At 72.4% G+C, this 57408-nt stretch carries 53 protein-coding genes and 1 pseudogene (2 of these 54 cut by a window edge); 30 read left to right on the plus strand and 24 right to left on the minus strand.

Annotated elements, in window-relative coordinates; all coding sequences use genetic code 11:
* The 3 genes from BT341_RS33915 to BT341_RS33925 all read left to right on the plus strand — a co-directional run.
* Window positions 1-372, plus strand: partial view of a hypothetical protein gene (locus BT341_RS33915; protein WP_072480126.1) — the 3' portion only. 45 nt of this gene lie to the left of the window's left edge; only the last 372 of its 417 coding nucleotides appear in the window; its start codon lies beyond the left edge, outside the window; it ends in the stop codon at window positions 370-372.
* A gap of 50 nt (window positions 373-422) precedes the next feature.
* Window positions 423-1655: a hypothetical protein gene (locus BT341_RS33920; protein ID WP_072480127.1), complete on the plus strand. Its 1233-nt coding sequence runs from the start codon at window positions 423-425 to the stop codon at window positions 1653-1655.
* Between the two features lie 115 nt (window positions 1656-1770).
* The gene (locus tag BT341_RS33925; RefSeq protein ID WP_245805211.1) at window positions 1771-4833 is read left to right on the plus strand and encodes a glycosyl hydrolase 2 galactose-binding domain-containing protein; all 3063 of its coding nucleotides are present in this window, start codon (window positions 1771-1773) and stop codon (window positions 4831-4833) included.
* Window positions 4834-4885: 52 nt separating this feature from the next.
* Here the strand turns inward: BT341_RS33925 and BT341_RS33930 are convergent, their stop codons facing one another.
* Window positions 4886-5206, minus strand: coding sequence for a hypothetical protein (locus BT341_RS33930; protein WP_072480129.1), 321 nt, complete (start codon window positions 5204-5206; stop codon window positions 4886-4888).
* 227 nt (window positions 5207-5433) lie between these two features.
* Entirely contained in the window at window positions 5434-6834 is a 1401-nt protein-coding gene (locus tag BT341_RS33935; RefSeq protein ID WP_072480130.1) for a carboxylesterase/lipase family protein, read from the minus strand.
* 74 nt (window positions 6835-6908) lie between these two features.
* On the opposite strand from BT341_RS33935, the gene BT341_RS33940 reads away from it, so the two are divergent.
* From BT341_RS33940 to BT341_RS33950, 3 genes are all read left to right on the plus strand, one after another.
* Entirely contained in the window at window positions 6909-7316 is a 408-nt protein-coding gene (locus BT341_RS33940; protein ID WP_072480131.1) for a nuclear transport factor 2 family protein, read from the plus strand.
* Between the two features lie 33 nt (window positions 7317-7349).
* Window positions 7350-9233 carry a Na+/H+ antiporter gene (locus BT341_RS33945; RefSeq protein WP_072480132.1) on the plus strand — a complete coding sequence of 628 codons (1884 nt, stop codon included), beginning with the start codon at window positions 7350-7352 and terminating at the stop codon, window positions 9231-9233.
* Between the two features lie 64 nt (window positions 9234-9297).
* Window positions 9298-9984 carry a histidine phosphatase family protein gene (locus BT341_RS33950; protein ID WP_072480133.1) on the plus strand — a complete coding sequence of 229 codons (687 nt, stop codon included), beginning with the start codon at window positions 9298-9300 and terminating at the stop codon, window positions 9982-9984.
* Here the strand turns inward: BT341_RS33950 and BT341_RS33955 are convergent.
* The gene (locus BT341_RS33955) at window positions 9968-10714 is read right to left on the minus strand and encodes an ABC transporter permease (protein WP_072482333.1); all 747 of its coding nucleotides are present in this window, start codon (window positions 10712-10714) and stop codon (window positions 9968-9970) included. The two genes, BT341_RS33950 and BT341_RS33955, sit on opposite strands and share 17 nt — an antisense overlap.
* A gap of 16 nt (window positions 10715-10730) precedes the next feature.
* On the minus strand, window positions 10731-11213 hold the full coding sequence (locus BT341_RS33960) for an MmpS family transport accessory protein (RefSeq protein ID WP_072480134.1): 483 nt from the start codon (window positions 11211-11213) through the stop codon (window positions 10731-10733).
* Between the two features lie 168 nt (window positions 11214-11381).
* Between BT341_RS33960 and BT341_RS47490 the strand changes: the two genes are divergently transcribed.
* The 4 genes from BT341_RS47490 (at window position 11382) to BT341_RS33980 (ending at window position 15035) form a co-directional block, all read left to right on the plus strand.
* Window positions 11382-12314: a helix-turn-helix domain-containing protein gene (locus tag BT341_RS47490; RefSeq protein ID WP_143168737.1), complete on the plus strand. Its 933-nt coding sequence runs from the start codon at window positions 11382-11384 to the stop codon at window positions 12312-12314.
* Between the two features lie 105 nt (window positions 12315-12419).
* The gene (locus tag BT341_RS33970) at window positions 12420-13397 is read left to right on the plus strand and encodes a LacI family DNA-binding transcriptional regulator (protein ID WP_072480135.1); all 978 of its coding nucleotides are present in this window, start codon (window positions 12420-12422) and stop codon (window positions 13395-13397) included.
* A gap of 348 nt (window positions 13398-13745) precedes the next feature.
* The gene (locus BT341_RS33975) at window positions 13746-14327 is read left to right on the plus strand and encodes a MerR family transcriptional regulator (RefSeq protein ID WP_072480136.1); all 582 of its coding nucleotides are present in this window, start codon (window positions 13746-13748) and stop codon (window positions 14325-14327) included.
* 51 nt (window positions 14328-14378) lie between these two features.
* Window positions 14379-15035, plus strand: coding sequence for an RES family NAD+ phosphorylase (locus BT341_RS33980; protein ID WP_072480137.1), 657 nt, complete (start codon window positions 14379-14381; stop codon window positions 15033-15035).
* A 1-nt stretch (window position 15036) separates the two neighbouring features.
* On the opposite strand, the gene BT341_RS33985 is transcribed toward BT341_RS33980, so the two are convergent.
* Window positions 15037-16980: a S9 family peptidase gene (locus BT341_RS33985; RefSeq protein WP_072480138.1), complete on the minus strand. Its 1944-nt coding sequence runs from the start codon at window positions 16978-16980 to the stop codon at window positions 15037-15039.
* Between the two features lie 52 nt (window positions 16981-17032).
* Complete coding sequence (locus BT341_RS33990; protein ID WP_245805375.1) at window positions 17033-18022, minus strand: TerC family protein; 990 nt, start codon at window positions 18020-18022, stop codon at window positions 17033-17035.
* 275 nt (window positions 18023-18297) lie between these two features.
* Here BT341_RS33990 and BT341_RS33995 point away from each other — a divergent pair, with 275 nt between their 5' ends.
* From BT341_RS33995 to BT341_RS34005, 3 genes are read left to right on the plus strand one after another with little or no spacing between them, the layout of a single operon-like run.
* Window positions 18298-21162 (plus strand): alpha/beta fold hydrolase, encoded by a 2865-nt coding sequence (locus BT341_RS33995; protein ID WP_072480139.1) that lies wholly within the window; start codon window positions 18298-18300, stop codon window positions 21160-21162.
* Window positions 21159-22094 (plus strand): ABC transporter permease, encoded by a 936-nt coding sequence (locus BT341_RS34000; protein WP_072480140.1) that lies wholly within the window; start codon window positions 21159-21161, stop codon window positions 22092-22094. The genes BT341_RS33995 and BT341_RS34000 overlap by 4 nt, the downstream gene beginning before the upstream one ends.
* Window positions 22095-22113: 19 nt before the next feature.
* Window positions 22114-22860 carry an enoyl-CoA hydratase/isomerase family protein gene (locus tag BT341_RS34005; RefSeq protein WP_072480141.1) on the plus strand — a complete coding sequence of 249 codons (747 nt, stop codon included), beginning with the start codon at window positions 22114-22116 and terminating at the stop codon, window positions 22858-22860.
* Here BT341_RS34005 and BT341_RS34010 read toward each other — a convergent pair.
* On the minus strand, window positions 22857-23360 hold the full coding sequence (locus tag BT341_RS34010; protein WP_072480142.1) for an SRPBCC family protein: 504 nt from the start codon (window positions 23358-23360) through the stop codon (window positions 22857-22859). The two genes, BT341_RS34005 and BT341_RS34010, sit on opposite strands and share 4 nt — an antisense overlap.
* Window positions 23361-23583: 223 nt before the next feature.
* Here BT341_RS34010 and BT341_RS34015 point away from each other — a divergent pair, with 223 nt between their 5' ends.
* Window positions 23584-24975 carry a S28 family serine protease gene (locus BT341_RS34015; protein WP_072480143.1) on the plus strand — a complete coding sequence of 464 codons (1392 nt, stop codon included), beginning with the start codon at window positions 23584-23586 and terminating at the stop codon, window positions 24973-24975.
* Between the two features lie 6 nt (window positions 24976-24981).
* Here BT341_RS34015 and BT341_RS34020 read toward each other — a convergent pair whose 3' ends face one another.
* From BT341_RS34020 to BT341_RS46060, 4 genes are all read right to left on the minus strand, one after another.
* Complete coding sequence (locus BT341_RS34020) at window positions 24982-25329, minus strand: MmcQ/YjbR family DNA-binding protein (RefSeq protein WP_072480144.1); 348 nt, start codon at window positions 25327-25329, stop codon at window positions 24982-24984.
* 133 nt (window positions 25330-25462) lie between these two features.
* Entirely contained in the window at window positions 25463-27619 is a 2157-nt protein-coding gene (gene uvrB, locus BT341_RS34025; RefSeq protein ID WP_072480145.1) for an excinuclease ABC subunit UvrB, read from the minus strand.
* A 46-nt stretch (window positions 27620-27665) separates the two neighbouring features.
* The gene (locus tag BT341_RS34030) at window positions 27666-28286 is read right to left on the minus strand and encodes a carboxymuconolactone decarboxylase family protein (protein ID WP_072480146.1); all 621 of its coding nucleotides are present in this window, start codon (window positions 28284-28286) and stop codon (window positions 27666-27668) included.
* Between the two features lie 13 nt (window positions 28287-28299).
* Entirely contained in the window at window positions 28300-29970 is a 1671-nt protein-coding gene (locus tag BT341_RS46060; RefSeq protein WP_143168738.1) for a DUF5685 family protein, read from the minus strand.
* A gap of 98 nt (window positions 29971-30068) precedes the next feature.
* On the opposite strand from BT341_RS46060, the gene BT341_RS34045 reads away from it, so the two are divergent.
* The 4 genes and pseudogenes from BT341_RS34045 (at window position 30069) to BT341_RS34060 (ending at window position 33549) form a co-directional block, all read left to right on the plus strand.
* Window positions 30069-30587 (plus strand): ribonuclease FAU-1 family protein, encoded by a 519-nt coding sequence (locus BT341_RS34045; protein ID WP_072480147.1) that lies wholly within the window; start codon window positions 30069-30071, stop codon window positions 30585-30587.
* Between the two features lie 116 nt (window positions 30588-30703).
* A pseudogene (locus BT341_RS34050) lies at window positions 30704-31608 on the plus strand (ABC transporter ATP-binding protein).
* A 10-nt stretch (window positions 31609-31618) separates the two neighbouring features.
* Complete coding sequence (locus BT341_RS34055; protein WP_072480148.1) at window positions 31619-31990, plus strand: hypothetical protein; 372 nt, start codon at window positions 31619-31621, stop codon at window positions 31988-31990.
* A 50-nt stretch (window positions 31991-32040) separates the two neighbouring features.
* Window positions 32041-33549: a glycosyltransferase family 39 protein gene (locus BT341_RS34060; RefSeq protein WP_072480149.1), complete on the plus strand. Its 1509-nt coding sequence runs from the start codon at window positions 32041-32043 to the stop codon at window positions 33547-33549.
* On the opposite strand, the gene BT341_RS46975 is transcribed toward BT341_RS34060, so the two are convergent.
* A complete protein-coding gene (locus BT341_RS46975) occupies window positions 33530-34108 on the minus strand; it encodes a hypothetical protein (RefSeq protein WP_084743093.1) in 579 nt (192 codons plus the stop codon). The genes BT341_RS34060 and BT341_RS46975 overlap by 20 nt on opposite strands.
* A gap of 176 nt (window positions 34109-34284) precedes the next feature.
* On the opposite strand from BT341_RS46975, the gene BT341_RS46980 reads away from it, so the two are divergent.
* Window positions 34285-34536 carry an ATP-binding protein gene (locus BT341_RS46980; protein WP_245805212.1) on the plus strand — a complete coding sequence of 84 codons (252 nt, stop codon included), beginning with the start codon at window positions 34285-34287 and terminating at the stop codon, window positions 34534-34536.
* Complete coding sequence (locus BT341_RS34070; protein ID WP_072480150.1) at window positions 34533-35156, plus strand: response regulator; 624 nt, start codon at window positions 34533-34535, stop codon at window positions 35154-35156. The genes BT341_RS46980 and BT341_RS34070 overlap by 4 nt, the downstream gene beginning before the upstream one ends.
* Here BT341_RS34070 and coaE read toward each other — a convergent pair.
* Window positions 35153-36337 carry a dephospho-CoA kinase gene (gene coaE, locus BT341_RS34075; protein WP_072482336.1) on the minus strand — a complete coding sequence of 395 codons (1185 nt, stop codon included), beginning with the start codon at window positions 36335-36337 and terminating at the stop codon, window positions 35153-35155. The two genes, BT341_RS34070 and coaE, sit on opposite strands and share 4 nt — an antisense overlap.
* A 165-nt stretch (window positions 36338-36502) precedes the next feature.
* On the opposite strand from coaE, the gene BT341_RS34080 reads away from it, so the two are divergent.
* Complete coding sequence (locus tag BT341_RS34080) at window positions 36503-36748, plus strand: hypothetical protein (RefSeq protein ID WP_072480151.1); 246 nt, start codon at window positions 36503-36505, stop codon at window positions 36746-36748.
* Between the two features lie 399 nt (window positions 36749-37147).
* On the opposite strand, the gene BT341_RS34085 is transcribed toward BT341_RS34080, so the two are convergent.
* Window positions 37148-37594, minus strand: a complete 447-nt coding sequence (locus BT341_RS34085; RefSeq protein WP_072480152.1) for an OsmC family protein — start codon at window positions 37592-37594, stop codon at window positions 37148-37150.
* Between the two features lie 5 nt (window positions 37595-37599).
* Entirely contained in the window at window positions 37600-38220 is a 621-nt protein-coding gene (locus tag BT341_RS34090) for an HD domain-containing protein (RefSeq protein ID WP_072480153.1), read from the minus strand.
* Between the two features lie 202 nt (window positions 38221-38422).
* On the opposite strand from BT341_RS34090, the gene BT341_RS34095 reads away from it, so the two are divergent.
* Window positions 38423-39037, plus strand: coding sequence for a TetR/AcrR family transcriptional regulator (locus BT341_RS34095; protein WP_072482337.1), 615 nt, complete (start codon window positions 38423-38425; stop codon window positions 39035-39037).
* 143 nt (window positions 39038-39180) lie between these two features.
* Here BT341_RS34095 and rpsA read toward each other — a convergent pair whose 3' ends face one another.
* Window positions 39181-40671: a 30S ribosomal protein S1 gene (gene rpsA / locus BT341_RS34100; RefSeq protein ID WP_072480154.1), complete on the minus strand. Its 1491-nt coding sequence runs from the start codon at window positions 40669-40671 to the stop codon at window positions 39181-39183.
* A 283-nt stretch (window positions 40672-40954) separates the two neighbouring features.
* Between rpsA and BT341_RS34105 the strand changes: the two genes are divergently transcribed.
* The 6 genes from BT341_RS34105 to BT341_RS34130 all read left to right on the plus strand — a co-directional run bounded on the left by BT341_RS34105 (window position 40955) and on the right by BT341_RS34130 (window position 46917).
* On the plus strand, window positions 40955-41806 hold the full coding sequence (locus BT341_RS34105) for a class I SAM-dependent methyltransferase (RefSeq protein WP_072480155.1): 852 nt from the start codon (window positions 40955-40957) through the stop codon (window positions 41804-41806).
* Window positions 41803-42714 carry a GNAT family N-acetyltransferase gene (locus BT341_RS34110; RefSeq protein WP_072480156.1) on the plus strand — a complete coding sequence of 304 codons (912 nt, stop codon included), beginning with the start codon at window positions 41803-41805 and terminating at the stop codon, window positions 42712-42714. Before BT341_RS34105 ends, BT341_RS34110 begins: the two co-directional genes overlap by 4 nt.
* Window positions 42715-42735: 21 nt before the next feature.
* Window positions 42736-43656 carry a GNAT family N-acetyltransferase gene (locus BT341_RS34115; protein WP_072480157.1) on the plus strand — a complete coding sequence of 307 codons (921 nt, stop codon included), beginning with the start codon at window positions 42736-42738 and terminating at the stop codon, window positions 43654-43656.
* A 116-nt stretch (window positions 43657-43772) separates the two neighbouring features.
* Entirely contained in the window at window positions 43773-44456 is a 684-nt protein-coding gene (locus BT341_RS34120) for an ATP-binding cassette domain-containing protein (protein WP_072482338.1), read from the plus strand.
* A complete protein-coding gene (locus BT341_RS34125) occupies window positions 44453-46348 on the plus strand; it encodes a YhgE/Pip domain-containing protein (protein ID WP_072480158.1) in 1896 nt (631 codons plus the stop codon). The genes BT341_RS34120 and BT341_RS34125 overlap by 4 nt, the downstream gene beginning before the upstream one ends.
* Window positions 46345-46917 carry a TetR/AcrR family transcriptional regulator gene (locus BT341_RS34130; RefSeq protein WP_072480159.1) on the plus strand — a complete coding sequence of 191 codons (573 nt, stop codon included), beginning with the start codon at window positions 46345-46347 and terminating at the stop codon, window positions 46915-46917. Before BT341_RS34125 ends, BT341_RS34130 begins: the two co-directional genes overlap by 4 nt.
* Before the next feature lie 17 nt (window positions 46918-46934).
* Here the strand turns inward: BT341_RS34130 and BT341_RS34135 are convergent, their stop codons facing one another.
* The 3 genes from BT341_RS34135 to polA form a co-directional block, all read right to left on the minus strand.
* On the minus strand, window positions 46935-48545 hold the full coding sequence (locus tag BT341_RS34135; RefSeq protein ID WP_072480160.1) for a trypsin-like peptidase domain-containing protein: 1611 nt from the start codon (window positions 48543-48545) through the stop codon (window positions 46935-46937).
* Between the two features lie 126 nt (window positions 48546-48671).
* The gene (locus tag BT341_RS34140; protein ID WP_072480161.1) at window positions 48672-49199 is read right to left on the minus strand and encodes an EF-hand domain-containing protein; all 528 of its coding nucleotides are present in this window, start codon (window positions 49197-49199) and stop codon (window positions 48672-48674) included.
* A 101-nt stretch (window positions 49200-49300) separates the two neighbouring features.
* Window positions 49301-52042, minus strand: coding sequence for a DNA polymerase I (gene polA, locus BT341_RS34145; protein WP_072480162.1), 2742 nt, complete (start codon window positions 52040-52042; stop codon window positions 49301-49303).
* A gap of 62 nt (window positions 52043-52104) precedes the next feature.
* On the opposite strand from polA, the gene BT341_RS34150 reads away from it, so the two are divergent.
* On the plus strand, window positions 52105-52545 hold the full coding sequence (locus BT341_RS34150) for a PaaI family thioesterase (protein ID WP_072480163.1): 441 nt from the start codon (window positions 52105-52107) through the stop codon (window positions 52543-52545).
* 4 nt (window positions 52546-52549) lie between these two features.
* On the plus strand, window positions 52550-53521 hold the full coding sequence (locus tag BT341_RS34155) for a LysR family transcriptional regulator (protein WP_072480164.1): 972 nt from the start codon (window positions 52550-52552) through the stop codon (window positions 53519-53521).
* Here BT341_RS34155 and BT341_RS34160 read toward each other — a convergent pair.
* The 5 genes from BT341_RS34160 to BT341_RS34180 form a co-directional block, all read right to left on the minus strand.
* Entirely contained in the window at window positions 53487-54257 is a 771-nt protein-coding gene (locus tag BT341_RS34160) for an alpha/beta hydrolase family protein (protein ID WP_072480165.1), read from the minus strand. The genes BT341_RS34155 and BT341_RS34160 overlap by 35 nt on opposite strands.
* 165 nt (window positions 54258-54422) lie before the next feature.
* Window positions 54423-55136 carry an ABC transporter ATP-binding protein gene (locus tag BT341_RS34165; RefSeq protein WP_072480166.1) on the minus strand — a complete coding sequence of 238 codons (714 nt, stop codon included), beginning with the start codon at window positions 55134-55136 and terminating at the stop codon, window positions 54423-54425.
* Window positions 55123-56049 carry an ABC transporter ATP-binding protein gene (locus tag BT341_RS34170; RefSeq protein ID WP_072480167.1) on the minus strand — a complete coding sequence of 309 codons (927 nt, stop codon included), beginning with the start codon at window positions 56047-56049 and terminating at the stop codon, window positions 55123-55125. Before BT341_RS34170 ends, BT341_RS34165 begins: the two co-directional genes overlap by 14 nt.
* Window positions 56046-57191: a branched-chain amino acid ABC transporter permease gene (locus BT341_RS34175; protein WP_072480168.1), complete on the minus strand. Its 1146-nt coding sequence runs from the start codon at window positions 57189-57191 to the stop codon at window positions 56046-56048. The genes BT341_RS34170 and BT341_RS34175 overlap by 4 nt, the downstream gene beginning before the upstream one ends.
* Window positions 57188-57408 carry the final stretch of a branched-chain amino acid ABC transporter permease gene (locus tag BT341_RS34180; protein WP_072480169.1) on the minus strand. Its footprint extends 796 nt past the window's final position, so 221 of the gene's 1017 nt are visible here — the last part of the coding sequence; its start codon lies beyond the right edge, outside the window; the stop codon is at window positions 57188-57190. The genes BT341_RS34175 and BT341_RS34180 overlap by 4 nt, the downstream gene beginning before the upstream one ends.

Here is a 57408-nt window from a genome sequence, read left to right on the forward strand (position 1 = left end):
CTCACCGGCGGCCTCCTGCAGCACGCGCTGGCGGCACGCACCCGCCGGTGGCAGCGGGAGGACGCGCTCGGCAAGCTCAAGCAGGCCGTCTACGCGGAGTACCTCCGCGCGATCAGCGCCAGCTACGGCCAGGCCGTGGCCGGCGAGCGCACCCGGACCGAGGACGCCCGGCTGCACGCCGCCACGGCCGAGATCGAGGTCCTGGCCGGCGCGGCGGTCTCCGGACCGGCCCGGGAGCTCACGACGGCCGTCATCGACGTGCACACGAAGATCGCCGAGGGCGGTGTCGAGGAGGCGAGCGTGACCGCCGTCGACATACGGCGGCTGAAGCTGATCGCTCTCTTCAAGAGCGACCTCGGAATCGAGCCGTAGTCCGGAAAACCCGCCCGCGTGGCACCTCCGCCGTGCTAAACACAGCGGCGATGGGAAAACTGACCCGCCGCGCCCGGGCCAAGGCGGACTACCTCGGCTTCATCGGCGCGCGGGAGTGGCCGCTCGCCGCCTCGGGTCTCGGGGTCGTCCTCGGCGTCGTGACCATCCTGCCCAGCGCGGTCGGTGTCGTGCTCTCCGTCGTCGCCCTCGCTCTCGGTGTCGCCACCTTCACCCGGGATGTCCGGCTGCTGCGCCGCCGGTGGGCCGGGTTCGAGTTCACCACCATCGCCGCGCCCTTCCCGACCGCCGAGCTGCCGCCGCCCCCGTCCTACCCGCAAGCCGAGTACCTCGCCGTGCCAGCGAGAGGCACGGCGCTGGTCAGCGCCGCGATCGACCGCGACCTGTGGACCGGGCGGCACACGATCGCCGTCGCCGAGGAGCCCTACCGGCTGCCTCCCGTGCTGAAGGCGACCGCGCCGCACGTGCTGCCCCTGCGGGCGCGCGGCCGGCTGCTGTTCAACGGGCCGATCGTCGGCATGCGCGGCGACCCGCTGCCCGCCACCGGCGCCCGGCCCGCGCCGATCCGGCTGCACCGCGCGCGGTTCTTCGACGCCGTCTGCTCGAACGAGCTGGGCACGCTCCGCATCACGCGCGCCGGCACCGGCGAGGAGTACGACCTGCGCAAGGCCGAGCTCACCGGCACCGACGGCGCCCTGCGCGAGCTGAGCAGCAGCACGCTGGCCGACTTCGTCGGGGTCTCGACGGTCGCGTTCACCACCGACGGCAAGCTGGTCACCGTCCGGCAGTCCTCGCTCAACGCCGTGAGCGGGCTGCTGCTCGCGCCCTCGGGCAGCGGCTCGCTGGAGCCGCGCGACCTGCGCACCCCGGACGGCGGTACCCGCCGGTACCTGCACACCGCCGTCTGCGCCGGGATGGAACGCGAGCTGTGCGAGGAAAGCGGGCTCCGCCCGCCGGACGTCCGCGGCACGAAGCTGACCGGGTTCGCGCGCTGGCTGGAACGCGGCGCCAAGCCGGAGTTCTTCGGCGTGACCGAGCTGGCGGTCGGCAGCGCCGAGGTCGCCGCGCGCCGCCCGGTCAGCGGCGAACGGCTCTACAGCGCCGGGCTGACGCTGTTCGACGTCGATCTCGCGGCCGTCGGCGCCGCGCTGGCCGCCGGTGTCCCGCTCAGCGAGGCACTCCCCGCGCGGCTCTGGGAGGACGGCTCGCTGCCGCTCCTGCTGGCCCTGCGCGCGGCGGCGGCGTGGCGGGTCGCGGAGATCTGACCGAAACGCCCCTGTTCTCCGGGTGAGGGGAACGCTACGATCGTCCGCAATTGTTAGGAAAGTTCCCTAACGATGTCCGCTGTCCCCGCCGCCGTGGTGCCTAGGAGGCGCGCTCGTGAGCTATCGGCAGAGAAGAACCCGGACACTACTCGCGGCGGCCGTGCTGGCCGTCGCGGCGAGCGGGGCCACCGTCGCGGCGGCCACCGGGCAGGAACCGGCGAAGGCGGTGTTCGCCGCTGTGGGCCCGGCCACCGCCGTCCCCGGCTTCCTGATCCAGACGTCCGCCCAGGTCAGCGACGACTCGGCGGTCTCCAAGCCCGGTTTCGACACCGCCGGCTGGTACCCGGTCGGCCCGCGCTCGACCGTCTACGCCGGGCTGCTGGCCAACGGCAAGTACGCCGACCCGTTCTACTCCACCAACATGAAGAACGTGCCGACCGCGGACTTCAAGGTCCCGTGGTGGTACCGCGCCGACGTCACCGTCGCCGACCCCACGCAGCGCACCTACCTCGACTTCAGCGGCGTGCTGTCCAAGGCCGACGTCTGGGTCAACGGGACGCGCATCGCCGACAAGTCGCAGGTCACCGGCGCCTACACCCGCCACGACCTGGACATCACCGCGCAGGTGAAGGCCGGCACCAACAGCATCGCCTTCAAGGTCTACCCGAACGACCCGGACAAGGACCTGTCGATGGGCTGGATCGACTGGGCGCAGACCCCGCCGGACCAGAACATGGGCATCGTGCGGGACGTGCTGGTCCGGCGCAGCGGCCCCGTGGCGCTGCGCGGCGGCCACGTCGTCACGAAGCTGCCGTCGCTCGGCCACGCCGACCTCACGGTGAAGGCCGACGTCCGCAACGACTCCGCGGCCGCGGTGACGACGACCGTGTCCGGAACGGTCGCCGGGCGCGCCATCAGCCAGACGGTCTCGCTGGCGGCGAAGGAGAAGAAGACGGTCACGTTCCCGGTGATCGGGATCGACAACCCGCAGGTCTGGTGGCCGGCCGGGATGGGCGGGCAGCCGCTCTACGACCTCGACCTGACCGCGAGCGTCGGCGGCACGGCGTCCGACACCTCGCACTCGAGCTTCGGCGTCCGGCAGGTGACGGCGAACAAGAACGCGAGCGGCGGCCGCGCGTACACGATCAACGGGCGCCCGCTGCTGATCAAGGGCGGCGGCTACTCGCCGGACCTGTTCCTGCGCTGGAACGAGCAGTTCGCGGCCGACAAGCTCGCCTACGTCAAGGACCTCGGGCTCAACACCGTGCGCCTGGAGGGGCACATCGAGCCGGACGAGTTCTTCGACCTCGCCGACCGGATGGGCGTGCTGACGCTGCCCGGCTGGGAGTGCTGCGACAAGTGGGAAGGCCAGGTCAACGGCGACGAGAAGGGTGACCCCTGGACCGCCGCGGACTACCCGGTCGCGAAGGCGTCGATGACCGCGGAGGCCGAGCGCCTGCGCGACCACCCGAGCGTCATCTCGTTCCTCATCGGCAGCGACTTCGCGCCGGACGCGACCATCGAGAAGAACTACCTCGACGCGCTCAGCGCCGCGGACTGGCCCACCCCGGTGGTCCCGGCCGCGTCGGCGAAGTCGTCGCCGCAGCTCGGCTCGTCGGGCATGAAGATGAACGGCCCGTACGACTACGTCCCGCCGAACTACTGGTACGACAAGGCGCACGGTGATCTCGGCGGCGCGTGGGGCTTCAACTCCGAGACCAGCGCCGGGCCGGACATCCCGACGATGGACACGCTGAAGCGGATGATGTCGTCCAGTGAGCTGGACACGCTGTGGAAGAACCCGTCGGCGGCGCAGTACCACCGGTCGTCGTCCTCGACGTTCGCCAACCTGAAGCTGTTCGGCGACGCGCTGGCCGGCCGCTACGGCAAGCCGTCGAGCCTGGCCGACTTCGTCCGGAAGGCGCAGCTGGCCCAGTACGAGAACGTCCGCGCCGAGTTCGAGTCCCACTCGCGCAACTTCAGCGACGGCACGAACCCGGCCACCGGGATCATCTACTGGATGCTCAACAGCGGCTGGACGTCGCTGCACTGGCAGCTGTTCGACGCCTACCTCGACCAGAACGGCTCCTACTTCGGGGCCAAGAAGGCGAACGAGCCGCTGCACATCCAGTACTCGTACGACACCAAGTCGGTCGTGGTGGTCAACCACAACCACGACCCGGCGTCCGGGCTGACCGCCCGCGTCCAGCTGTTCAACCTGGACGGCACCGCGAAGTACGACCAGTCGAAGAGCGTCTCGGTGGGCGGTGACGGCGCGAAGACCACCGCGCTGACCATCGGCTCGGTGAGCGGGCTGTCGACGACGTACCTGGCGAAGCTGGTCCTGACCGACTCGTCGGGCAAGGAGGTCAGCCGCAACGTCTACTGGCTGTCCACCAAGGCCGACACGCTGGACTGGGCCAACAGCGACTGGTACTACACGCCGACGACGTCGTACGCGGACCTGTCGGGGCTGAACTCGCTGGGGTCGGTCACCGTGGGCGCGAACGCCTCCTCGACGGCCGACGCCGACGGCACCACGACGACCAAGGTGACGCTGACCAACAGCACCGGCGGCAAGATCCCGGCGTTCTTCGTCGACGCGCACGTGGTCGGCGCGGCGGGCGCGCCGGTGCTGCCGGTGCGGTGGACCGACAACCAGGTCACGCTGTGGCCGGGCGAGTCCACGACGCTGACGGCGACGTACCGGACCGCGGACCTCAAGGGCGCCAAGCCGTCGGTGCGGATCGCGGGCTGGAACACCGGGACGAAGACGATCCCGGCGGACGGCTCGGCCGAAGCCCGCGATTACCAGGCCGAAGACGCGGCGATCACCGGCGGCGTCGCGGAGTCGAACCACCTGGGCTACACGGGCACCGGGTTCGTCAACTACGACAACACGACGGGCAGCGCGGTGGAGTTCACGGTGCCGGCGGCCGCGGCGGGCCCGGCGAACGTCGTCCTGCGGTTCGCCAACGGCACGACGACGAACCGGCCGATGGACATCTCGGTGAACGGAACGAAGGTGGCATCGGGAGTGACGTTCGGCGGCACGGGGAACTGGGACACGTGGCAGACGGTCACGGTGCCGGTTTCGCTGGCCGCGGGGACGAACAAGATCAAGGCCACGGCGACGACCGCCAACGGCGGCCCGAACCTGGACAAGATCACCGTTTAGGCAGCGGCCGTGAATGCCACATCCAGGGACATCGTGTCCGTGAATGTGGCATTCACGGCTTCCCTGCTTCGGGTTCCGGGGGCGCCATCGCCGCGTCGCTGAGGGCGCGAAAGACCGACCGGGGGTTGTCCGGCAAGGATGGGTCACGGTCGAGCATCGCGATCTCCGGCTGGGTGAGGTTCCGCACGAGCGGAACACCGTCGATCTTGACGATCAGCACCGATCCGAGGTGGACCAAGGCCGTGGGCGAAGCCTGAAGGGCGACGAGCAACTTCGCGACCGCGTCTCCTTGGGCCCGATCGACCTGCGCCTGGTTCTTCGTGAGGAGCTGAAGCTCGATTCCCCGTTCGATCTTCTCGAGACGTCGACGCATGTCTTCCGAGGAACCGGCCCGCCGCAGCCGGCAGACGAAGGCACGTCGCCAAGATCCTCGCTTGCCTCCGGCTTCCGCGTCGCCACCGAGGTGGTCCTCGACGCGCTGCTGGAGGGCACGCTGGACGGCAATCGCGCCGCGCCGCTGCTCGGCACGCGACCGATCGGAGCCATCGCCTCCGCTCGGTGCGGCCGACCGGCGTCGGTAACGACGCGTCAGTTGCCGCCTCAGTCCCAGAGCAGGCGCTGGTCCCGATCCGGATCCGGCACCGTCGTGGACACGTCGTCGAAGAGCCGCGTGACGCGGTCCGCCGGCGTGTACCGCGGCCAGCCCGGGTCGCCCGTCTTGACGAACCGGACCCACGCGCCGAACATCTCCGTCGCCACCGCCTGCAGGCGCTCCGCCGGGAACGTCCGGCCGGCGAACAGGAACCGCCAGTTGCGGTTGCGGATGTCGTCGAACATCAGCGGCAGGTCGAGCCCGTGCGGGGCGCCGAGCCCCTTGCCGCGTGGGGCGATCCGCCAGTCGAGCCGGTACATCCAGGCCGTTCCGCCGGCGGCTTGCGTCGCTTCGGCGAACCGGATCGCCGGGATCCACCAGTCCCCCGCGGTCAGCGCGCGGTTGCGGACCTGGTCTTCCGGCCAGTCCGGGAGAAGCCCGGCGTAGGCCGCGACGGCCTTCTCGATCTCCTCCGCGTCCAGCACCGTCGAGCCGGCGCCCAGCAGCTTCGCGCCGCCCGACTGCAGCCAGCTGAACAGGTCTTCTTCGTCCGCCGTCGTCCCGATGAGCAGCCGGACGCCGCGGACCGCGTCCAGTGGCCGGGCGGGCAGCAGCTCGTCGCCGACGACCACGCGGTAGGTCACTTTCGTCCCCGACACCGCCGAAACCCGTTGCTGCGCCTCGAGAATCCGCGTCACAGGCAGCGTCGCCAGCTCGTCCGGGGCGACGTCGAGCTCCGCGAGGACCGCCGAAGCCACCGCCGCGCCTTCGGCCGGGGTGTGCACGACCGCGCCGACGCCGGTGCCGCTCTGCACGATCGCCTGGTGGACCAGCCCGCGCGTGGCCGGCACGGCCAGCAGCGTCCCGACCGTGCGACCGCCGTTGGACTGCCCGGCCAGCGTCACCCGGCCCGGGTCGCCGCCGAACGCGCCGATGTGGCCGCGCACCCATTCGAGGGCCGCGACCTGGTCGCGCAGCGAGAGGTTCGAGTCGGCGACGCCGGGCAGGTGCAGCATCCCGAGCACGCCGAGCCGGTAGGCGACGGTCACGACGACCACGCCCCGCCGGGCGTAGGCGGACGCGTCGAACTGGTGCGGCGCCCCCATCACGCCGCCGCCGCCGTGGATCCACACGAGCACCGGGTACGAGCCGGGTTCCGCGGGCGCGTAGACGTTCAGGTACAGGCAGTCCTCGTCGCCGGTGAAGCCACGGCCGGTCAGCTCGGGCTGCGGCGCTCGCGGCGCCCACTCGGTCGCGTCGCGGACGCCGTCCCACGGCCGCGCCGGCCGCGGCGCGCGGAACCGCAGCTCCCCCACCGGCGGCTCGGCGTACGGCACGCCGAGGAACGTCCTGACGCCGTCCCGTCCGGACCCGCGCAGCACTCCGGTCGCGATCTCCACCGTCGTCACGTATTCAGCCTAGGGTCTTGCGCTGGAGCGCGCTCCAGCGTGTTGACTCCGGTCACGCACCCCGGGAGGCACACTTGACCGCAGCCGAGAACAAGCAGCTCCTGAAGACGGCGTTCGACGCCTGGGCGACCGGCGACATCCGGCCGCTGCTGGCCGCCATGGCCGACGACGTCGTGTGGACGGTCAGCGGGCACAACAGCTGGTCGGGCAGCTTCCGCGGCAAGGACTCGGTCCGCCGCGACCTGCTCGGCCCGCTCGGCGAGCAGTTCGACGGCACCTACACCAGCACGGCGAGCCGGTTCGTCGCCGAAGACGACGTGGTCGTCGTCGAGACGCAGGGCAGCGTGGCCACGAAGGCGGGGCCGCGGTACGACAACAAGTACTGTTTCGTCTTCCGCCTCGAGGACGGCCGGATCCGCGAGATCACCGAGTACATGGACACCCAGCTGGTCGCGGAGGTGCTCACCGAGCTGGCCAGGTGAGGCCCGCCGCGGGCCGCGGGTCATGATTACCCCGTGCACATCGCGGCAGAGATAGTGGCGCTGGTCGTGACCGTCCTCCTCGTCAGCGCGGTGGCGCGGCGGCTGGACTGGTCCGCCCCGCTGTGCCTGATCGTCGTCGGCGTCGGCGCGTCGTACGTGCCCGGCGTGCCCGAATACCACCTCGACCCCGAGGTCGTGCTGCTCGGCCTGCTGCCGCCGCTGCTGTACTCGGCGGCCATCCAGACCTCGCTGGTCGACTTCCGGAAGAACCGCGGCGCGATCGGGCTGATGTCGGTCGGGCTGGTCGTGTTCACCGCGATCGGCGTCGGGCTCGTCGCCTGGGCGGTGGTTCCGGGCCTGCCGCTGGCCGGCGGCATCGCGCTCGGCGCGGTCGTCGCGCCGCCGGACGCCGTCGCCGCCAGTGTCGTCGCCCGCCGGGTCGGCATGCCGCGGAAACTGATCCGGCTGCTCGAAGGCGAGAGCCTGTTCAACGACGCCGCCGCGCTGGTCGCGCTCCGCACGGCCATCGCCGCGCTCGCCGGGTCGGTCAGCCTGTGGCAGGTCGGCGCGGACTTCTTCCGCGCGGCCATCGGCGGGGCCGTGGTCGGGCTGGTCGTCGGGTTCGCGGCCGCGTTCGTCCGCGCCCGGATGGACGAGCCGGTGCTCGACACCGCGCTGTCGTTCGCCGTCCCGTTCATCGCCTACATCCCGGCCGAGGCGATCCACGGCTCGGGCGTGCTCGCGGTGGTCATCGCGGGGCTCATCCTCGGGCACAAGGCCCCGCAGATCCTGTCCGGCTCGACCCGGCTGGCGTCCCGGCTCAACTGGCAGACGATCCAGTTCCTGCTGGAGAACATGGTCTTCCTGCTGATCGGCCTGCAGCTGCGGCGGATCCTCGCCGAAGTCGGCGAGAGCGGGCTGTCGCTGGTCACGCTCACCTGGATCTGCGTCGCGGTGCTGGGCGCGACGATCCTCACCCGGGTGCTGTACCTGATCGGCATCGGCACGGTGAAGCGCGTCGAACGGCGTCTGCTGCCGAAGAAGACGCGGGCCAAGATCTGGCCGTGGCGCTACTCGGCCGTGATCGCCTGGGCCGGCATGCGCGGCGTGGTCACGCTCGCGGCGGCGTTCGTCCTGCCCGCGGACACGCCGCAACGGGCCGTGCTGGTGCTCGCGGCGTTCGTCGTGGTGGCCGGCACCCTGGCCGTGCAGGGCATGACGCTGCCGCCGCTGATCCGCCGGCTGCGCCTGCCGCGGCCGGACCCCGCGGAGGACGCGCTGCAGGAGGCGGCCGTCCTGCACGACATGACCCGCGCCGCGCTCGCCAAGCTCGAAGAGATCCGGACGGACGACGACCCGCCGGAGATCATCCAGCGCCTGCGCGACCGGCTGCAGCACCGCGCCGACTCGGCGTGGGAGCAGCTCGGCAGGCAGAGCGCGCTGGCCGAGACGCCGAGTGACGCCTACCGCCGCCTGCGCCTGCAGCTGCTCGACGTGGAACGCGAGCAGTTCCTCAAGGCCCGCGACAGCGGCAGCGCCGACGACGACGTCCTGCGGAAGGTCCTGGAACGGCTCGACATCGAAGAATCCATGCTGGACCGCGACGACGAGGAACCCGAGGTCGAAGGCCGCGAGCTGCGCACCCCGGCGGCGACTGCGGGCTCGTGCAAGCACCTGGCCCACGAGTGGACCGACAAGGAGCCCAGCTCGGCCGACAGCTGCGCCGCGTGCCTCGCCGAGGGCACGACCTGGGTGCACCTGCGGATGTGCCTGAAGTGCGGCAACGTCGCGTGCTGCGATTCGTCGCCGCGGCGCCACGCCACCCGGCACTTCCACGAGACGCGGCACCCGGTGATGCGCAGCTTCGAGCCGGGCGAGACGTGGCGGTGGTGTTTCGTGGACAAGCAGCTCGGCTAGCTCCGCGTTCCTCCCCGCCACCACCCTCAACGGAGGCGCTTCGCGCCGCTGTACCGTCTCCACCATGAGCACGCCGGAACAGGAGATCGAGTACCGCCAGCACCGCTTCAGCCCGCCGCCGGGGTCGACGGAGATCTTCCTGGTCCGGCACGGCGAATCCGCACCCGCCCGCGGCGCCGACCCGTTCGAGCTGGTCGACGGCCAGGCCGACCCGGACCTGGCGCCGGAGGGCCGCGACCACGCGCAGCGCGTCGGCGCGCGGCTGGCCGGCGAGCGGATCGACGCGATCTACGTGACGACCCTGCGCCGCACGGTGCAGACCGCCGCGCCGCTGGCGGAGAAGCTCGGGCTGACCCCGGTCGTCGAGCCGGACCTGCGCGAAATCCACCTCGGTGACTGGGAGAACGGCCTGTTCCGCAAGTACAGCGCCGACGGCCACCCGATCATCGACCGGCTGTGGGCCGAGCAGCGCTGGGACGTCATCCCGGGCGCGGAGTCCGACGAGGCGTTCGGCGCCCGCCTGCGCGGCGCGCTCACCCGGATCGCCGCCGCGCACCCGGACCAGCGCGTCGCGGTTTTCACCCACGGCGGCGTGATCGGCGAGGTGTTCGCGCAGGCCGGCCGCTCGGTCGAGCGGTTCGCGTTCCTCGGCGCCGACAACGGCTCGATCTCGCACCTGGTGGTGCACGGGGAGAACTGGATCATCCGGCGGTTCAACGACACCGCGCACCTGGTCAACCCGCTCGGCTGAGTTTCCCGGCCGCGACGAGCTGCACGGTCACCAGGATCGAGACCGCTTCCGCGGCGAGCAGCCCGATCAGCACCAGGACCTGCGTCATGCCCGCCTGGATCGGCCCGGCGCCGCCCAGCAGGACGCCGACGTAGGCGCCCGGGAGCGTCACGAGACCGACCGTGCGCGTCTGGTCGAGCGCCGGGATGAGCGCGTGCCCGGCCGACGGGCGGCAGATCTCCAGCGCGGCGGGCCGGGGCAGGAAGCCGAGGGCGAGGGCGGCTTCGTACTCGCCGTGGCGCGCCTTCAGCTCGTCCAGGGCCCGGCGCGCGGCCTGCGACGTCGCGGTCATGGCGCCGCCGATGACGATGCCGGCGATCGGCACCACCGAGATCGGCTTCGGCGGGACCACGCCGGCGCCGAGGACCAGCGCCAAGACCGGCACGACGCCGGCGGCGATGGCCAGCGCCGTCCAGGGCAGGTTGGCCCAGGTCCCGGCGCGGCGCGCCGACGTCACCGCGGCGATGCCGAACATCAGCAGCACGAACAGGCCGGTCAGCGGGGCCGAGCGCAGGACGGCGGTGATCACCAGCGAGACGACGGCCAGCTGCGCGACGGCCCGGACGGCGGCGACGAGCACGGCGCGTCCCGGCCCGAGCCCACCGGCCTGGACGACGGCGGCACCGGCGACGGCGAGCAGGGCCAGCACCGCGACGAGGGCGGGGCCGAAGGTGATCGCGGCGTCGTTCACGCCGCCCATCGTGCCTTCAGACGGCGCAGCTGAACTGGCGGCCCGGCTCGGCGACGGTCTTGTCGGCGACGACGACCCCGTCGACGACGATCCGGCAGCGCAGCTCGCCGGGCCCGGGGTTCTGGGCGGCGATGCTGTAGAACTCGGTGCGCCCAGCCGGTCCGACGCGGGTGAACTGCGTCGACCACGGCGTGGTGACCTCGGCCTGCTGGGTCAGCGCCGAGCCCGCGGCGGCGAAGGTGACGTTGCGGGCGCCGTGCGCGCCGAGCAGCTCGTAGACGACGGAGTGGCTGACGGTCCGCACGGTCTGGACGGTCTGGGCGGCGGCGGGAGCGGCCACGGGCTCGTCCTTGACGGGCCCGCGCCCGGAGCGCGGCACGACGTACGACGTCACGGCGAAGGCGGCGGCGAGCACGCCCAGGACGACCACGACGTTTCCGGCCGACTTGGCCCGGCCGGCGCAGTCGCGCTCGGGCCGGGTCGCGGTGGGAACACCCATGGAGAGGTCTTCTCTCGTCGCGCGCACTTCCGTCGAGTGCGTCGCCTATATCTCGCCGTGACCTCACGCCGCGTTACCCGCGGTTCGCAGATCGTCCGGCTTTCACCCGAACGGGTGTCCTCGGTTCACGCCGGCTTCCGTCGGACCCCGGGTGCAATGATTTGGAGCATGTACGAAGAGGCAGCACCGCCAGGGCCGCTCGCGGGAGTGGCGCGCTGCGTGTGGCGATCGGCTTCGGAGGGACCGAAGCGGATCGTCCCGGACGGCTGCCTGGACCTGGTCGCGGGCGACGGCGGGGTGTTCATCGCGGGCCCGGACACGACGGCGTGGTCATCGGCGACCCACCCGGGCGCGGTGCTGACGGGAGTGCGTTTCACCCCGGGCCGAGCGGCGGCGGTCCTCGGCGTGGCGGCGGACGAGCTGCGCGACCGCCGCGTGCCGCTGGGCGAGCTGTGGGGGCGCGAAGGGGAACTGCTGGCGGAGCGGTTGCTGGCGGGAGAGCTGTCACCGGCGGCGGCGGTCGCGTCCCGGTTGAAGGAGGTGCCACCGGCGGATCCGGCCGTGGCGGCGCTGATCGCGCGGCTGGATGCGGGAGTGCCGCGGGTCTCGCAGGCCGTGGCGGCGTTGGGACAGCCGGGGCGGGGCTCGGCCGAGGCCGCGGCGGCAGGCCGGGGCGGGGATCCGGAGGAACTTGCCGGGGCTCTCGCGGCCGCCCTCGGACAGCGCGGCGCCGGCCCCGCCGAGATCACCGCTGCCCTCGCCCCGCCGGAAGCCACCACCGCGAGCGTTCCCGACCTCGCTGCCGCGCGGATCGAAGACCCCGCCGGTCCCTCCGCCATCAGTGAGCGGCGGCTGCGGAAGCGGTTCGTCCAGGCCGTCGGCTACGGCCCCGCCACCTACCTGCGGGTCAGCCGGTTCCAGCGCGCCGTCGCCCTCGCTTCGTGCGTCGGTGGCCTTGCCGCGCTCGCCGCCGCTGCCGGGTACTCCGACCAAGCTCACCTCAGCCGGGACTGCCGGGCGCTCACCGGGCTCACTCCCCGCGCCTACTTCCGTCCTTCCACTGTGGACCACACCGTGCGTGACCGGCTCCGTTCGGCGTAACCCGTGCGGGCAACCGGAAGTGGGCCGTCATCTGGCAAGGTAAGCGGACGGTAAACGACTGCCAGCAGCGCTATCCTCCCCTCGACCAGTGATCAGGGAGGGCGTGTGGCGACCATCAGCGACGTCGCGGCGAAGGCCGGCGTCTCCACCGCGACCGTCTCGCGCGCGCTCAACGGGAAGTCCACTGTGGATCCCACGCTCGCCGCGCGCGTGCAGGAGGCCGCCGCCGAGCTGGGGTATCACCCGAACGGGCTGGCCAGGAACCTGCGCCGGCAGGAGACCGCCGTCCTCGCGCTGATCATCTCCGACGTCGAAAACCCGTTCTTCACGGCCATCGCGCGCGGGGTCGAGGACCTCGCGCAGCGGTCCGGCTACTCGGTGGTGCTGTGCAACTCCGACGAAAACGAGGACAAGGAACGGCGCTACATCGAGGTCGCGCTGCAGGAACGCGTCGCCGGGGTGGTGCTGTCGCCGACCGGCCGGTCGACGAACGTCGAGGGGCTGCGGCGGCAGGGCACCCCGCTGGTCGCGGTGGACCGGCCCCTGCCGGCCGCGGCGGGCGACCAGGTCCTGGTCGCCACGCGGCACGCGGCCGCGGACGCCACGCGGCACCTGCTGGCGGGCGGCTACCGCCGCGTCGGCTGCCTGACCGGACCGGCCGGCGTCCGCACCGCCGACGACCGTCTCGCCGGGTACGCCGACGTGGTCGGCGAAGCGAACGTCGTGTTCCGGCGGGCGGAGTACCGCGCCGAAGGGGCCCGGCTGGCGGCGCTGGAGCTGCTGGACGAGCCGTCACCGCCGGACGCGCTGCTGGTCGCGAACAGCACGATGGCGATCGGCGTGCTGGAGGCGCTGGCGGAGCGGGGCCTGCGTTCGGGCCGGGACGTGGGCATCGTGTCGTTCGACGACGCCCCGTGGACGACGCTCATCGACCCGCCGCTGACGGTGGTCGCCCAGCCGGCGTACGAGGTGGGCCGGGTGGCGGCCCAGCTGCTGCTGGCCCGCATCGCGGACAGCAGCCGCGACGCGACGACCACGACGCTCGAAGCCCGGTTGATCGAGCGGAAAAGCTCCCGCCGCTGACCGGACGGCGCAAGCACGGGGCCCAGAGAAGCGGCGTGCCCAGGGGGCCGGCTCGTGCCGGGCCCCCGGGCACGCCGCACCCCCTGTGTCCCCCATGCCCGGCGCAGGCCGCCGGATCCTGTGAGCACGGAGCGGAAATCGTTTACTCGCCCCGGAACGTAAGGCCCCCGATACGTACTGTCAAGCCTGGACAACGTCGCCCACCCCGGGCACACTTACCGGAAGTTGCCTACTCAACGTGTTGAGTGATGTGCTTTAAGTGTCGATCTCTGGTGAATTCACCCACAGACAGGGCAAGAAACCGCACGAACCCGCACACGCGCGCTGTTTCGGGTTAGTCTGAGCCTCATGTCGGTAGCGCTGGAGAACATCCTCGCCAAGGCGGGCCTGAAGGTCGACGCTCACGAGTTCCTGACGCTCGTCGAAGACGCGGCGCGGAGACTGTCGCCACCGAACCCCGATCCGTCGCACTACTTCTCCGCCGACCAGCGCGCCGCGCTCACCGACGTCGGCCTCGACCTCTCGCCGCACCGGGAGGGGGAACCGGACTTCCGGGCGCGGACCGTCGCCGCGCACGCCGTCCTCGCCGAGGGGGCGCTCAGCGTCAACGAAGCCGCGAGAGCCCTCGGAGTCGACGACAGCCGGATCCGGCACCGCCTCAAGGAAGGCAGGCTGACCGGCTGGAAGGACGGCGGCTGGCGGCTCCCGGCGTGGCAGTTCGCCGGCTCCGGCGTGCTGCCCGGCCTGGAGACCGTGCTCAAGGCCCTTCCCGAAGACCAGCCCGCGCTCGTCGTCGCCGCGTTCATGAGCACGCCGCAGGCCGATCTGGTCATCAACGACCATCCCGCGACGCCGCGCCAGTGGCTGCTCTCCGGAGGTGACCCGGACTACGTCGCCCGCCTCATCGCCACGCTCGGCACGCCGTTCTAGGCTGGACCTCCCCGAGCAAGATCACCGACAAGGACGGACGACCCCCGACGCATGGCCCGGCTCCCGCTGCCGCCCGCCCGATCCGTCCTGGTCCGGCAGCTGAACCGCGCCAGTGACGTGGTGCCGGTCCCGCCCGCGACCAGGCTCGTACGGATCTTCACCGCGCACGGCAACCACCCCCAGCAGTGGAACTCGTTCCGCTACACCGGCCCGCTCCCGCACGGCCGGTTCGACCAGCAGCCGCCCGGCCGCGGCGGCGCGCCGGTCACCGACCCGGCGAACGGGGTGCTGTACTTCGGCCTCACGGTCCGCACGTCGGTCGCCGAGGTCTTCCAGACGAGCTCGACGGTCGACCGCCGCACGCGCGGGCCCCGCCTGGTCGTCGTCCGCCCGACGCGCACGCTGCGCCTGCTCGACCTGACCGGCCTGTGGCCGACGCGGGTGGGCGCCTCGCAGGAGATTTCGAGCGGGCCGAAGAAGCTCACACAGGCGTGGGCCCGCGCGATCCGCGGCGCGTTCAGCGACCTCGACGGCCTGTGGTACCGCTCCTCGATGGACTCCGGCGACCCGGCGATCTGCCTGTGGGACCCGCCGGCGGGCGCGGCACTGCCCATCGCGCCGGACGTCCTGCTGCCGCTGGACCACCCGGGCCTGGACGTGCCGCTGGGCCGGGTCTGCGAAGAGCTGAACTACACGCTGCTGAACTGACCTACAGGTGCCGCGCCCACCAGTCGAGGATCGCTTCGAAGCGCTGCACCCGGTGCCGCGGCCGGCCGGAGCGGGTCAGCTCGTGGCCCTCCCCGGGGAACAGCAGGAACTCCGCCGGCGCGCCCGCGCGCCGCAGCGCCACGAACATCCGCTGCGCCTGCTCCAGCGGGCAGCGCCAGTCCTGCTCCGAATGCACCACCGCGAACGGGATCTTGATCTGCGCGGCGTACGTGAGCGGCGAACGGTCGCGCTGCACCTGCGGGTCCGGCCCGACGTAGGCGTCGACGAAGAAGTAGCCGATGTCCGAGCTGCCCACCATCGAGTCCCACGCGTTGACCGCGCGCTCGCTCCACGCCGCCTTGAACCGGTCGCCGTGGTGGGCGGCCAGCCAGCTCGTCATGAAGCCGCCGTACGAGCCGCCCATGATGCCGACGCGGGAAGCGTCCAGGTCCGGCCGTTCGAGGGCCTTGTCCAGCAGCGCCAGGACGTCGTCGACGTCGACCGTGCCGAAGCCGTGCGTCACCGCGTGACCGTGCGCCTGGCCGTAGCCCGCCGACCCGCGCGGGTTGCCCAGCACCACCGCGTAGCCCGCCGACGCGTACACCTGCGCCTCGTCGAACACCGCCCAGTCCTGCTGCGTGAACGGGCCGCCGTGGACCACGCGCAGCACCGGGTGCGGGCCGTCCCCCTCGGGCAGCACCAGCCAGCCGTGCACCGGATAGCCGTCCGACGCCGTGGTCTCCAGCTCGATCATCGGCCGGATTCCCTTGTCCCGCAACGGCTTCGAGTAATCGGTCAGCACCCGCGGAGCACCTTCGCCGAGCAGCACGACGTCGCCTGAGGACTCGGGGGTGGCGATCACCGCCGCCAGCACCGGGCCGTTCAGGGTGAACGACCGCAGCGCCGTCCGGTCCGCGTAGACCACCGGCAGGTCGGCCAGCGGCGCGTCGGCGGCGCCGACGGGGACCGCGCGCAGCTCGACCGCACCGCGGTTGCGGACGGCCACCAGCACGTCGCCCCCGCGCGGCGCCGGCGGGCCCGCCGAGGCCTCGCAGTCCACCGTCTCGATGTCGGTGAGCCGGCGGGCCTTCACCGGGCCGGCGCCGAACTCGGGCGTCGCCGCGTACAGCCCGGTCATCGCCGCTTCGCGGTGCTCGGCGAAGGACTGTCCGAAGTAGAAGAGCGTGCCGTCGGGGCCGAACACCGGACGCTCGGAGAACCCCTCGCCGCGCACGAGGACCTCGGGTTCCCCGCCCGACGCGGCGATCGCGCAGATGTCGCGGTGGTCGCTCTCGGCCGCGCCCCAGTCCGGCGGCGCGGTGAAGACCACGCGCGTGCCGTCCGGCGTCCACACCGGGTCCGTGACGTCGAAGCCGTCGCCGGTCAGCGGCTCCGGCTCCCCCGGCTCCGCGCCGAGGGCGTCGACGACGAACAGCCGCTGCATCCGGTCGCGCAGGAACCCGATGTCGTCGATGCGGTAGTCCATGCGCGTGATCCGGCGCGGAGCCTCGGCGGCCGGCTCCGGCGTCTCGCCGTCGGCGTCCTCGGTCCCGTACCGGCCGGCTTCGGGCACGCGCGCGGTGAACGCGATCCGCCGCGAGTCCGGCGCCCAGACGGGTTCGCCGGCGCCGAGGTGCAGCGATGTCAGCCGCCGCGCTTCGCCGCCGTCGGACGGCATGACGTGCAGCTGCGGGCTGCCGTCGGCGCCCTTGCCCTCCCCCGCGCGGAGGAACGCCACCCAGCGCCCGTCCGGGGAGATCGCGGGCGCCGAGTCGCGGGGACCGTGCGTCCACGCGCTCTCGCCGCCGTCGGGCGACACGCGCCGCAGCGAGCTGTGCGCGGCGTTCGCCTTCAGGTCGGGCTTCTTCAGCGCGGTGAGCAGCAGGTTCCCGCGCAGCGCGGGACGGCCGGGGACGGCGAGGGCTTCGATGTCGGCAGGACGCACGTCCCCGACCGTACCCGAAATCCTTAGCTGTGCGAACGACCTTCGTCGGGACTTACGCGGCGACCTGCCTGCGCTCGTCGCGCCGGGCCTTGGCCAGGCTCGCCACCGTCGTCACGGTCAGCACGACGACGATCACGCCGAGGGACACCCAGTTGTTGATGTCCAGCCAGTCCGGTACGACGTGGTACTCGTGCAGCGCGTGCAGGAACAGCTTCGCGCCGATGAACGCCAGGATCACCGCGAGGCCGTAGCTGAGGTAGACCAGCTTCGTCACCAGCCCGCCGAGCAGGAAGTACAGCTGCCGCAGGCCCATCAGCGCGAACGCGTTGGCGGTGAAGACGAGGAACGCCTCCTGCGTGATGCCGAAGATCGCCGGGATCGAGTCGACCGCGAACAGCAGGTCGGCCGAGCCGATGGCGACGATCACCAGCAGCATCGGCGTGATCATCCGCTTGCCGCCGATCTTCACCGTGTAGTGGTGCCCGTGGTAGTCGTCGGTCACCGGGGCGAACCTGCGCACCTGCCGGGTGACGGCGTTCTCGTGGTACTCCTCTTCCTCGCCCTTGTTGCGGAGCATGCTGATCGCGGTCCAGATCAGCACCGCGCCGAAGAGGAAGAACACCCAGACGAACTGCGCGATCAGCGCGGCGCCGATGGCGATGAAGACGCTGCGCATGGCCAGCGCGAGCAGGATGCCGACCAGCAGCACGCGGTGCTGGTGGATGGCGGGCACCTTGAACGACGCCATGATGATCATGAAGATGAACAGGTTGTCGACGCTCAGCGAGTACTCGGTGATGTACCCGGTGAAGAACTCGACACCCGGCTCGTGGCCGGCGAAGAACCAGACGCCGGCGCCGAAGAGGATCGCGCACGAGACGTAGAAGACGACCCAGCGAGCGGCTTCCCCCGTGGTCACTTCGTGCGGCTTGCGATCGACGATGACCAGGTCCAGCGCGATCAGCGCGAGCAGGCCACCGATCGTGGCGATCCACAGCCACAGGGGACAGTCATGAAACCGAAACCTCCGGATAGTGCGCAGCAGCAACTAACCGGAGGTCTCTCCCGCCGGTGGAACCACCGGCCGACGGTGCCGGGGGCGCAGGGCCACCGTGCTGACGACACCGCCGCGAAGGAATACTCCCCTCACAGCGCGTCCAGTTTGCCGGTTCCTCCCCGCGAAAGCCAGCCGGGATCGCGCACGTCACCGGGTTGGGCCTGTAATTTCGGTCACCACGGTCCACCAGGCGGTCCGACGCGTGTGATCACTGTGAGGTGCGGGCGGCACTCTCAGCAAGCCTCGAATAGGTTTCCCCGGTGCCCCGACTCCCGCTCCCGCGCACCCGCGGAGCCCGCCTCACCGCGCTCGCCGCCGTCGTCGTGGTCCTGGCCGCCGGCGCGGTCTTCTGGATCACGCGCCCCGCGGCGCCGCCGCCGGTGCCCACGCAGGACGCGCTGCTCGACATGCCCGCGGCGCCGGGCTCCGCCGAGCAGGTCAAGATCGACACGACGACGTACCTGCCCGGGACGCTGCCCGCGCCCGCCGTGCTGCTCGCGCACGGCTTCGGCGGCGACAAGAACAGCGTCGCCGACGACGCCCGGGAGCTCGCGCGGAAGGGCTTCGTCGTCATGACGTGGTCCGCGCGCGGGTTCGGCCGCAGCACCGGCAAGATCGGGCTCAACGACCCGGACGGCGAGGTCGCCGACGCGAGCCGCCTGATCGACCGGCTCGTCGCGCAGCACCAGGTGACGCTCGACGCGAAGGGCGACCCGGAGGTCGCGGTCACGGGTGCCTCCTACGGCGGCGCGCTCGCGCTGCTGCTGGCCGGCGCGGACAAGCGCGTCGACGCGATCGCCCCGGTCATCACCTACAACGACCTCGCGCAGGGCCTGATCCCGAACGCGGCCACGCCCGGGCCCGTCGCTGCCGGCACCCCGGCCGCCGGCGCGTTCGCCACCGGCGGCGTGTACAAGAAGAGCTGGGCCGGCATCTTCTTCTCGGCGGGCTCCGGCGCCGCGGCGAGCGGCGCGCCGTCGGCCGAAGCGCCGGAAGCCGGCCAGGAGACCGACACCGGATCGACCGGCGCCGCCGGCGGGGCGGCAGCCGCCGTCCCGGCCGTTCCGCCGGGTGCGGGCGGCGGGCCCCGGAGCGCTCCGGCCGACCCGTGCGGCCGGTTCACCGCGGCGGTCTGCCGCGCCTACACCGAGCTGGGCACGACGGGGCAAGCGAGCCAGGCGAGCGTCGACCTGCTGCGCCGGGTCTCCCCCGCGTCGGTGACGGACAAGATCACCGTGCCGACCCTGCTGGTGCAGGGCGAGAACGACACCCTGTTCGGCCTCGACCAGTCCGACGCGACCGCGCGGCAGATCACCGCGGCGGGCGGCAAGGTCCGCACGATCTGGTACACCGGCGGCCACGACGGCGGCAAGCCGGGTCCGCAGCTGCGCGGGAAGATCGCGGACTTCCTGTGGACCGCGGTGCGCGGGGGCGACCCGGGCACCGGGTTCAGCTACGACGTCCAGGGCACGTTGCGCGCCAACGGGACGCCGTCGGTCCGGACCGTCACGGCCGCCGCCTACCCGGGCCTGACCGGCCCGGCCACCGAACGGCGGCTGCTGGCGATGACCGGTCCCGAACAGCCGGTGGTGCGCCCGGCCGGGGCGAATCCCTCGGCGGTCAGCGGGATCCCGGGCCTCAACGGCGTCGCGAGCAGCTCGTCGCGGCTGGGCGTGCTGTTCGGCAACGACCCACCGGGCCAGGCCGCCCAGTTCACGACCGCGCCGGTGGACGGGCAGATCGTCGTCAGCGGCTCCGCCACCGTGCGGCTGCGCGTCGCCGCCGACCCGGCGCACCCGCAGCCGGACGCGGTGCTGTTCGCGAAGCTCTACGACGTCGGGCAGGACGGTTCGCGGGTGCTGCCGGCCAACGCGATCGCCCCGTTCCGGGTCGGCGGGCTGCCCGCCGACGGCACGCCCGTCGAGGTCACCGTGACCCTGCCCGGCATCGTCCGGCCGATCGAGGGCGGCCACGCGCTGCGGCTGGTCGTCGGCACCACCGACCAGGCGTTCGCCACGCCGGCCGCGCCCGCGGTGTTCCGGATCGGGCTGGCGGGCGGTACCACGCTGGAGATCCCCGTCGTCCCGGGGACGTCCGCCGGCTCGCCGGCGCCGGTGGGGCAGCTGGTCGGCATCGGCGTGACGCTGGCGGTCGGCCTGGCCGCGGTGCTCTTCGCGGCGCTTCGCCGCCGCCGGGCCACCGACGTCGATCCGGAGCTGTCGACGACGCCGCTGGTCATCGAGGGGCTGCGTAAGCAGTACGCGGGCGGGTTCGTCGCGGTGCAGGACCTGTCGTTCCGCGTCGAGCCGGGCCAGGTGCTCGGCCTGCTCGGGCCGAACGGCGCGGGCAAGACGACCACGCTGCGGATGCTGATGGGCCTGATCACGCCGACCGCGGGCAGCATCCGCGTGTTCGGGCACAAGATCACCCCCGGCGCGCCGGTGCTCTCGCGGATCGGCTCGTTCGTCGAGGGCTCCGGGTTCCTGCCGCACCTGTCCGGCCGGGCCAACCTCGAGCTGTACTGGGCTTCGACCGGGCGTCCGGCCGGGAAGGCGCACTTCGCCGAGGCGCTGGAGATCGCCGGGCTGGGCTCGGCCGTCGAGCGGCGGGTGCGGACCTACAGCCAGGGCATGCGGCAGCGGCTGGCGATCGCGCAGGCGATGCTGGGCCTGCCGGAGCTCATGGTGCTCGACGAGCCGACCAACGGGCTCGACCCGCCCCAGATCCACCAGATGCGCGAGGTGCTGAAGCGGTACGCCGCGACCGGCCGCACGGTCGTGGTGTCCAGCCACCTGCTGGCCGAGGTCGAGCAGACCTGCACGCACGTCGTGGTCATGCACCGCGGTTCGCTGGTGGCCGCGGGCGAGGTCGGCGAGCTGGCCGCGGCCGGCGGCGAGGCGACGTTCCGGGTCGACGACCCGGCCGCGGCCGCGGCGGCGCTGAAGGCGGTCGGCGGGGTCACCGCGGTCGACGTCGACGGCGACCTGGTGCACGCCAGCCTCGACGGGCTGCCGCGCGCCGACGCGGTCGCGGCGCTGGTCCGCGCCGGCGTCGCGGTGGAGCAGGCCGGGCCCCGGCGCCGGCTGGAAGACGCGTTCCTGCAACTGGTCGGAGACGAGTCGTGAAGTCCTCTTCGGAGTCGGGTGTCCACACCGATCCGCACGCGCTCGACGAGCTGAGCGACGTCGCCTCGCACGAGCACGCCGGCGTCGGTCCGGACGGCGCCGTCGCGGGCTACTCCGCGCGGCGGACGCTGCGGCTCGGCGTCGAGCTGCGGCGCCAGCTCAAGCGGCGGCGCACGCAGCTGCTGCTCGGGTTCGTCGCCGTCCTGCCGTTCATCCTGGTGATCGCGTTCCAGCTCGGGCAGTCGAACCCGAACCGGCGCAGCGGCGGGTTCGTCGACCTGGCCACGGCGTCCGCGCCGAACTTCGTCGTGCTGGCGCTGTTCGTGTCGGGGACGTTCCTGCTGCCGATGATCGTGGCGCTGTTCTTCGGCGACACGATCGCGAGCGAGGCGTCGTGGTCGAGCCTGAAGTACCTGCTGGCGGTCCCGGTGCCGCGGCACCGGGTGCTGCGGCAGAAGGCGATCGTGTCCGGGCTGCTGTCGGCGTTCGCGCTCGTGCTGCTGCCCTTGGTGTCGCTCGGCGTCGGGGTGCTCTGGTACGGCGCGGGCGACGCGATCAGCCCGACGGGTGACGCGGTGTCCTTCGGCGACAGCCTGCTGGCCATCGCACTGTCCACTGTGTACATCATTCTGCAGCTGGCCTGGGTGGCCGGGCTGGCGCTCGCGCTGAGCGTGTCGACCGACGCCCCGCTCGGCGCGGTCGGCGGCGCGGTGCTGGTGGCGATCCTGTCCCAGATCCTCGACCAGATCACGGCGCTGGAGGGCCTGCGCAACTACCTGCCGACGCACTACGCGTTCGCCTGGATGGACCTGATCTCCACCGACGTCGACTGGACGAACCTGGCGAGCGGCCTGCTCTCGGCGGTGATCTACGGGACGGTCTTCTTCCTGTACGCCGGACGCCGGTTCGGCCGGAAGGACATCACCAGCTGAACCCGGTACGGTCGGGCGCGTGCCGATCATCCTGGAGAGCCACCACGACGTCGCCGTCCTGCGGATCGACCACGGCGGCGGCAACACGCTCGACACCGCGTCCTGCCGTGAGCTCGTGCTCCGGCTGGAGGAGGCCGGCCAAGCCCGCGCTGTCGTGCTGACCGGCACCGGCGGCATCTTTTCGGCGGGCGTCGACCTCAAGCGGCTGCACGCGGGCGGCGCGGCGTACGTGTCGGAGTTCCTGCCGCTGCTGTCGGACGCGCTGCTGGCGGTGTTCGGCTTCGCGCGTCCGGTGGTCGCCGCGCTGAACGGGCACGCCATCGCCGGCGGCGCGGTGCTCGCGGCCGCGTGCGACCACCGCGTGCTCACCACCGGGCCCGGCCGGGTCGGGGTCACCGAGCTGCTGGCCGGCCTGCCGTTCCCGCTCGCCGCGCTCGAGATCCTGCGGTGCGCGTACGGCACGGCTCCCCTGCCGTGGCTCACCTACACGGGCGAAACCCACGGCGGCGAGGAGGCGCTGGCTCGCGGGCTCGTCGACGAGCTGGCGGCACCCGGCGAGGTGCTTGAGCGGGCCCTCGCCGTCGCGACCCGCCTCGGCGAGCTGCCCGCGGAGGCGTTCGCGCACACGAAGGCCCAGATCCGGCAGCCGTTCCACGAGCGGATCGCCGAGCACCGCCACACCGACGACCCGGAGGTCGAGCGGCTGTGGCGGTCGCCCGGCTCACTCGGCGCGGTCAAGTCCTACGTGGACAGGGTGCTGGGCTAGGCGGCGTGGACGCCGCTCTCGGCGAGGGCCTTGATGCCCTCGACCGTCTTCTGCATGTTGGCCTGCAGCTCGCCCAGCCGCATCGCGACGATCTCGTCCTCGTGCTCGGGCATCGAGCCGATGATGGCCGTCAGGTTGGACGGGCCGGGGCCGATCTGGGCCCATTGGCGCAGGATCGTGCCGTCACCGTCCGGGACGAGCTCGAAGCGCCAGGACGCGGCCGGGTTCGTCACGTCCATGACGGCCCAGGCGAACAGCCGCCCGGGCTCGTAGCCGGTCACCGTCGAGACCGTCTCCCACTCCCCGGCGACCGGGTGGGCGTTGCGGCCGCGGAACTGCGCGCCCAGGCCCGGCTCGGCGCCGTCGATCCAGCCGCCGCCCTGGAACTCGCTGGAGAACCGGGCCGGCAGGTCGACGTCCAGCAGCCACGACCAGACCTCGGCCGGGTGCGCGGCGATGCGGACTTCGACCTGCGTCGTAGGGCAGTCGGAAACCTTCATGGCGGACCCCTCGCTCGATGCCGGTGCCTTCGGATCGGACCGTAACGTGGTGCCGATCACCCGGACAACTCGCACGATGCCCGCGGCCGCGCACGATCGAGGACGCCGCGCCACCCGCCGGAAGTCGGGACCTGGGCGGGCTGCGCCCGGACAGCCGATTGCCTGCCGCGGCCGGTTCTGTGAAAGTCCCACGGTGGGTCCGGCGAACCGGGGAGGGTGTTTCATGCGCAGAACGTTCATCGCGCTGGCGGTCCTGCTGACGGTGGCGGGCCTCGCGCCCGCGGCCTCGGCGGCGCCCGACATCACGACCGTGCTGGAGCGGATCCCGGGGCTGACGATCGTCAAGGAAGACCCGGCGCCGTCCGGGTTCCGGTTCTTCGAGCTGACGTTCACCCAGCCCGCCGACCACCGGCACCCCGGCGCGGGCACGTTCGAGCAGCGGTTCACCCTGCTGCACCGCGACTTCTCGGCCCCGACGGTCGCCTTCACCAGTGGCTACAACGTCAGCGCGAAGCCGAACCGCTCGGAGCCGACGCAGATCGTCGACGGCAACCAGCTTTCGATGGAGTACCGGTACTTCACGCCGTCGCGACCGGAGCCGGAGAACTGGGCGAAGCAGCTGACGATCTGGCAGGCCGCCGCGGACGAGCACCGCGCGGTGCAGGCGTTCAAGGCGATCTACCCGGGCAAGTGGCTGGCCACGGGCGCCAGCAAGGGCGGTATGACCGCGACGTACTTCCGGCGCTTCTTCCCCGGAGACGTCGACGCGACGATCCCTTACGTGGCGCCCAACGACGTGATCGACCCGATCGACGTCTACAACCGCTTCCTCGCGCACGTGGGCGACGACCCAGGCTGCCGCGACGCGCTGAAGGCGATCCAGCGGGACGCGCTGAAGCGACGGGACGAGCTGGGCGCGATCGCGGCGGCCGACGCGGCCCGGCGGGGGCTGACGTTCTCGATCGTCGGCTCGGCGGACAAGTCACTGGAGATCGCGGTGATCGACTCGTACTTCGCGTTCTGGCAGTACCAGAAGCAGGCGGACTGCGCGACGGTGCCGGCACCGGGAGCACCGGCGGCCGACGTCTACGCGTGGTACGAGAAGGTGGAGAGCCTCAACACGTATTCGGACCAGGACCTGGCCCCGTTCATCCCGTACTACTACCAGGCGGCGGTCCAGCTGGGTTCACCCGAAGCGTACGACAGCTATTTGCGTGACCTGCTGCGCTACCCGGGCGCGGACCAGCCGAAGACGTTCGTGCCGGCGTCGATCCGCCTCCCGCACTTCGACTACCTGGCGATGCCGGACATCGACTTCTGGGTGAAGTCGCAGGGAACCCGGCTGCTGTTCGTGTACGGCTCGAACGACCCATGGGGAGCAGAGCCGTTCGAGCTGGGCTTCGGCAGCCGCGACTCGTACCGCTTCTACGTCCAGGGCGGCAACCACGGAGCGAAGATAGCCCAGCTGGCACCGGCAGAAGCGGCGGCGGCAACGGCGACGGTCCGGCGTTGGGCGGGGTTGCCGGCCACGTCGGCACTGACGGCGCGAAGCGCCCCGGCGGGCTTCCCGGACTTCGACGCGGACCTGACGTTGACGGGCCGCTCGCGGCTCTGAGCGGCCCTAGGGGCGTTTCGCTTTGGGCAGCCGGCTGACGACGTCGTCGTAGGAGGCGTCGATCAGGTCTTCGAGCTCGGCGTCCGGCACGCCGGCGTCGAGCTCGACGCGGTTCCAGCCGTACCGGCCGAGATAGGCCATGACGGTGACGGAGTCCGGATACCGCGCCCGCAGCTCGGCGGCTTCCTCCCGGGTGGCACCGCACTTGACGGCGACGCTGCCGGGCTCGTCCTGCCCGATGAAGGCGAAGCCTTTGCCGCCGACCTTCGCGACGAGCACGTGGTCACCGAACGGATAGGTCTCCTCCGCACCCGGCTTGCCGAGGCAGTACGCGACGACGGCTTCGATGTTCACGACGCGGGCTTCACCACTTCAAGGTCGATTCGGCAAGGGCGGCGCCCGCCGGCGGGCACCTCCCCGGAACGGCGCTGCTGCCGGCCCGGAGCCGACGGCCGCACGGAGCACCCGGGGCCATCGGCTCGGCGGGCTACTTGATACCGGCCGCGTCCATGCCCCTCAGCTCCTTCTTCAGGTCCGAGATCTCGTCCCGCAGCCGGGCCGCCAGCTCGAACTGGAGATCCCGCGCCGCCTGCATCATCTGGTCCGTCATCTGCTGGATCAGGTCCGCCAGCTGGGCCCGCGGCATCGCCGAGACGTTCTTGTCGACCAGCATGCCCGAGCTGCGCACGCGGTCGCCTTGCTCCGGCTTCTTGCCGCGCGAGGAGTTGCGGCCCGAGCCGCCCACCGAAACCTGCTCGGTGTCCTCCGCCTCGCTGTACACGCGGTCGAGGATGTCCGCGATCTTCTTGCGCAGCGGCTGCGGGTCGACGCCGCGCTCCTTGTTGTAGGCGATCTGCTTCTCGCGGCGGCGGTCCGTTTCGTCGATCGCGTGCTGCATCGACTCGGTGATCTTGTCCGCGTACATGTGGACCTCGCCCGAGACGTTCCGCGCCGCGCGGCCGATCGTCTGGATCAGCGACGTCCCGCTGCGGAGGAAGCCCTCCTTGTCCGCGTCGAGGATCGCCACCAGCGACACCTCCGGCAGGTCGAGACCCTCGCGCAGCAGGTTGATGCCGACCAGCACGTCGAAGTCGCCCGCGCGCAGCTGCCGCAGCAGCTCGACCCGGCGCAGCGTGTCGACCTCCGAGTGCAGGTAGCGCACCCGGATGCCCAGCTCCAGCAGGTAGTCGGTGAGGTCCTCGGCCATCTTCTTGGTCAGTGTGGTGACCAGGACGCGTTCGTCCTTGTCCGCGCGCTCGCGGATCTCGTGCACCAGGTCGTCGATCTGGCCTTCGGTGGGCTTCACGACCACCTTCGGGTCGACCAGGCCGGTCGGCCGGATGACCTGCTCGACGAACTCGCCGCCCGCCTGGCCCATCTCGTACGGCCCCGGCGTCGCCGACAGGTAGACGGTCTGCCCGATCCGGTCGGAGAACTCCTCCCAGGTCAGCGGCCGGTTGTCGACCGCGCTGGGCAGCCGGAAGCCGTACTCGACCAGGTTCCGCTTCCGGGACATGTCGCCTTCGTACATGCCGCCGATCTGCGGGACCGTCTGGTGCGACTCGTCGATGACCAGCAGGAAGTCTTCCGGGAAGTAGTCGATCAGCGTGGCCGGCGCCGAGCCCGGCCCGCGGCCGTCGATGTGGCGCGAGTAGTTCTCGATGCCGGAGCAGAAGCCGACCTGGCGCATCATCTCGATGTCGTAGGCCGTGCGCATCCGCAGCCGCTGCGCCTCCAGCAGCTTGCCCTGCTTCTCCAGCTCGGCCAGGCGTTCTTCGAGCTCCTTCTCGATGCCCTGGATCGCCTTCTCCATCCGCTCCGGACCGGCTACGTAGTGCGTCGCCGGGAAGATCCGGACCTCGTCGACCTCCTTGACGATGTCCCCGGTCAGCGGGTGCAGGTAGTACAGCTTCTCGATCTCGTCGCCGAAGAACTCGACCCGGATCGCCAGCTCCTCGTACGCCGGGATGATCTCCACCGTGTCGCCCCGTGCGCGGAACGTGCCGCGCGCGAACGCGATGTCGTTGCGGGTGTACTGCACGTCGACCAGCGCGCGCAGGAACACGTCCCGGTCGAGCTGCATGCCGACCTCGAGCTTCGTCGACCGGTCGAGGTAGGACTGCGGCGTGCCCAGGCCGTAGATGCACGACACGCTCGCGACCACGATGACGTCCCGCCGCGACAGCAGGTTCATCGTGGCCGAGTGCCGCAGCCGCTCGACGTCGTCGTTGATCGAGGAGTCCTTCTCGATGTACGTGTCCGTCTGCGCGATGTACGCCTCGGGCTGGTAGTAGTCGTAGTAGCTGACGAAGTATTCGACCGCGTTGTGCGGGAACAGTTCGCGCAGCTCGTTCGCCAGCTGGGCGGCGAGGGTCTTGTTGGGGGCCATCACCAGCGTCGGCCGCTGGACGCGCTCGATCAGCCACGCGGTGGTCGCCGACTTGCCGGTGCCGGTGGCGCCCAGCAGCACGACGTGCTTCTCGCCGGCCTTGATCCGGCGTTCGAGCTCGTCGATGGCCGCCGGCTGGTCACCGGCGGGCTGGTAGTCACTGACCACCTCGAACCGGCCGCCGGTCCGGGGGATCGCCGAGACCGGGCGGAAGTCGGACTGGGCGAGTACGGGGTGTTCGGTTGCGAAAGCCACGTCGACCAGAGTAGGCCGACGCACCGACAATTTCCGTCCGGCCTGGTCAGCGGGGGCGGAAGACCGTGACGGACGTGACTTCGCCGCCGTCCACGCGGCAGTGCAGGACGGCACCGGGCACGGGCTCGTCGTCCGCGAAGCACGAGACCAGCACCCGGTCGGGCCCGGTCGCCCGGACCTCGGTCCGCGGGAACTCGGCGAGCACCTCGGCGACGTCGTCCGCGGGCTCGGGCTCGGCGAGGTGGGCGAGCACCACTTCGCGCGGGGACGGCGGCGGCGGGATCGGCAGGCCGTGGCCTTCGAAGAGGCGGTTCAGCTGGTCGGCGGCCGAAACGGCGCGGGGGAAGCCGGCGAACGCCGCCGTCTGGACGACGACCTCGCAGATTTCGGCCGGCGAAAGGCCCGAGGCCAGCCCGGTGCGGAGGTGGACGCTCAGCGGCGGGCCGACCATCCCCGCGGCGACGATCGCGGCCAGGGTGGCCGCCTCCCGCGTCCGGCTGTCGAGGGCGGGACGGTCGTGCAGGTGGCCGTAGACGGTGCCGACCGCCAGCTCGCCCAAGGCGGGGATCGTCGCGAACAACGCGTCCAGGCGCCGGTCGCCGTCCTCGACGAGGCTCGCGAAGTTTTCGCGGCCACGTGCGTGCAGGTCCGCCATCGGCTCGGTCATGGTTGCCTCCCCCTCAACAACTGCAGTCACAGCAGGAACAGCAGTCGCAACAGTCGCAATCGCAGTCACAGCTCGAGTGGGGTTTCCCGCTCCACGGCCCAGGATAGGGATCGCGGCAGCAGAACTGGCAGGTACAGCACATGTACGGCGTGAGGGCGCAGCCGAGCAAGAAGTTGCGCTTGCGCGGCGGGACGGCGAACTTCGGGTACCAGAGGCCGCCGCCTTTGCCGTCGAGGGGTTCTGGTTGGCCTCGGCCGGGACCGCCCGGGTCACCTGGGCCCCCAGGCCCACCAGGCCCACCAGGCCCACCGGGGCCACCGGGGCCACCGGGACCGCCCGGACCACCAGGGCCGCCAGGCCCACCCGGACCACCCGGACCACCAGGGCCACCAGGGCCACCAGGGCCATCGGGACCGCGGCCACCCGGACCACGATCACCAGGGCCACCTGGGCCGCGGCCGCCAGGACCGCCCGGGCCGGGAGCGCCGGGCGGCGGAACAGGACCGGGCGGCGGAAACCCCTGCGGCCGCGGCGGACCGGCCGGCGGAACCTGGTGAGGATGCCCCTGCGGAGCAGGCCCCCGCCCGATCCACCCGGGCGGCGGCTGCTGCGGATGCTGCGGCGGCGTGGGTCCGGGCCCGATCCAGCCGGGCGGCTGCTGCCCGGCGAGGCCATCCACCCAACCGGCGGCACTGTGCGCAGCAGAGCCACTCGCCCAACCGGCACCGTCCGCGAGCACTCGCCCAGCAGAGCCACCCGCCGGCTGGCCACCCGGCCGCGACTCATCCCCCGCCGAGCCACCCGCCCACTGGCCTCCGCACCCGGCGCCCGAGCCGTGCCCGAAAGCCCGGCGCACCGCCTGGCGCAGCTCGTGCACCAACAGCGCGTGCACCAGCCCGGACTCCGCGAACTCCACCTCCCGCAGCGCAAGCTCGACCCCCAGCACGGCGTCATCACACAACCGCCGCGCCTCTTCCAGCGACGTCCCCGTGGCGCGGAGCGGATTCCACGCCCCCGCCGCCGCGTCCGCCTCGTAGTCCTCGACCGCGTCCAGCAGGTGCGCCACCCGGCCGAACAGGCGGCCCGCCTCCGCCAGCGGGCCTGCGTTCGCCGGGCGGCCCGCCAGCTCCGCCGTCCGGGCGAACGCTGCCGCCGTTGCGCGCTCCGCCGGTTCCGTCGCCCGCAGCACCGGGTCGCCCGGCCGCATCGCTCGCTCCAGCTCGCCCTGCCGCTCGACCGCCTCCACCAGCACCGCCGTGTCGAACCCGACCCGCCCGCCGGTGCGACCGCCCTGCTTCGCCCACCGTGCCGCGACGCGGCGTGCCGCGACCGCCACCGGGCGCCTGCCGAAGGCGCCGTCGCCGTCCTCGACGTGGTCGCCGACCTTCGCCGCCGCCAGCACCAGCGATACCGCCGCCGCCAGCTGGGCGCCCTCGCCGCGGGCCACCGACGCCGTCCGCATGCCCCGCAGCGGGCACGGCCCCGCGTCCCGGCGCAGCTGCTCGCTCGGTGCCTGCGCCTCGACCAGCGCCGAGATGATCAGCCCGTCGTAGTTCGTGACGACGCGGGCCAGCTGGCCGTGCTCGTCGCGCAACGTGAGGCACAGCCCGCACAGGTGCGCGAGCCACTCCGCGTGCAGCCCGCCGGACAGCCGGTGCCGGCACGGCCTGATGATCCCGAACATCCCTACTCCCCTTCGGACGGTCGGCGCACCTTAGCCCGAACGTGTGGCGCGCGTGGACGGTGTGCGCGATTCGTGACCGCCCCGGCAGGATGAGCGCCATGGCCGCACCGCACCCGCCGAAGCTCGAGATCTTCGATCCCGCCACGCGCACGAACGTCGACCCGAAGGGCATCCGCCGGGACGTCGAAGAGTTCCGCGAGGAGCCGTTCGGCCTGTACCTGGCCCGCCCCACGCCGGGTCGCGCCCAGTTCCACTACCTCGAGTCGTGGCTGCTGCCCGGGCTCGGCCTGCGGGTCACCGACTTCTGGTTCTCTCCCGGTCACGAACGCGACCAGGACTTCTACCTCGACGTCGTGCGCATCCACCGCGACGGCTCCCGCTGGCTCGCCACCGACCTCTACGTCGACCTCGCGCTCAAGGACAAGCTGTCGCTGCGGGTCATCGACACCGACGAACTCCTCGAAGCCCACGCCGCCGGCCTGGTCACCGCCGAAGACGCCCGCTTCGCCCTCGAAACCACCTACGCCGCCGTGGAAGGGCTGGCCGCGCACGGCTACGACCTCGCCGCCTGGCTGTCCACGAAGGACATCACGCCGACCTGGCGGCGGCACCCCTAGGGGCCACTGCATCCTCCGAACGATGGATGCCGGGTGGGCCGGTTTGATGACGCGCCGGAGGGCGTCCTCGCGGGATTCTCGATCCGCAGGCACGGAACGAGAAGGGGGACGGCGGCATGCCGGTCATCGAGGTCGAGCACCTCCACAAGCGGTACGGGGACAAGGTGGCGGTCGACGACGTGTCGTTCACCGTCGGACGCGGCGAGGTCTTCGCATCCTCGGCCCGAACGGCGCGGGCGAGACCACGACCGTCGAGTGCCTGGAAGGGCTGCGCACGCCCGACCGCGGAAGGCTCGAGGTGCTCGGCCTCGACCCGCGCCGCGACCGGGCCGAGCTGCGTCAGCGCGTCGGCGTGCAGCTGCAGGAGAGCCGCCTGCAGGACAAGCTGCGGGTCGGCGAGCTGCTCGACCTCTACGCCACCTTCTACCGCGCTCCCGCGGACCCGGAGCGGCTGCTCGCCACGCTCGGGCTGACCGGGCAGCGGAACACCGCGGACAAGAAGCTCTCCGGCGGCCAGCAGCAACGGCTGTCCATCGCCCTCGCCCTCGTCGGGAGCCCCGAGCTGGCAGTGCTCGACGAGCTCACCACCGGCCTCGACCCGCAGGCGCGCCGCGACACGGGGGACCTCATCGAGGCGGTGCGCGACCAGGGCGTGACCATCCTGCTCGTCACGCAGCTCATGGCCGAAGCCGAACGGCTCTGCGACCGGATCGCGGTGATCGACGACGGCCGCGTCGTCGCCGTCGACACCGCGGGCGGGCTGGTCGCGCGGGTCACCGACGAGCAGATCGTGCGGTTCCGGCCGTCGGCGCCGCTCGAGGCGGGCCTGCTCGAAGCACTGCCCGAGGTCCGCCGGGCGGAGCGGCACGGCGGGCAGCTCGTCGTCACCGGCCACGGCAACGTGCTGCACGCGGTGACGTCGCTGCTCGCCCGGCTGGGCGTGATCGCCGGGGACCTCCGGGTCGAGCAGGCCGGCCTCGACGACGCGTTCGTCGCGCTCACCGGCCACCGGCCGGGATGAAGGGGAATCCGTGACCGTCCTGACGAAGCTGACCGCGGCCGAGGCCAAGGTGTTCCTGCGCGACCCGGGCGCGCCGGCCGTCGTCGCCGGCATCCCGCTCGCGCTGCTGCTGGTGTTCGGGCTGCTGCCCGGCGCCGACCGGCCCGACCCGAAGTACGGCGGCCACAGCGGGCCGGCCACGGTGATCGCCGATGGCCGTGACGATCCTGCTCGCCATGCGCGGCCGTTGCTCGGGCACTTCACCGGGCTCCGGCCGCTGGGCGAGGTGGACACGGGAGCCGCCGAGCCGAGCTCGTTCGACGGCGTCCCGCTGTGGCTGGCGACCGGGCGCACCGAGCCGTGGCCGGGGCTGTGGCCGCAGCTGGTCAACACGCACACGTGAGCCCACGTAGGGTGCGGGGAGGACCGGCGCCGACGACGGACAGGAGCATGATGGACGCCGCAGCCACGGCCACCGGCCAGGCGGAAGCCGAACTCGCGCCGTTCGCCCGGCGCCCGGTCGCGCTGCTGGCGCTGGGCACGGCCGCCGCGCTGCTGCTCACGGCGGGCCGCTACGGCTACTTCGGCGACGAGCTGTACTTCCTCGCCGCCGGCAAGCACCTGGCCTGGGGCTACGCCGACCAGCCGCCGCTCGTGCCGGCCCTGGCCCGGGCGATGGACTCCCTCGCGCCCGGGTCGCTGGTCGTGTTCCGGCTGCCCGCGATCGCGGCGACCGCGGCCGGGGTGGTCGTCACGGCGCTGATCGCGCGGGAACTCGGCGGGCGGCGGAAGGCGCAGGCCCGCGCCGCGGCGGCGTACGCGATCTGCGGGCAGTTCGTCGGCAGCGGCCACTACCTGGCGACGTCGACGATCGACCCGCTGCTGTGGACGCTCGTGCTGTGGCTGCTGGTGCGCTGGGTCCGCACCCGGGACGATTCGCTGCTGATCTGGCTCGGTGTCGTGACGGCGGTGGCGCTCAACGACAAGCTGCTGATCGGCGCGTTCTGGCTGGTCGCCGGGCTCGCGGTGCTCGCGTTCGGGCCGCGGGAGCTGCTGCGCCGTCCGAAGCTGTGGCTGGGGGCGCTGATCGCCGCCGTCTCGCTGGTGCCCACGCTGCTGTGGCAGCGCGCGAACGGCTGGCCGCAGCTGGGTATGGGCGACGCGGTCGGCGCCGAGGTCGACGCCGCGGGCGGCCGCGCGAGCTTCCTGCCGAACCTGCTGGCCGGCGCGGGCTGGGTGATCGGCGCGCTCGGCGTCCTCTACGGCGCCGCCGTGCTGCTCGGGAGCGGGCAACTGCGGCCGTACCGGTTCCTCGGCTGGACGGCGCTCGGCGTCGTCGCGGTCTTCCTGGTCGCGAACGGCCGGTACTACTACGCGGCCGGGATGTTCGGGGTGCTGTGGGCCGCGGCCGCCGTGCATCTCGAAACCCGGCAGCCCGCCCGGTGGTGGCGGTGGGTGCCGACGTGGCCGGTGTTCGTGCTGTCCGCCCTGTTCAGCCTGCCGTTCACGCTGCCGCTGTGGCCCGCGCACTGGCTGGCCGGCCACCCCGGCGCGCCGCGGCCCGCCTACGCGGCCGAGGAGATCGGCTGGCCGGACCTCGCCGACGACGTCGCCGCGCTGTACCGGACCGCGCCACCGGGCACCGCGGTCGTCACCGGCGGCTACTGGCAGGCGGGCGCGCTCGGCCGGTACGGGCCCGAGCGCGGCCTGCCCGAGGCATACAGCCCCAGCCGTGGCTTCTGGTACTTCGGCCGCCCAGCCGACAACGCCGGCAACGTCCTCTTCGTCGGCTACGACCCCTCGAAGCTCACGAGGTACTTCGGCGACGCTCGCGTCGTCGGGCAAGTCGGCAACCGGCTCGGCGTCCGCAACGCGAGCGCGCACATGCCCGTCTGGCAGCTCACCGGCCGCACGGCGAGCTGGGCCGAGATCTGGCCCCGGCTCAAGGACATGAAGGCGTGAGCCTCCGGGTCGACTGGAACCGGCCGATGTGGCCGCCGGAAGCGGCGAAGGCCGCCTGCGGCTGGCAGCCCTGGCTGAACCGGGTCGAGCGGTACCTCCCGGGCACGCTGCTCGCCACCGCGGCCCTGGTGTTCGGCGGGCACGACGGCCGCTGGTGGGCGACCACCGGCCCGCTGGTCGCCGCGACGGCGCTGTGGGTGGCCGCCGCGATGCACCTGCCGGTCCGGCGGCTGCGGGACCACCCCACGTTCGCCCTGCTGAGCTTCCTCGGCGTCATCGGGCTGGGCAGCGTCCTGGAAACGCGGGACGTCACGTTCCTGATCTTCATGATCTTCGGGTTCTTCGCGGCCATGCGGCTGCGGCCCACATGGCTGGCCTTCGTGGCGCTCGCGGTGACGTCGCTGCTGATCAACACCCTCGGCAACGGCGGGCCGGTCCGCGCGCTGCGCCAGAAGCCGGGGATCTGGATCACGATCACCATCGTGCAGACGACGGCCACCGGCGGCGGCGGGCTGCTGCCGGCGGCCATCGCCCGGCAGAACGACGAACGCCGGCGCACTGCACCCCGAGGCCCTCGACTCCGCGTCGCTGCCCGACGCGCTCGCCGGCGTCGCGGCGCGGTGCAGCGAGCGGACCGGCGTACCCGCCGGGTTCACCGCCACCGGCGCGCCACGGCCGCTGCACCCGGAGATCGAGGCGACCATCCTGCGGGTCACCCAGGAAGCGCTGTCCAATGTGGACAACCACGCCGCGGCGGTGCGCGTCGGCCTCACGCTGTCCTACATGGACGGCGAGGTGACGCTGGACGTCCGGGACGACGGCGCCGGGTTCACCCCCGGCCCGGGTCCCGGCTTCGGCCTGCCCGGGATGCGCCGCCGCGTCGAGCGCCTCGCCGGTACGCTGCACGTCGAGTCCGAACCCGGCGGCGGCACCGCGATCTCGGCCGTCCTCCCCGCCGTCGGGCCCCTGCCGGAGGTCTCCGCATGACGATCAGCGTGCTCATCGCCGACGACCACCCGATCGTCCGCGACGGGCTGCGCGGCATCTTCACCGGCCGCGGCTTCGAGGTCGTCGGCGAGGCGGCGAACGGCGCGGAAGCCGTGGCGCTGGCCGAGCGGCTGCGCCCCGACGTCGTGCTGATGGACCTGCGGATGCCGGGGACCGACGGCGTCGCGGCGATCGCCGAGCTGGCCCGGCTCGGCAACCCGGCGCGCGTCCTGGTGCTCACGACGTACGACACGGACTCCGACGTGCTGCCCGCCATCGAAGCGGGCGCGACCGGCTACCTGCTCAAGGACGCCCCGCGCGAGGACCTGTTCCGCGCCGTGGAGGCCGCCGCCCGCGGCGAGGCGGTGCTCTCCCCCGCCGTCGCGTCCCGCCTGCTGGGCCGGATACGCGAACCAGCACGGGAGCCGCTGTCGCAGCGCGAGCTGGAGGTGCTCACGCTGGTCGCGCGCGGTTCGACGAACAAGGAAGCGGCGAAGAAGCTGTTCATCAGCGAAGCGACGGTCAAGACGCACCTGATCCACGTCTACGCGAAGCTGGGCGTCAAGGACCGCGCGGCGGCGGTCGCGGTCGCGTTCGAACGCGGGCTGCTCGGCTCCTAGGGCGTCCAGCCGGTGGCCGCGGCCCACTTCTCCGCGCGGGCGAACACGCCGTTGACGAACTCCTGCTTCTCGTCCGCGTACGCCGCGACGTTGCCGTCCTCGGCGTGGGCCTCGGCCAGCCGCAGCTTCACGTCGCGGTAGTCGTCGCGCTCGTCCGGGTGCGCGCGCAGGTAGTCGCGGAAGAGCAGCGCGAGCCGCCACGCGGGCGTCTCGAGGGACCGGACGTGCAGGTTCACCGGCCGCTTCGGGTCGGCGCCGACGTGCAGGCGCTTGGGCCACGTGCCGGTGCCGTCCTGGGCGTCGTCGCACCACTCGCCTTCGAGCCGCGGGAAGCCCGCGTCGGACAGCAGTTCGCCGAGCGTGTCGGCGTCGTCCAAAGTGGACACGGTGAGCTGCAGGTCGAGGACGTCCTTCGCGGGCAGGCCGGGGACGGCGGTCGAGCCGATGTGGTCGGCGCGGCGGGCCAGCTCCCCCGCCGTCGCGCGGACCCTGGCGAGCACCCGCTCGGCCTGCTCCGGCCAGGTGGGGTCGTAGTCCGCGATCCTGGGCGACATCGGCGGGCGCGGCCGGCGCAGCCGGACGTTCGCCTCGAACGGCACGAGCCGGTCGGCCCACAGCGCGTCGACCTCGGCGAGCACGGCGTCCTCGGCGCCGCCGTTGTCCAGCCAGACGTCGGCGACCGCGCGGCGCTGCTCGTCACCGGCCTGCGCGCGGATCCGCGCCCGCGCGTCGTCCTCGGCCATGCCACGCGCCGTCACCAGCCGCCGGACACGCACCTCGACCGGCGCGTCGACGACCACGACCAGGTGGTAGGCCGCCGCGAGCCCGTTCTCGACCAGCAGCGGGATGTCGTGGACGACGACGGCGTCCGGCGCGGCGGCGGCCATCAGCTCGCCGGTGCGGGCGCCGACGAGCGGGTGCACGATCGCGTTCAGCCGGCGCCGAGACTCGTCGTCGGCGAACGCCTTGGCGGCGAGCGCGGGCCGGTCGAGCGAACCGTCCGCGGCCAGGATCTCGTCGCCGAACGCCTCGACCAGCCGCGCGAGCCCCTCGGTCCCGGGCTCGACGACCTCGCGGGCGATCCGGTCGGAGTCCACCAGCACGGCGCCGTGCTCCGCGAGCCGGTTCGCCACGGTCGACTTCCCGGCACCGATTCCACCCGTCAACCCCACACGCAACATGCCGATCACCCTAGTCAGCGTCGCCGGAGGCACACGGACGGGTGATCCGCAAGGCGATCGTGACGCGTGACTCAACCGATATCCGGACACGCCGCGTGGCTTTCCCACCTTGACCGGCCGGATTGCGTACCGTGCGCGCGACAGGGTCGCCCACACGGAGGAACGATGGCGGACAGCAAGCACGTCGGACGGCACCGCCTCGGCACGCCGGGGCTGGTGCACTGCGTTCTTCATCGCCCGGTGGCCGACGCGCTGGCGGACTACCGCCGCACGTGGCTGAGCGCGCTGCTGGTCCCGGCCAAGCACAGCTTCGCGGGCCTGCGCCGCAAGGCCCGCGCGGCGGCACTGGAGCGCATCTGGGTCCCGGCGGTGACGACGACCTCGGCCACGGTGACGCCCCGCGCCGCCTGACGGGCCGCTCACCCGCACTCAGCGCGGCGGCTTTTCTCCGGCGGACGGGTGCCTCGCCAGGGCCGCCCGGCGCATCCGCAGGGATTGAGCGCTGCGGCGGATCAGCCGCAACCCGCAGAACCCGCGCGCGGGCCTTCGGCCCGGCCCAGCCAGCACCCGACGCACCCCGCAGAACCCAGCCCGCTTGGCGGCGGAGTTGGCCGGCGCGCCGACCGCAGCTCGGCCGCCCAGCTGACGGCCTCGAACCGCAGCCCGATCTCGCTCACCGCGGATACCGGTCGGTGCCGCCCGGGGCCGGGGCAACCCAGCGCACCGGCAGCGCCCGACCGCGACCCGTCCGGCCATCCGACGTCCGCCGCACGGCGCCCAGCCGCCTCCACCCGCCGAACCGGCAGCCGCTCAGCGAGCCGTCTCGTGGGTTTCGATCGCTATCTCCGCTGAGAGCGTGCGGTGCACCGGGCACTTGTCCGCGATCAGCATCAGCTTGGCCCGCTGCTCGTCGTCCAGGTCGCCCTCCAGCTCGATCTCGCGCGTGATGCGGCTCAGCATTCCGCTCTCCGTTTCGCACTTCTCGCAGTCGCGTGCGTGGATCCGGTCGTGGCGGAGGCGGATCGTGGCCTTCCGGAGCGGGATTTGCTTGCGGTCCGCGTACATCCGCAGCGTGATCGCCGTGCAGGAACCCAGGGAGGCCAGCAGCAGCTCGTACGGGTTCGGCCCCGCGTCGGCGCCTCCGACCTGCACCGGCTCGTCGACCAGCAGTTCGTGGGTCGCCGTCGTGACTTTCTGCGTGTACCTGCCGTCGCCGGTTGCCGTGACGATGACCGTTCCCGGCTCGGGGCGTTCCATCCGCTTCAGTCCTCCCAGGGTGATTCCTCGATCGTGGTGACGAAGTCCTTGCGGACGAAGCCTGGCACGAACCGGGCCAGGACATCGGCTTTGACGTTCCCGAAAGTCGTGTCGGGACGGTCACGGATGCCTTCGGTGAACGCCGCGAGGATGCGCCGCTTGAAGTCCGGGCGCGGGTGCGCCGCCACGATCGCCGCGCGGGCCTCGGCCGGGAGCTCGTGGTAGCCGATGCCCAGGACGTCGTACTCGACGCCGGCCGTCACCAGCGCCACCTCGGGTTCCAGGTACTCCGGGATGCCCGGGGTCGTGTGCAGCGCGATGGCCGTCCACGCGATCCGGGCGCGTTCGGCATCGACGCCGTGGCCGAGCAGGAAGCGGCGCGCCTCGTCCGCGCCGTCGAGCTCGAACCGGCGGTCGCTGCGGTGGCCGGCGACGAGGCCGAGGTCGTGGAACAACGCCGCCACGTAGAGCAGCTCGGCGTCGAACTCGAGGCCGCGGCGGCGGCCCTGGAGCGCGCCGAAGTGGTAGACGCGGCACGAGTGGTCGTACAGCAGCGGCCCGGCGGTGTCGCGGACGAACTCGGCGGCTTCGCGGGCGAGTGCGGAATCGGGGACGTCGACGGTCATCGGAAAGCCCTTTCGTTCGGTGCTTCCGACGATGCCCGGCACCGCGCTTCCCGGACAGGCGCGCACCGGACGGGAAGCCCGCAGATCCGGACATCCGACGCATTCCCAAGCGGCGCCGGATATCGTATCTTCTGCTGCGGGTGGGTCACCCGGACGTCGTTGCGCGCGAAGGGGGTGCGTCGTGGCCACCAGGCACCTGTCGATGCGCCCCGCCGAGCAGGGCAACCGCGAACGCTACCTCGACGCGGCGCTGTCGGTGCTGTTCGACCGCGGGGTCACGGGCCTGACGGTGCGCGGCGTGGCGGAAGCGGCCGGCGCGTCGACGCTGTCGGTGTACGCCCGCTTCGGCGGCCGCGCGGGACTGCTCGACGCGCTGTACGAGCGCACGTTCGACTCGCTGCGGGAGCTGCTGGAGGGGCTGCCGCCGTCGAGCCCGGACGGGGTCGCCGATCTGCTGCACCTGGCCCTCGAGTACCGGGCGTTCGCGCGCGAGAGCCCGGTTCGCTACGCGCTGATGTTCGAGCGCCCGGTGCCCGGGTTCGACCCCGACCCGGCGTTGCGGTCGGCGGTGCTGCGGACGACGTTCGCGTTGTTCATCGAGCGGGTCCGGCGGGTGTGCCCGCCGGGAGCGGACGCCCGCGCGGCGGCCTACCAGCTGTGGACGGCGATGCACGGCCTGGTCGGCGCGGAACTCATGCTCGCGTCGCGGACGCCGTTGCCGGACTGGTTCATCCCGCCGACCGAAGAGGCGAACGAGGCGATGTACCGCCGCGGGGTCACGGCGATGATGGCCGGCCTGGGCCTGCGCAACCGCTGACGGCTCGACCTCGGTCCACGGTGGACGGGACCTGGTCAGACCCGAGGTGTGCCGCGGCCGACCGCGCCGTGGGGAGCCGGAAACGGGCGAACCCCCGGTCCGCAGTGGACCGGGGGTTCGCCGTCAGCTCGGAGCGCTGGTGCTCACGCGCCACCGGAGAGCTTCTCGCGGAGCGCCGCGAGCTGCTCGTCGGAGGCGAGGGTGCCGCCGCTCTTCGTGTCGGCCGGGGCCGAGGTGTAGCTCTGGTCGCCACCCTCGATACCGGTCGCCGCGTCGGCGGCCGCTTCCGCGTCGGCCTCGACGGCCTTCGCGACCTGCTTCATGTGGGCTTCGTAGCGCTGGTGGGCCTCCGCGTACTGCTTCTCCCACTCCTCACGCTGCTTCTCGAAGCCTTCCTGCCACTCCTGGGTGTCCGGGTCGAAGCCTTCGGGGTAGATGTAGTTGCCCTCGGCGTCGTACTCGGCGGCCATGCCGTACTGGGTCGGGTCGAACTCGGTGTCCGGCGTGACGCCCTCGTTCGCCTGCTTCAGCGACAGCGAGATGCGACGGCGCTCGAGGTCGATGTCGATGACCTTGACCATGACGTCGCCGTTGACCTGGACGACCTGCTCCGGGATCTCGACGTGGCGCTCGGCCAGCTCCGAGATGTGGACCAGGCCCTCGATGCCCTCCTCGACGCGGACGAACGCGCCGAACGGGACGAGCTTGGTGACCTTGCCCGGCACGATCTGGCCGATCGCGTGGGTGCGGGCGAACTGGCGCCACGGGTCTTCCTGGGTCGCCTTCAGCGACAGCGAGACGCGCTCGCGGTCCATGTCGACGTCCAGGACCTCGACCGTGACCTCCTGGCCGACCTCGACGACCTCGGACGGGTGGTCGATGTGCTTCCAGGACAGCTCGGAGACGTGCACCAGGCCGTCGACGCCACCCAGGTCCACGAAGGCACCGAAGTTGACGATGGACGACACGACGCCCTTGCGGACCTGGCCCTTGGCGAGCGCGTTGAGGAACTCGCTGCGCACCTCGGACTGGGTCTGCTCCAGGTAGGCGCGGCGGGACAGGACCACGTTGTTGCGGTTCTTGTCCAGCTCGATGATCTTCGCCTCGAGCTCGCGGCCGACGTACGGCTGCAGGTCGCGCACGCGGCGCATCTCGACCAGGGACGCGGGCAGGAAGCCGCGCAGGCCGATGTCCAGGATGAGGCCACCCTTGACGACCTCGATGACGGTGCCCTTGACGGGCTCGTCCTTCTCCTTGAGCTCCTCGATCGTGCCCCAGGCGCGCTCGTACTGCGCGCGCTTCTTGGACAGGATCAGACGGCCTTCCTTGTCCTCCTTCTGGAGAACGAGGGCTTCGACCTCATCGCCGACGGTGACAACCTCAGCCGGGTCGACATCGTGCTTGATGGACAGCTCACGCGAGGGGATGACACCCTCGGTCTTGTACCCGATGTCGAGCAGGACCTCGTCGCGGTCGACCTTGACGATCGTGCCTTCGACGATGTCGCCATCGTTGAAGTACTTGATCGTCTTGTCGATCGCCGCGAGGAAGTCTTCCTCCGACCCGATGTCGTTGATGGCGACCTGCTGGGGCCCGGTGGGGGCGGTCGGGGCGGTGGCGGTGTCGGTGGTCATTAGGCGGGTTGCTCCGGTGGATGGGAATCGAGGGTTGGCAGTTGTCGGCGCGATGGGTGCATGCGACGACCCTGCGAGCAAACGTCCACCAGTGAACGACCGCGGCATGACCCGCATACGGTGCGCGACCCGGAGCCCGACCAGAAGCTGAGCGAAAGGCAGCGCGAACCCACTGCGCTGACACTCATCGTACGCGGCAGCCGCCGGGCGGCACAATCAGGGTCCCCCGGCGATCGCTAAGGTCCTCGCGGAAGCAAACCCCCCAGGGACCGGAGACACCATCATGCCACCGGAGGAGCCGCCCGCGCCGGGGCGGCACGACGCGGCCGAGCACCGCCTGGGCACCTCGGCCGTCGCCTACCGCGAGGTCGGCGGGGCGGAGGCCGCGGCGGCGAACCTCGCCTGGTGGGACGCCGACGCCGACGACTACCAGGCCGAACACGGCGGGTTCCTCGGCGACGCGGACTTCGTCTGGTGCCCGGAGGGCGTGCGGGAGGCCGACGCGCGGCTGCTCGGCGACGTCCGCGGCAAGCGCGTGCTCGAGGTCGGCTGCGGGCAGGCCGCCTGCTCGCGCTGGCTCGCGAGCCAGGGCGCGCACGCCGTGGCGACCGACCTGTCCGCCGGCATGCTGCGGCACGCCCGCGCGGGCAACGCGCGCACCGGCCTCGCCGTGCCGCTCGTGCAGGCCAACGCCGAGTACCTGCCGCTGGCCTCCGGCAGCTTCGACGCGGCCTGCTCCGCGTTCGGCGCCATCCCGTTCGTGGCCTCGGTGGACGCGGTCTTCGCCGAGGTGCACCGGGTGCTGCGGCCGGGCGCGCCGTGGGTGTTCTCCGTGACTCACCCGATGCGGTGGATCTTCCCCGACGACCCCGGCCCGCAGGGTCTGACCGTCACCCAGCCGTACTTCGATCGCACGCCCTACGTCGAGGTCGACGACGAAGGCACCGCCACCTACGTCGAGTACCACCACACGCTCGGCGACTACGTGCGCGCGCTGGCCGCGGCCGGGTTCGCCCTCACCGACCTGGTCGAGCCCGAGTGGCCGGACGGGCACACGCGGGTCTGGGGCCAGTGGAGCCCGCTGCGCGGCCGGCTGTTCCCCGGCACGGCGATCTTCCGCACGCACCGCTCGTGAACCCCCTGGAGGCCGAGCAGAACGCGCGGTTCGCCGCGCTCGACCCGCTGCTGCCGCCGATCGCGCCGCCGCCGTCGGCGAGCGAGCCGCTGGTGGTGACCGCCGGCGGGCGCCGGGCGGGCGGGCTGCTCACGCATGTCGTGCACGCGCCGGGGTCGTGGCCGGCGCTGTGGGGTCCCCTGGAGGTCTGGGACCTGACCGCGGTGCCGGGCGACAGCGGCGCGGCGGGCCTCGCCGCGCTGCTCGGCGCGTGGCGCGACCGGATGCGCGGGACGCGGCCGCAGCCGGACTCGGGCTGCACGCTGGCGTGGCCGAGCCGCGACGCCGAGGCGTCGGCGGTCCTGCTCGCGCACGGCTTCGCGCCGATGACCTGCCTCGCGGTGCGGGCACCGGAACCGCCCGGGGACGCGGGGCCGTCGCGCGTGACGGTCCGGCGCGCCGGCGAGCGCGACGCCGAAGCCCTCACCGAGCTGCGGCTGGCCGAGTGGCGCTACACGTCGCTGGTCGGCACCGCCGTGCCGCGGCCGGGCGCGCGGGCGCTGCTGCGCGCCGAGGTCGCCCGGAACCTGAAGTTCAGCGGGCGGGTGTGGCTCGCCGAGGACGACGGCGTCCCGGCCGGGCTGGCGACCTGCGCGCTCGCCTCGCCCGCGCCGGGCGACAGCCTGCACGGCCGGTTGCCGCCGGGGCGGTGGGGTTACGTCGACACGCTGTCGGTCGCGCCCGCCGCGCGCGGCGGCGGGGTGGGCCGCGCGCTCATGGCGGTGGCGCACGACGACCTGCTCGAGCCGGGCGTGCGCGGTACGTTCCTCTACTACCACCCGGCGAACCCGCTCTCGCCGGTGTTCTGGCACCGGCAGGGCTATCGTCCACTGTGGACGATGTGGATCCGGCGACCCGCCTGGTCCTGACCCGACGCACCGAGGGGACCCATGGACATCGCCGAGCCGCTGCTGGCCGCCCACCGCGCGCGCTTCGCGGCCGTCGACGCGCTGCTGCCGCCCGCCGCGCCGCCCGCCGAGGGACGGCGGCTGGACGCCGCGACCGCGGACGGCACCCGGGTCACCGGCGTGCTCCAGCGGCACCGGCTGGGTCCCGGCGACGTCCCGATGCTGTGGTCGGCCGCCGACGTCTGGCAGCTGTTCCCGTACATCGGCGACACCGGCACCGAGGGCGCCGACCTGCTGCTGCGCCGGCTCAAGGACGTGCTGGCCGAGGAGGCGGCGGGCGACGATTCCGCGTGCCTGGTCGTGTGGCCCAGCCGGGACGCCGAGGCGATCCGCGCCTTCCTCGACCACGGCCTGGTCCCGCTGGGCGCGCTGGGCGTGCGCACCGCCGCGCCGGCCGAGGCGGACCCCGGCGTGACCGTCCGCCGCGCCGGGCCCGCCGACTTCGCCGCGGCGCTGGAGCTGGCCACCGCGACGTTCGACTACACCGGGCTGGTCGCGGCGGCCCGCCGGGTGAACACCGCCGAGCTGCTCGCGCCGTCGCTGCGGGATGCGCTGGCCGAGGAGGAGCCCGCGGTCTGGCTGGCCGAGGAGGACGGCGAGCTGCGCGCCCTGGCGCACTGCGCGTGGGTCGACGCGACGGAGACCAACGCGGCGGGCGAGCTGCTGCCCGCCGGGCGCTGGGGTTACGTGAACAACGTCGTGACCGCGGCCGGACGCCGTGGCGGTGGCCTCGGCCGGGCACTGATGGCCCGGGTGCACCGGGAGCTGCACGCCGGCGGCGCCACCCGCACCTACCTCTACTACAACCCGACGAACCCGCTGTCGTCGGTGTTCTGGCACCGCCAGGGCTACCGCCCGCTGTGGACGAGCTGGGAGGTGCGCCCGGCGTCGGCGCTGCGGTGAACACCCGCGGGTGGGGTAACCCAGGGGTGTGACGTGCGTCCGTTGATCTTGCTGTGGCAGGCCACGAGGTCTAACTTTTGAACTGACCGGTCAGTTCAAAAGTGCTGGAGTCCACCGTGCAGGTCCGAGCCGATCGGGTGTCCCTCGAAGGGCACCACGGCACCTTGTTACCGCCCACCTCGCTGACCGTCGGCGAGGGCGACCTGGTGATCGTGCACGGCGAACCCGGCGTCGGCATCACGGCGTTCGGCCTGGCGCTGGGCGGCCGGCTGAAGCCGACGACCGGCACCGTCCACGCCGAAGGCGTGGACGCCGGGCTGGCCGAGCTCGTCGCCGTCGTCGACGCGCCCGGCGTCAGCGAGCCCGACGACGCTCTTCCCCTGCGCGTGGTCGCCGGCGAGGAGCTGGCGCTGGCCCACCGCCCCGCGGGCAAGGAGGACGTCGCCCGCTGGCTCGCCGAGCACGACGCCGCGCCCTTCGCGGGCACGCGGTTCGAGAACCTCACCCCGGTCCTGCGCACCCGGCTGCTCACCGAGCTGGCCGCGGAGCGGAAGGGCGTGCGCATGCTGGTGCTGGACACGCCCGACCGGCACACCAGCGACGTCGGCAGCTGGGCCGGGCTGGCGCGCGAGCTGGCCGGACGCGGCCTGGCCGTCGTCGTCCTGACCGCGACGACCCCGCTGTCCGCCCTCCCCTGCACCCCGGCGCGCATCGGCGCCGCCGACCAGCCCGAGCCGGCGCACCTCGCCCCCGAGCCCACCGAAGAGCTCCCCGGAGCACTGACGGAGTCTGACGAATGAACGCCTTCCGGATCGCGCGCAACGAGCTGCGCCGCCTGTCCACCGGCACGATGCCGAAGCTCGCGCTGGTGGCGCTCGTGCTCGTGCCGCTGCTCTACGCGTCCTTCTACCTCTACGCGAACTACGACCCGTACGGCAGGCTCGACAAGCTGCCCGCCGCCGTCTTCACCAGCGACACCGGTGCGAAGGACTCCAGCGGCCAGCAGCGCAACGTCGGCCGCGAAGTCACCGACGAGCTGGTCAAGTCCGGCACGTTCCAATGGCACGAGGTGTCGGAGCAGGAGGCGCGCGACGGCGTCCGGAGCGACAAGTACTCCTTCGCGATCGGCATCCCGAGCGGGTTCTCGCAGGCGCTGCTGTCGGTCGGCAACTTCCAGCCGCAGCAGGCGACGATCACGCTGACCACCAACGACGCGAACAACTACCTCTCCGGCACCATCGCGAAGCAGGTGGCCGAGCAGGTCCGCAAGACGATCGCGGAGAAGGTCGGCAGCGAGGCCGCGGACCGGTTCCTGGTCGGGTTCTCCACCATCTACGGCAAGATCCAGGAGGCCTCGACCGGGGCGTCGCAGCTCGCCGACGGCGCTTCGCAGCTGAAGTCCGGGCAACAGCAGCTGGCCGACGGCGCCGCCAAGCTCGCGGACGGCTCGTCCACGCTGGCGACCGGTTTGAGCACGCTCAAGACCGCCACCGCCGCGTTGCCGGGGCAGACGCAACAGCTCGCCAGCGGCGCTTCGCAAGTGGCCGCCGGGGACCAGAAGGTCGCGGACGCGGCGTCGCTGGCCGCGACGGCGTCGTCCGACATCCAGGGCAGGCTGGACTCCTACCGCAGCCAGCTGGTGACCGACCTGCGCGACGCCGGCGTGCCGGAGACCCAGGTCCAGGCGATCGTCGCCCGCGCCGACCAGCTGCGCTCCCCCGTCGACCAGGCGAACGGCAAGATCCAGCAGGCCAACGGCGACCTCGCGAAGCTCGCCGACGGCGCCCGGCAGGTCTCCGACGGCGCGCAGAAGCTGGCCGCGGCGTCGCCGCAGCTGGCGAGCGGCATCGCGCAGGCGTCGGACGGCGCGAACCAGCTGCGGGACGGCGCTTCACGGCTCAGTGACGGCGAGAAGACCGCCGTGACCGGCACGAACCAGCTCGCGGACGGCGCGGCGAAGCTGCGCGACGGGCTTTCGGCCGGGCTCAAGGAAATCCCGAACCCGGATGACCCGACCCGCAACGCGACGGCCAACACCATCGCCGACCCCGTCGCGGTCAACGCCAACGGCGAGGCGTCGGCGGGCACGTACGGCGCCGGCCTCGCGCCGTTCTTCATCTCGCTGGCCACCTGGATCGGCGCGTTCGTGCTGTTCCTGATCCTGCGGCCGCTCTCGACGCGCGCGCTGACCGCGGGCGCGGCGCCGTTCCGCGTCGCCGTCGGCGGGTGGCTGTCGTCGGCGCTGCTGGGCATCGCGCAGGTGATCGTCCTGTTCGGCGCGGTGACGTGGCTGGTCGGCATCCACATCGCGCACCCGCTGGGCGCGATCGGGTTCGCCGTGCTGGTGTCGCTGACGTTCACGTCCGTGGTGCACGCGCTCAACGCGTTCTTCGGCGCGGTCGGCAAGTTCCTCGGGCTCGTGCTGCTGGTGCTGCAGCTGGTGAGCGCCGGCGGGACGTTCCCGTGGCAGACGATCCCGGACGCGCTGTACCCGCTGCACGTGGTGCTGCCGATGGGCTACGCGATCGACGGCTTCCGCCACCTGTTCTACAGCGGTGCGACGGTGCAGATCCTCGGCGACATCGGCGTGCTGCTGGCCTACCTGGTGGGCGGGATCCTGGTGTCGACGCTGGCCGCGCGCAAACGTCGCGTTTGGACGGTGTCCGCGCTCAAGCCCGAGCTGAGCCTGTGAGCGGCGGGACCAAGCAGAAGCTCTTCGAGGCCACCCTGCGCCTGGCGAAGAGCCGCGGCTTGGTGGGGCTGACGGTCGACGACATCGCCGCCGAGGCCGGTGTCGCCAAGGGGACGGTGTACTACAACTTCGGCTCGAAGGACGGGCTGGTCGACGGGCTGCTGCGGTACGGCGTCGACATGCTGGCCGGGCGGCTGCGGTCCGCGGTTTCGGCGGCGGACCCGCTGGACGTGATCGAGGCGCAGGTCGACACGACGCTGGAGTTCATCGCCCGGTACCCGGGGTTTTCGCAGATCCTGGTGAGCGAGCTGTGGCGCACCCCCGGCCAGTGGCACGGGACGCTGTCGTTGCTGCGCGAGGAGATCATCTCGATCGTGAAGGAGCAGCTGTCCCGGCTGGAGTCGGCGGGACGGCTGCCGGAGGGCGTGCAGATCCCGACGGCGGCGGCGGGGTTGTTCGGCACGATGCTGGTGGTGGCCCTGGACTGGCAGGTGTTCGGACCGCACCGGACGCGGGCCGAGGTCCGGGAAGCGGTGATGGTGCTGATCCGCGGCCTCGGGCGCCGGTAGCCGGAGGTCTCCGGCGCTCAGGCGCGGTCTTCGAGGCGGGCGCGGACCGCGGCCGCGTACGTGTCCACCGCCGTTGCCGCCGCGGTCAGCTCGCAGGGGCCGTCGATCAGCAGCCGCTTCGCCGGGACGTACACCTGCTCCAGCTCCGGGTCGCCGTCCAGGCCGTGCTCGCGGGCCAGTTCGTTGTCGGCCGCCAGGCGGGCTCGCAGCTCCTCGCGGCGGGCCAGCAGGCCGTCGAGGACCGCCCGCTGGCGGCGGCCGTCCTCGACCGCCGGGGCCACCGCGTGCTCGTGGCTGTCTATGTGCCGCTCCACCCACTCCGCGTCGCCGTCCACCTCGGCCGAACGCAGCTGCTTCAGCGCCGCGCGCAGCCGCTGGGCCCGGGCCGGCAGCATCGCGACGCCCGTGAACCGCGTCGCCACGCGCAGCTGGTACGCCTCGATCTCCGCCAGCTCGTCCACCGACCGGGTCAGCACGTCGAGCCGGCCGGCGAGGTCGTCCGGCGCCGGGCGGGTGCCCGTCGTGCTCGCCCGCACCGCCGCCACCCCGGGTGACGACTCTTCGCGGAAGCCCAGCAGCAGGCGGATGCCGAGCTCGGCCGCGCGGCCGGCCAGCGGCGCGAGCACCTCGCCGACGAGCCGGTCCGGCTCGGCCGAGTCGTCGATCGCGTCCACGACCAGGGTGCGGCCCGCGACGCCGGTCGTGAGCCGGTCGGCGATGCGGTGGCGGACCGCGTCCGCGGTGCGGCCCGTCGCGTCGACCGCGAGGTCGACGCTGCCCGCCGGGGGCATTTCGCCCAGCGCGGGCGGCAATCCCGGCACACCCAGCGAACGTTCGCGGTCGGCCAGGACGATCCCGAACCGCAGCGCCGCGGCGACCGGCGAACCGGCCTCGCCCGTGTCGACCACCCAGACGGTGCCGGGCTCGGCCCCGGCGAACCAGTCCGCCACGCGCTGCACGAACGAGACGTCGACCGCTTCGCCCACCGGGCGCGAAAAACTCGCGTCGACGGCCGGGCTGCCCGAGGTCCAGATGCTCAGCTGCGGCAGGTGCCCGAGCATCGTCTCGACCGGGATCATCCAGGTGCCGGTGTCCTTGCCGACGACCACGCCGACGACGTGCCCGGTCGCCTCGTCGAGCACGGCCGTGCCGCCGAAACCGGGGCCGAGCGGTTCGGCTTCGCTGGTGCGGAACAGGCGGACCCATTCGCCGCCCGGCCCGCCGGGGCGCTCGGGGCCGCCGAGGCGGGCGTGGGTCCAGCGGCCGACCGAGCCCGGCGGGAACCCGAACGCGCGGACGAGCTGGTGCTCCCCCAGCGGCATCCGGTGCAGCGGGGCGTGGAAGACGCGGGACTCGGGACGTTCCAGGCGCAGCACGGCGAGATCGCCGCGGCCGCCGCCGTCGGAGGGCACCCAGCAGCCTTCGACGACGGTCGCCGTGCCGGGCAGCGCCTCGGCCAGGCCGACGAAATCGACGCTCAGCGGCGACCGCGGCCCCCCGGCGGTCTCGACGACGTGCGCGCTCGTCAGGACGTGGTGCTCGTCGAGAACCGTGCCCGCACCGCACACCCGGCCGAGTTCGTCGTGCAACCGGACCCGCCAGCGTCGTCGCTCACGCTCGAACCCCATTCGGCGGACCCTACGCCGTGATCGTCACACCGTGGGCGTCGACCTCCCTACCCAGCGGTAATGGCTCACCCGAACGGAGTCCTTCGTTCGTCGCAATGCCGAAAGGGATTGTGCAGCGGTGAGTGTTCACACGCGGCCGAACACCCAGCTGCCCGGTGCCGCCGGGTCGTCGCCCGCCCAGAACTCGAACCAGTGCCCGGTGAACTCGTCGCGCGACAGCTTGCCGTCGCCGTCGAGATCGAGGTGCGCGAAGACGTCTTCGGACGGCGCCCGCCCGCCACTCCAGGCTTCGATCATCCGCCGGTACTCCTCGGCGGAGATGACGCCGTCGCCGTTTTCGTCGACCGCCTCGAACATCGCGGCGGCCGTGCCGGTGACGGCGCCCGGCATGGCCGGGAGCTCGTCGACGACCCGCAGCACCTGTTCGAGCGTCACCCGGCCGCCGTGGCCGGCGGCGTCGTCGAGCGTGCCCCACCAGCCCATCATGATCGCGGCGAGGTGCTGCCCTTCGGGGGTGTTGCCGTCCGTGCCGCGCACGTCGAGCCATCTTCGGGTCAGCGCCCGGAAATCGGACTCGGTGAGCACGCCGTCGCCGTCGGCGTCCATGGCGTCGAAGACGCCGGAGATCTTGCGTCGCTGGAAGTCACTGGCCATGGACCCAGCATCGCCGCGGCGACCCGCATCGGACGACGGCCGCCCGAGTACTTCCGCGCCACGACCCGGTGATCCGGGCCGTGGCGCTCAGTAGGCACCGCTCAGTGCGCGGCTTCGTTCCAGGACCGGCCGTAGCCGACCGAGACCTCCAGCGGCACCGCCAGCTCGTAGGCCGACCCCATGCCGTGGCGCACCAGCTGCTCCAGCTCTTCGCGCTCGCCCTCGGCGACCTCGAGCACGAGCTCGTCGTGCACCTGCAGCAGGATCCGGCTCTTCAGCTTCGCCTCGACCAGCGCGCGGTGGACGTTCAGCATCGCGACCTTGATGATGTCGGCCGCGCTCCCCTGGATCGGCGCGTTGAGCGCCATCCGCTCGGCCATCTCGCGGCGCTGGCGGTTGTCGCTGTTGAGGTCCGGCAGGTAGCGGCGGCGGCCGAAGATCGTCTCCGTGTAGCCGCACTTGGCCGCTTCGCCGACCACCGAGTGCAGGTAGTCGCGGACGCCGCCGAAGCGGGCGAAGTACGCCTCCATCTGCGACTTGGCTTCCTCGGTGGAAATCCGCAGCTGCTGCGAAAGCCCGTACGCCGACAACCCGTACGCGAGGCCATACGACATCGCCTTGACGCGGTAGCGCAGCTCCGGCGTGATCTCCTCCGGCGGCATCGAGAACGCCCGCGAAGCGACGAACGTGTGCAGGTCCTCGCCGGAGTTGAACGCCTCGATGAGGCCCGCGTCCTTCGACAGGTGTGCCATGATCCGCATTTCGATCTGGCTGTAGTCCGCGGTCATCAGCTCGGCGTAGCCCTCGCCGACCACGAACGCGTCGCGGATGCGGCGGCCTTCTTCGGTGCGGACCGGGATGTTCTGCAGGTTCGGCTCGGTCGAGGACAGCCGCCCGGTGGCCGCGATCGTCTGCAGCAGCGTGGTGTGGATGCGCCCGTCGTCGGCGACCGACTTGATCAGGCCCTCGACCGTCGTGCGCAGCTTCGTCGCGTCCCGGTGCTCCAGCATGTGCTGCAGGAACGGGTGCTCGGTCTTCTCGAACAGGCCCTGCAGCGCCTCGGCGTCGGTGGTGTAGCCGGTCTTGGTGCGCTTGGTCTTCGGCATGCCGAGCTCGTCGAACAGCACGACCTGCAGCTGCTTCGGCGAGCCGAGGTTGATCTGCTTGCCGATCACCGCGTACGCCTCTTCGGCGGCCTGCGTGACCCGCGACAGGTAGTGCGCCTCCAGCGACGTCAGCTGCTCGAGGTCGACGGCGACGCCGGCGATCTCGACCTCGGTGATGACCTCCAGCAGCGGCAGCTCCAGCTCGGCGAGCAGCTTCGCGCCGCCGATCTGTTCCAGCTCCTTCTCGAGCGCGCCGGCCAGCTCGAAGATCGCGCGGGCCTTGACCAGCTCGTCCTGGATCTCCTTCTGCTCCAGGCCTTCCGCGCCGCCGTCGAGCAGGGACAGCTGCCCGTCGCCGCCGTCGGTCTCCGAGCGCAGCTCGCGGTGCAGGTAGCGCAGCGCGAGGTCGTCCAGCTCGAACGTGCGCTGGCCCGGGCGCACCAGGTACGCCGCCAGCGCGGTGTCCATCGCCAGCCCGGCGAGGTGCCAGCCGCGGGCGCGGATCGCGTGCAGCGGGACCTTGAGGTCGTGGCCGGTCTTGCGGATCTCCGGGTCGGCGAACCAGGCCGCGAGCGCGGCGTCGTCGGCCTGGTCCATCGCCGTGACGTCGACGTACGCGCCTTCGCCGTCCGCCGTCGCGAAGGCGACCGCCCGCAGGTCGGACCGGACCGACGTGCCCACCGTCCGGAAGGCCAGCGCCACCGGCTCACCCGCGCCCGCGTGCGCCGCCAGCCACGCCGCGAGCGCGCCGGGCGCGAGGGCGGAACCGGAGACCTCGAAGCCTTCGTCGGCTTCCGGCTCGGCGCTCTGCAGCGTCGCGAACAGCCTGTCCCGCAGCACGCGGAACTCCAGCTCGTCGAACAGCGCGTGCACCGCCTCGCGGTCCCACGGGCGCAGCTCCAGCCCGGCCGGGGCGACGTCCAGCTCGACGTCCCGGATCAGCTCGGTCAGCTGGCGGTTCAGCGTCACCGAGCTCAGGTGCGCCCGCAGCGCGTCCCCGACCTTGCCCTTCACCTCGTCGACCCGGTCGATCAGGTCGTCGAGCGAGCCGAACTGCCGGATCCACTTGGCCGCGGTCTTCTCGCCGACCCCGGGGATGCTCGGCAGGTTGTCCGACGGGTCGCCGCGCAGTGCCGCGAAGTCCGGGTACTGCTGCGGGGTGAGCCCGTACTTCTCCTCGACCGCCTCCGGCGTGAACCGGGTCATCTCCGAGACGCCGCGCTTCGGGTACAGCACGGTGACCTGGTCGTTGACCAGCTGCAGCGCGTCGCGGTCACCGGTACAGATCAGGACGTCGAAGCCGTCGGCCGTCGCCTGCGTCGTGAGCGTGGCGATGATGTCGTCGGCCTCGAAGTTCTCCTTCGTCAGCGACGGGATGGCCAGCACGTCGAGGACCTCCTTGACCAGGTCGACCTGGCCGCGGAACTCGTCCGGCGTCGTGCTGCGGTTGGCCTTGTAGTCGGCGTAGGTCTCCGACCGGAACGTCTTGCGCGAGAGGTCGAACGCCACCGCCAGGTGGGTCGGCGCCTCGTCGCGCAGGAGGTTGATGAGCATCGAGGTGAAGCCGAAGACCGCGTTCGTGACCTGACCGGTCTTCGTCTTGAAGTTCTCCGCGGGCAGCGCGAAGAAGGCGCGGTAGGCCATCGAATGGCCGTCGATCAGCAGCAGCTTCGGCCGCTCGGCCAGGCTGGTGTTTCCTGTGGCGTTGGCAACGGTCGTCTTCTCACTCGGGCTCACGGGGCCGAGTCTAGGCTGAGGGTCCGACACTCTTACGTGTCGCATAGGAACAGGAGCTTTGCGTGACGGACAGTGCCGCCCCCATCGACGTGGAGCGGCTGTCGGGCATCGACCCGGCGGCGGCGGACCAGCAGCTGAACGACAAGGTCGGGATGAAGCTGCTCGAAGCGACGGCCGAGCGTGTCGTCGGCACGATCCCGGTCGAGGGCAACCTCCAGCCGTACGGCCTGCTGCACGGCGGGGCCAACGCCGTGCTGGCCGAAGCACTGGGCTCGACGGTCGCCGCGCTCAACGCGGGCCCGGACCGCGCGGCCATGGGCCTGGAGCTGTCCTGCACGCACCACCGCGCGGTGCGTTCGGGCACCGTCACCGGCGTCGCGACGCCGCTGCACGTCGGGCGCGGCACCATCACCGCGGAGATCGTGCTGACCGACGACGAGGGCAGGCGCACCTGCACCGCCCGGCTCACCTGCGTCGTCCGGGACCGCCCGCCGGGCGCCTGAGCCGGTGGACCTCGACCTCGCCCAGGTCCGGGCGTTCGTCGTGACCGCGCAGGAACGCCACTTCGGGCGGGCCGCCCAGGCGCTGTTCCTCACCCAGCAGGCGCTGTCGAAGCGGATCCGGAAGCTCGAGGACGCCCTCGCGACCCCGCTGTTCCTGCGCACGAACCGCTCGGTCACGCTCACCGCCGACGGTGAGCGCTTCCTCCCGCACGCCCGCGAGCTGGTGCGGGTGGCCGACGCGGCGGTGGCCGCCATGGGCGCCGATGACCGGCCGCTGCGGCTCGACGTCGTCGACTACCGGCTCGCCCCGATGTTCCTGCTCCGCCGGCTCGCCGCGCGGGAGCCGGGCATGAAGATCGACCGGGTCGCCGGCGGCGGGTTCGCCAACGCCGTCGAGCCGCTGCTGTCCGGCGAGCTCGACGCGGCCATCGGCCGGGTCACCGGGTGCGGCCGCCCGCTGCCCGAGGAGCTGGAGCACCGGATCGTCCGGCTCGAACCGCTGGTCGCGCTGCTCGCGCCGGAGCACCCGCTGGCCGGCAACGACGTCCTGCGGCTGGAGGACCTGCGCGCCGAGGGGATCTGGCTGCCGGGGCTGCGCGGGCCGGGCGAATGGCTGTCGTACCTGCACGAGCTGTGCACCCGGTTCGGCGTGCCGATCGACGACTCCGGCGTCAGCTACGACCTGCGGCACACGCTCGAGCAGACGCGGTACGGCACGCAGCGCGTCACCCTCGCCGGAGCCGACATGCAGCTCGCGCCCGATCTGAACCTCACGGTGCTGCCGTTCGAGCCGTCCCCGCTGTTCCCGTGGTCGCTGGTCTGGCGGCGCGGCCGGGCGCACCCGGCGCTGCGGCGGCTCCTGGCCCTGGCGGGGCGCACCAGCCGCGAAGAGAACTGGTGCGCCTACGACCCGGAACACGCCTGGCTGCCGGAAGCCGACGTCAGCCGCGCAGCCGCCGCGCGAACCACTCGGTGAACGCGGCGTCGACGCGGGCCGCGCCCGGCGTCCCCGGCGGGAACTCGTGCGCCATCCCCTCGACCGTCACCAGCTCGGCCCCCAGCTTCGCGCGCAACGCCTCGGCGGGCTCGCGCACGGCGATGTCGTCGTCCGCCCCGGTGACCAGCAGCAGCGGCGCGGTCAGCTCGGCGGCCCGGTCCACGTAGTCGTAGCGCGCGGCGACCGCGTGGGACCGCTCGCTCCACGCGTAGGTCACCCCGAACCGCCGCTCGTTGGCGGCGATCATCGGCGCGAGCTGCACGACCGGGCTGGCCACCGCCCCGGCCGCGATCGCGGCGTCCCCGCGCGCCAGCACCTCCAGCGCCACGAGCGCCCCGGCCGAGCCGCCGAACACGCCGAGCGGCCCGGTCGCGCCCGGCAGCCGGTCGCGCAGTTCGGCCAGCGCGGCCGGGAACTCCCCCGCCGCCTGCTCGGTGACCGGCTCGAACACGTTCAGGACGGCGTCCTCGCTCGCGCGCCGGAAGACCTCGCCGGGACCGCCTTCGGGCAGCCGCGCGCCGGAGAGCGGGAGCCCGAAGTACACGCGCCACGCCTGCAGGCCGGCCATCGGGACGGCCTCGGCCATGGCCCGCTCGCTCGACGGCTCGTCCATCAGGTGCCAGCCCGCGACCAGCGCCGCCGGCGCGTCCCGGTCCGCCGGCGGCAGCGCCACGAACGGCACGCCCGCCGCGACCCCCTCGACCATCTCGCCCATGGTGTCTCTCCTTCGTCTCTCTCGGTTCCTTTTCATCGAACCGCCGCCGGACGGGCCCGGTCCAACAGCCGTTCCGGCGCCGACGACAACCAGTGGTTGTCGACCGGAACGCGAACCGGCCCCGCACGCCGGAGCGCGCGGGGCCGGTTCCGGGGGCTGGAGACGTCAGCCGACGCCCAGGTAGGCCTCCTTGATGCTGGTGTCCGCGAGCAGCTCCTTGCCGGTGCCGGTCTTGGTGATCCGGCCGGTTTCGAGCACGTACGCGCGGTGGGCGCGGGAGAGCGCCTGCTGCGCGTTCTGCTCCACGAGCAGCACCGTGGTGCCCTGCTTGTTGATCTCCGTGATGATCCGGAAGATCTGCTGGATGAACTGCGGGGCCAGGCCCATCGACGGCTCGTCGAGCAGCAGCAGCTTCGGCTTCGCCATCAGCGCGCGCCCGATGGCGAGCATCTGCTGCTCACCCCCGGACATCGTGCCGCCCATCTGCGTCTTGCGCTCCGCCAGCCGCGGGAACAGCTCGAAGACCCGGTCCAGGTCCGCGCCGAGGCTCTTGCGGTCCTTGCGGGCGTAGGCGCCCATGTCGAGGTTCTCCATCACCGTCATGCCGGGGAAGATGCCCCGGCCTTCCGGCGCCTGGGAGATCCCGCGGGCCACCCGGAGGTCACCGCGCAGCTTGGAGATGTCCTCGCCGGCGAAGGTGATCTTGCCGGCGGAGATCGGCCGGATGCCGGAGATGGCCCGCATCGTCGTCGACTTGCCGGCGCCGTTCGCGCCGATGAGCGTGACGATCTCGCCCTCGTTCACCGTGATGGACAGCCCGGAGACCGCCTGGATCCGTCCGTAGTGGACGGACACGTCCGACAGCTCAAGCAACGTCATCGTCAGGCACCCCCAGGTAGGCCGCGATCACCGCGGGGTTCTCGCGGATCTCGGCCGGCAGTCCTTCGGCGATCTTCTTGCCGAACTCCAGCACCACGATCCGGTCGGTCACGCCCATGACGAGCTTCATGTCGTGTTCGATGAGCAGCACCGTGTAGCCGTCGTCCCGGATGGTCCGGATCAGGCCCATGAGCTCTTCCTTCTCCGCCGGGTTGAAGCCCGCCGCGGGCTCGTCCAGGCAGAGCAGCTTCGGCTCGGTCGCCAGCGCCCGCGCGATCTCCAGGCGCCGCTGGTAGCCGTAGGGCAGGTTCTTCGCCCGGTCGGCCGCGCGGTCGGCGATGCCGACGAACTCCAGCAGGGCCATCGCCTTCTCGACGGCGGCCTTCTCCTCGCGGTGGTGCCGCGGGAGGCGCAGCAGCGCGCCGATCATGCTGGTCTTGTGCCGCGCGTCGGTGCCGACGACGACGTTCTCCAGCGCCGTCATCTCGCCGAAGAGCCGGATGTTCTGGAACGTCCTGGCGATGCCCAGCTGCGTGATGCCGTGCCGCGACGTCTTGCCCAGCGGCTTGCCCTCCAGCCGGACCTCGCCGGAGGTCGGGCGGTAGACGCCGGTCATCGCGTTGAAGCACGTCGTCTTGCCCGCGCCGTTGGGGCCGATCAGCCCGAGGATCTCGCCGCGGCGGATGCCGAAGGAGATCTGGTCGAGCGCGACGAGACCGCCGAAGCGCATCGTCACGTTGTCGACCTCGAGCAGGGTCTGCCCCACCTCGACGTCGATGGCGCGGTCCGCCGCGACGACCTCCGCGACCTCCGCCTCGTGCTCGGCCCGCTCCTCGGCCGTCATGTGCTGCAGCTCGGCGACGAGGCCGCCCTCCGCGGCGACCTCCGGACCGCCGTTCTGGGGGTCGGTCATGACTTGCTCCCCGGGGTCGGTTCGGTCTGCAGCGCGCCGTCACTGCTGATCTGCTCGCCCTTGCCCAGCAATCGCTGGTACGCCTGCCTGCCGTAGGTGAGCAACCGTTGCCGGGCACCGAGCAGACCCTGCGGGCGGAAGATCATCAGGACGATCAGCGCGACACCGAAGATCAGGTACTTGTACTGGGCGATCACCAGGAACCGCAGCGGGATGTAGGCCACCACCACCGCGCCGAGGATGACGCCGACCTTGTTGCCCGACCCGCCGAGGATGACCGCGGCCAGGAACAGCATCGACGTCACCACGTCGAACTTCTGGTTGTTCACGAACCCGAGCTGGCCGGCGTAGAGCGCGCCGGACAGGCCGCCGATGGCCGCGCCGCCGACGAACGCCCAGATCTTGAACTTGAACGTCGGCACGCCCATGATCTCGGCGGCGTCCTCGTCGTCCCGGATGGCGACCCAGGCGCGGCCGACGCGGCTGCGTTCCAGGTTCCCGACCAGGAACAGGATCAGGATGATGATCGTGACGCACAGCCAGTACCACGGGATGCCGTTGGTGTTGGTGAACAGCGGCGAGCCGTCGGCGTGGGTGCCCGGCGGATGCCCGACCTGCTGGAACCCGCGGTTGCCGCGCAGCGGGTCGACGTTGTCGGCCAGCAGCCGGACAATCTCGCCGAAGCCCAGCGTCACGATCGCCAGGTAGTCGCCGCGCAGCCGCAGCGTCGGCGTCCCGAGGACCACGCCGAAGATCATCGTCACGGCCATCGCGATCGGCAGCACGACCAGGAACGGCAGCTTCGACAGCGACGAGTCCGGGCTGGTGAACAGCGCGGCGACGTAGGCGCCGACCGCGAAGAACCCGACGTACCCGAGGTCGAGCAGGCCGGCCTGGCCGACCACGACGTTGAGGCCGATGGCGATCAGGGCGTACCGGGCCACCTCGAACATGGCGATCGGGAAGTCGTAGCCCGGTTCGGTGGTCAGGATCGGCGGGTTCAGCACCGGCAGCAGGTACACCAGCGCGACGAGCGGGATCAGCACGCCCCACTGCTGCACGCGGCCGAGGTTGTTCCACCACTCGCCCAGCGGACGGCGCTTCTTCGCCTGGGCCGGGGCAGGGGTCGTCGTGGTCGTCATACCCGTGCCTTTCCGAGCGACTCGCCGAGGATGCCGGTCGGCCGCACCATGAGGATCAGGACCAGGAGCACGAACGCCACGACGTCACGCCACTCGCCGCCGAACAGCGACTGGCCGTAGTTCTCGACCACGCCGAGCAGGAGACCGCCGAGCAGCGCGCCGCGCAGGTTGCCGATGCCGCCGAGCACGGCCGCGGTGAACGCCTTGATGCCGAGGA

This window comes from Amycolatopsis australiensis, from assembly GCF_900119165.1.
Classification (GTDB): domain Bacteria; phylum Actinomycetota; class Actinomycetes; order Mycobacteriales; family Pseudonocardiaceae; genus Amycolatopsis; species Amycolatopsis australiensis.

Bases quoted from the DNA above. Each gene is read 5' to 3' on its own strand.
- BT341_RS34070 (WP_072480150.1), top strand. From the start codon at position 34,533: ATGACGATCAGCGTGCTCATCGCCGACGACCACCCGATCGTCCGCGAC.
- coaE (WP_072482336.1), bottom strand. From the start codon at position 36,337: ATGTTGCGTGTGGGGTTGACGGGTGGAATCGGTGCCGGGAAGTCGACC.
- BT341_RS34160 (WP_072480165.1), bottom strand. From the start codon at position 54,257: ATGGGCGAGATGGTCGAGGGGGTCGCGGCGGGCGTGCCGTTCGTGGCG.
- BT341_RS34170 (WP_072480167.1), bottom strand. From the start codon at position 56,049: ATGACCGACCCCCAGAACGGCGGTCCGGAGGTCGCCGCGGAGGGCGGC.
- BT341_RS34140 (WP_072480161.1), bottom strand. From the start codon at position 49,199: ATGGCCAGTGACTTCCAGCGACGCAAGATCTCCGGCGTCTTCGACGCC.
- BT341_RS33975 (WP_072480136.1), top strand. From the start codon at position 13,746: ATGTCGGTAGCGCTGGAGAACATCCTCGCCAAGGCGGGCCTGAAGGTC.
- BT341_RS47490 (WP_143168737.1), top strand. From the start codon at position 11,382: ATGTACGAAGAGGCAGCACCGCCAGGGCCGCTCGCGGGAGTGGCGCGC.
- BT341_RS46060 (WP_143168738.1), bottom strand. From the start codon at position 29,970: ATGTTCGGGATCATCAGGCCGTGCCGGCACCGGCTGTCCGGCGGGCTG.
- BT341_RS34080 (WP_072480151.1), top strand. From the start codon at position 36,503: ATGGCGGACAGCAAGCACGTCGGACGGCACCGCCTCGGCACGCCGGGG.
- BT341_RS34010 (WP_072480142.1), bottom strand. From the start codon at position 23,360: ATGAAGGTTTCCGACTGCCCTACGACGCAGGTCGAAGTCCGCATCGCC.
- BT341_RS34115 (WP_072480157.1), top strand. From the start codon at position 42,736: ATGGACATCGCCGAGCCGCTGCTGGCCGCCCACCGCGCGCGCTTCGCG.
- BT341_RS34090 (WP_072480153.1), bottom strand. From the start codon at position 38,220: ATGACCGTCGACGTCCCCGATTCCGCACTCGCCCGCGAAGCCGCCGAG.
- BT341_RS34085 (WP_072480152.1), bottom strand. From the start codon at position 37,594: ATGGAACGCCCCGAGCCGGGAACGGTCATCGTCACGGCAACCGGCGAC.
- BT341_RS34105 (WP_072480155.1), top strand. From the start codon at position 40,955: ATGCCACCGGAGGAGCCGCCCGCGCCGGGGCGGCACGACGCGGCCGAG.
- BT341_RS33920 (WP_072480127.1), top strand. From the start codon at position 423: ATGGGAAAACTGACCCGCCGCGCCCGGGCCAAGGCGGACTACCTCGGC.
- BT341_RS33930 (WP_072480129.1), bottom strand. From the start codon at position 5,206: ATGCGTCGACGTCTCGAGAAGATCGAACGGGGAATCGAGCTTCAGCTC.
- BT341_RS34060 (WP_072480149.1), top strand. From the start codon at position 32,041: ATGGACGCCGCAGCCACGGCCACCGGCCAGGCGGAAGCCGAACTCGCG.
- rpsA (WP_072480154.1), bottom strand. From the start codon at position 40,671: ATGACCACCGACACCGCCACCGCCCCGACCGCCCCCACCGGGCCCCAG.
- BT341_RS33950 (WP_072480133.1), top strand. From the start codon at position 9,298: ATGAGCACGCCGGAACAGGAGATCGAGTACCGCCAGCACCGCTTCAGC.
- BT341_RS34045 (WP_072480147.1), top strand. From the start codon at position 30,069: ATGGCCGCACCGCACCCGCCGAAGCTCGAGATCTTCGATCCCGCCACG.
- BT341_RS34135 (WP_072480160.1), bottom strand. From the start codon at position 48,545: ATGGGGTTCGAGCGTGAGCGACGACGCTGGCGGGTCCGGTTGCACGAC.
- BT341_RS34095 (WP_072482337.1), top strand. From the start codon at position 38,423: ATGCGCCCCGCCGAGCAGGGCAACCGCGAACGCTACCTCGACGCGGCG.
- BT341_RS33980 (WP_072480137.1), top strand. From the start codon at position 14,379: ATGGCCCGGCTCCCGCTGCCGCCCGCCCGATCCGTCCTGGTCCGGCAG.
- BT341_RS33960 (WP_072480134.1), bottom strand. From the start codon at position 11,213: ATGGGTGTTCCCACCGCGACCCGGCCCGAGCGCGACTGCGCCGGCCGG.
- BT341_RS34175 (WP_072480168.1), bottom strand. From the start codon at position 57,191: ATGACGACCACGACGACCCCTGCCCCGGCCCAGGCGAAGAAGCGCCGT.
- BT341_RS34125 (WP_072480158.1), top strand. From the start codon at position 44,453: ATGAACGCCTTCCGGATCGCGCGCAACGAGCTGCGCCGCCTGTCCACC.
- BT341_RS34165 (WP_072480166.1), bottom strand. From the start codon at position 55,136: ATGACGTTGCTTGAGCTGTCGGACGTGTCCGTCCACTACGGACGGATC.
- BT341_RS34015 (WP_072480143.1), top strand. From the start codon at position 23,584: ATGCGCAGAACGTTCATCGCGCTGGCGGTCCTGCTGACGGTGGCGGGC.
- BT341_RS34030 (WP_072480146.1), bottom strand. From the start codon at position 28,286: ATGACCGAGCCGATGGCGGACCTGCACGCACGTGGCCGCGAAAACTTC.